Annotated in this window: 47 protein-coding genes, 1 tRNA gene and 1 pseudogene (1 of these 49 running past the window's edge); 31 read left to right on the top strand and 18 right to left on the bottom strand. The window is 62.4% G+C overall.

Annotated elements, in window-relative coordinates; genetic code table 11:
- The 5 genes in view from LPW30_RS00245 to LPW30_RS00225 are tightly spaced (at most 3 nt apart) and all read left to right on the top strand, a layout consistent with a single transcriptional unit that may run on beyond the window.
- A protein-coding gene (locus LPW30_RS00245) for an OpgD/OpgG family glucan biosynthesis protein (protein WP_239679797.1) crosses the window boundary here: on the top strand, positions 1–659 show its 3' portion. It extends 847 nt beyond the left edge of the window; only the last 659 of its 1506 coding nucleotides appear in the window; the start codon falls outside the window, past its left edge; it ends in the stop codon at positions 657–659.
- A complete protein-coding gene (gene mdoH, locus LPW30_RS00240) occupies positions 652–2442 on the top strand; it encodes a glucans biosynthesis glucosyltransferase MdoH (protein ID WP_239679796.1) in 1791 nt (596 codons plus the stop codon). The genes LPW30_RS00245 and mdoH overlap by 8 nt, the downstream gene beginning before the upstream one ends.
- Positions 2439–3233 carry an FkbM family methyltransferase gene (locus tag LPW30_RS00235; RefSeq protein WP_239679795.1) on the top strand — a complete coding sequence of 265 codons (795 nt, stop codon included), beginning with the start codon at positions 2439–2441 and terminating at the stop codon, positions 3231–3233. The genes mdoH and LPW30_RS00235 overlap by 4 nt, the downstream gene beginning before the upstream one ends.
- Positions 3190–3543 (top strand): creatininase family protein, encoded by a 354-nt coding sequence (locus tag LPW30_RS00230; protein WP_239679794.1) that lies wholly within the window; start codon positions 3190–3192, stop codon positions 3541–3543. Before LPW30_RS00235 ends, LPW30_RS00230 begins: the two co-directional genes overlap by 44 nt.
- 3 nt (positions 3544–3546) lie before the next feature.
- Entirely contained in the window at positions 3547–4419 is an 873-nt protein-coding gene (locus LPW30_RS00225) for a RibD family protein (protein ID WP_239679793.1), read from the top strand.
- Here the strand turns inward: LPW30_RS00225 and LPW30_RS00220 are convergent.
- The 3 genes from LPW30_RS00220 to LPW30_RS00210 are packed head-to-tail and all read right to left on the bottom strand — an operon-like array spanning position 4409 to position 7758.
- On the bottom strand, positions 4409–6340 hold the full coding sequence (locus LPW30_RS00220) for a glycosyltransferase family 4 protein (RefSeq protein ID WP_239679792.1): 1932 nt from the start codon (positions 6338–6340) through the stop codon (positions 4409–4411). The two genes, LPW30_RS00225 and LPW30_RS00220, sit on opposite strands and share 11 nt — an antisense overlap.
- Entirely contained in the window at positions 6337–6735 is a 399-nt protein-coding gene (locus LPW30_RS00215) for a 6-pyruvoyl trahydropterin synthase family protein (RefSeq protein WP_025280468.1), read from the bottom strand. The genes LPW30_RS00220 and LPW30_RS00215 overlap by 4 nt, the downstream gene beginning before the upstream one ends.
- A gap of 21 nt (positions 6736–6756) precedes the next feature.
- On the bottom strand, positions 6757–7758 hold the full coding sequence (locus tag LPW30_RS00210) for a zinc-dependent alcohol dehydrogenase (protein WP_239679791.1): 1002 nt from the start codon (positions 7756–7758) through the stop codon (positions 6757–6759).
- Between the two features lie 170 nt (positions 7759–7928).
- On the opposite strand from LPW30_RS00210, the gene LPW30_RS00205 reads away from it, so the two are divergent.
- Positions 7929–8642, top strand: a complete 714-nt coding sequence (locus LPW30_RS00205; RefSeq protein WP_239679790.1) for a CDP-alcohol phosphatidyltransferase family protein — start codon at positions 7929–7931, stop codon at positions 8640–8642.
- Positions 8643–8648: 6 nt separating this feature from the next.
- On the opposite strand, the gene mreD is transcribed toward LPW30_RS00205, so the two are convergent.
- The 3 genes from mreD to LPW30_RS00190 are packed head-to-tail and all read right to left on the bottom strand — an operon-like array spanning position 8649 to position 11135.
- On the bottom strand, positions 8649–9140 hold the full coding sequence (mreD, locus tag LPW30_RS00200; protein ID WP_239679789.1) for a rod shape-determining protein MreD: 492 nt from the start codon (positions 9138–9140) through the stop codon (positions 8649–8651).
- Positions 9133–10065 (bottom strand): rod shape-determining protein MreC, encoded by a 933-nt coding sequence (mreC, locus tag LPW30_RS00195; protein ID WP_420797708.1) that lies wholly within the window; start codon positions 10063–10065, stop codon positions 9133–9135. Before mreC ends, mreD begins: the two co-directional genes overlap by 8 nt.
- A 23-nt stretch (positions 10066–10088) precedes the next feature.
- Positions 10089–11135: a rod shape-determining protein gene (locus LPW30_RS00190; protein WP_025280475.1), complete on the bottom strand. Its 1047-nt coding sequence runs from the start codon at positions 11133–11135 to the stop codon at positions 10089–10091.
- Positions 11136–11259: 124 nt separating this feature from the next.
- On the opposite strand from LPW30_RS00190, the gene gatC reads away from it, so the two are divergent.
- The 3 genes from gatC (at position 11260) to gatB (ending at position 14567) form a co-directional block, all read left to right on the top strand.
- Positions 11260–11547, top strand: coding sequence for an Asp-tRNA(Asn)/Glu-tRNA(Gln) amidotransferase subunit GatC (gatC, locus tag LPW30_RS00185; protein WP_238623940.1), 288 nt, complete (start codon positions 11260–11262; stop codon positions 11545–11547).
- 77 nt (positions 11548–11624) lie between these two features.
- On the top strand, positions 11625–13079 hold the full coding sequence (gene gatA / locus LPW30_RS00180) for an Asp-tRNA(Asn)/Glu-tRNA(Gln) amidotransferase subunit GatA (RefSeq protein WP_238623939.1): 1455 nt from the start codon (positions 11625–11627) through the stop codon (positions 13077–13079).
- Positions 13080–13133: 54 nt separating this feature from the next.
- The gene (gatB, locus tag LPW30_RS00175; protein ID WP_238623938.1) at positions 13134–14567 is read left to right on the top strand and encodes an Asp-tRNA(Asn)/Glu-tRNA(Gln) amidotransferase subunit GatB; all 1434 of its coding nucleotides are present in this window, start codon (positions 13134–13136) and stop codon (positions 14565–14567) included.
- Positions 14568–14599: 32 nt separating this feature from the next.
- Here the strand turns inward: gatB and LPW30_RS00170 are convergent, their stop codons facing one another.
- The 8 genes from LPW30_RS00170 to LPW30_RS00135 form a co-directional block, all read right to left on the bottom strand.
- Positions 14600–15385: a HesA/MoeB/ThiF family protein gene (locus LPW30_RS00170; protein WP_238623937.1), complete on the bottom strand. Its 786-nt coding sequence runs from the start codon at positions 15383–15385 to the stop codon at positions 14600–14602.
- A gap of 5 nt (positions 15386–15390) precedes the next feature.
- Positions 15391–16356: a lipoyl synthase gene (gene lipA, locus LPW30_RS00165; protein ID WP_239679787.1), complete on the bottom strand. Its 966-nt coding sequence runs from the start codon at positions 16354–16356 to the stop codon at positions 15391–15393.
- A 114-nt stretch (positions 16357–16470) separates the two neighbouring features.
- A complete protein-coding gene (locus LPW30_RS00160; RefSeq protein WP_239679786.1) occupies positions 16471–17715 on the bottom strand; it encodes an HDOD domain-containing protein in 1245 nt (414 codons plus the stop codon).
- On the bottom strand, positions 17708–18931 hold the full coding sequence (locus LPW30_RS00155; protein ID WP_239679785.1) for an HDOD domain-containing protein: 1224 nt from the start codon (positions 18929–18931) through the stop codon (positions 17708–17710). The genes LPW30_RS00160 and LPW30_RS00155 overlap by 8 nt, the downstream gene beginning before the upstream one ends.
- A 72-nt stretch (positions 18932–19003) precedes the next feature.
- Positions 19004–20278, bottom strand: a complete 1275-nt coding sequence (locus LPW30_RS00150) for an O-acetylhomoserine aminocarboxypropyltransferase/cysteine synthase family protein (protein ID WP_238623926.1) — start codon at positions 20276–20278, stop codon at positions 19004–19006.
- A 41-nt stretch (positions 20279–20319) separates the two neighbouring features.
- On the bottom strand, positions 20320–20562 hold the full coding sequence (locus LPW30_RS00145; RefSeq protein ID WP_239679784.1) for a BolA family protein: 243 nt from the start codon (positions 20560–20562) through the stop codon (positions 20320–20322).
- Between the two features lie 59 nt (positions 20563–20621).
- On the bottom strand, positions 20622–21509 hold the full coding sequence (locus LPW30_RS00140) for a hypothetical protein (protein WP_239679783.1): 888 nt from the start codon (positions 21507–21509) through the stop codon (positions 20622–20624).
- Positions 21506–22465: a patatin-like phospholipase family protein gene (locus LPW30_RS00135; RefSeq protein WP_025280486.1), complete on the bottom strand. Its 960-nt coding sequence runs from the start codon at positions 22463–22465 to the stop codon at positions 21506–21508. Before LPW30_RS00135 ends, LPW30_RS00140 begins: the two co-directional genes overlap by 4 nt.
- A gap of 136 nt (positions 22466–22601) precedes the next feature.
- Here LPW30_RS00135 and LPW30_RS00130 point away from each other — a divergent pair, with 136 nt between their 5' ends.
- Positions 22602–23360, top strand: coding sequence for a YdcF family protein (locus tag LPW30_RS00130; protein WP_239679782.1), 759 nt, complete (start codon positions 22602–22604; stop codon positions 23358–23360).
- A gap of 50 nt (positions 23361–23410) precedes the next feature.
- Here the strand turns inward: LPW30_RS00130 and amrS are convergent, their stop codons facing one another.
- On the bottom strand, positions 23411–24448 hold the full coding sequence (gene amrS, locus LPW30_RS00125) for an AmmeMemoRadiSam system radical SAM enzyme (RefSeq protein WP_239679781.1): 1038 nt from the start codon (positions 24446–24448) through the stop codon (positions 23411–23413).
- Between the two features lie 460 nt (positions 24449–24908).
- Here amrS and amrB point away from each other — a divergent pair, with 460 nt between their 5' ends.
- From amrB to brxL, 13 genes are all read left to right on the top strand, one after another.
- Entirely contained in the window at positions 24909–25709 is an 801-nt protein-coding gene (amrB, locus tag LPW30_RS00120) for an AmmeMemoRadiSam system protein B (RefSeq protein ID WP_025280489.1), read from the top strand.
- A complete protein-coding gene (amrA, locus tag LPW30_RS00115; protein ID WP_025280490.1) occupies positions 25696–26259 on the top strand; it encodes an AmmeMemoRadiSam system protein A in 564 nt (187 codons plus the stop codon). Before amrB ends, amrA begins: the two co-directional genes overlap by 14 nt.
- Before the next feature lie 225 nt (positions 26260–26484).
- Positions 26485–26561 (top strand) — tRNA-Arg (locus LPW30_RS00110).
- 579 nt (positions 26562–27140) lie between these two features.
- Entirely contained in the window at positions 27141–27638 is a 498-nt protein-coding gene (locus LPW30_RS00105) for a BrxE family protein (RefSeq protein ID WP_239679780.1), read from the top strand.
- Entirely contained in the window at positions 27635–28420 is a 786-nt protein-coding gene (locus LPW30_RS00100) for a DUF1819 family protein (protein ID WP_239679779.1), read from the top strand. The genes LPW30_RS00105 and LPW30_RS00100 overlap by 4 nt, the downstream gene beginning before the upstream one ends.
- Positions 28401–28973, top strand: coding sequence for a BREX protein BrxB domain-containing protein (locus LPW30_RS00095; protein ID WP_239679778.1), 573 nt, complete (start codon positions 28401–28403; stop codon positions 28971–28973). Before LPW30_RS00100 ends, LPW30_RS00095 begins: the two co-directional genes overlap by 20 nt.
- A 16-nt stretch (positions 28974–28989) precedes the next feature.
- Positions 28990–32661: a BREX system P-loop protein BrxC gene (gene brxC, locus LPW30_RS00090; protein WP_239679777.1), complete on the top strand. Its 3672-nt coding sequence runs from the start codon at positions 28990–28992 to the stop codon at positions 32659–32661.
- A 3-nt stretch (positions 32662–32664) separates the two neighbouring features.
- Positions 32665–34569: a BREX-1 system adenine-specific DNA-methyltransferase PglX gene (locus tag LPW30_RS00085; RefSeq protein WP_239679776.1), complete on the top strand. Its 1905-nt coding sequence runs from the start codon at positions 32665–32667 to the stop codon at positions 34567–34569.
- Positions 34566–36464, top strand: coding sequence for a BREX-1 system adenine-specific DNA-methyltransferase PglX (locus tag LPW30_RS00080; RefSeq protein ID WP_239679775.1), 1899 nt, complete (start codon positions 34566–34568; stop codon positions 36462–36464). Before LPW30_RS00085 ends, LPW30_RS00080 begins: the two co-directional genes overlap by 4 nt.
- The gene (locus tag LPW30_RS00075) at positions 36461–38308 is read left to right on the top strand and encodes a DUF262 domain-containing protein (protein ID WP_239679774.1); all 1848 of its coding nucleotides are present in this window, start codon (positions 36461–36463) and stop codon (positions 38306–38308) included. Before LPW30_RS00080 ends, LPW30_RS00075 begins: the two co-directional genes overlap by 4 nt.
- 5 nt (positions 38309–38313) lie before the next feature.
- Positions 38314–39429 carry a Fic family protein gene (locus tag LPW30_RS00070; protein ID WP_239679773.1) on the top strand — a complete coding sequence of 372 codons (1116 nt, stop codon included), beginning with the start codon at positions 38314–38316 and terminating at the stop codon, positions 39427–39429.
- 200 nt (positions 39430–39629) lie between these two features.
- Positions 39630–42155 (top strand): PglZ domain-containing protein, encoded by a 2526-nt coding sequence (locus LPW30_RS00065; protein ID WP_239679772.1) that lies wholly within the window; start codon positions 39630–39632, stop codon positions 42153–42155.
- A 3-nt stretch (positions 42156–42158) separates the two neighbouring features.
- A complete protein-coding gene (brxL, locus tag LPW30_RS00060) occupies positions 42159–44222 on the top strand; it encodes a BREX system Lon protease-like protein BrxL (RefSeq protein ID WP_239679771.1) in 2064 nt (687 codons plus the stop codon).
- A 71-nt stretch (positions 44223–44293) separates the two neighbouring features.
- Here brxL and LPW30_RS00055 read toward each other — a convergent pair whose 3' ends face one another.
- Positions 44294–44518, bottom strand: coding sequence for a helix-turn-helix domain-containing protein (locus LPW30_RS00055; RefSeq protein WP_239679770.1), 225 nt, complete (start codon positions 44516–44518; stop codon positions 44294–44296).
- A gap of 151 nt (positions 44519–44669) precedes the next feature.
- Here LPW30_RS00055 and LPW30_RS00050 point away from each other — a divergent pair, with 151 nt between their 5' ends.
- The 5 genes from LPW30_RS00050 to LPW30_RS00030 all read left to right on the top strand — a co-directional run bounded on the left by LPW30_RS00050 (position 44670) and on the right by LPW30_RS00030 (position 48057).
- Entirely contained in the window at positions 44670–44906 is a 237-nt protein-coding gene (locus LPW30_RS00050; protein ID WP_239679769.1) for a hypothetical protein, read from the top strand.
- Positions 44899–46137, top strand: a complete 1239-nt coding sequence (locus LPW30_RS00045; RefSeq protein ID WP_239679768.1) for an Arm DNA-binding domain-containing protein — start codon at positions 44899–44901, stop codon at positions 46135–46137. Before LPW30_RS00050 ends, LPW30_RS00045 begins: the two co-directional genes overlap by 8 nt.
- Positions 46127–46423: a hypothetical protein gene (locus LPW30_RS00040; RefSeq protein WP_239679767.1), complete on the top strand. Its 297-nt coding sequence runs from the start codon at positions 46127–46129 to the stop codon at positions 46421–46423. Before LPW30_RS00045 ends, LPW30_RS00040 begins: the two co-directional genes overlap by 11 nt.
- Before the next feature lie 205 nt (positions 46424–46628).
- Positions 46629–47048 carry a helix-turn-helix domain-containing protein gene (locus LPW30_RS00035; RefSeq protein ID WP_274521592.1) on the top strand — a complete coding sequence of 140 codons (420 nt, stop codon included), beginning with the start codon at positions 46629–46631 and terminating at the stop codon, positions 47046–47048.
- Positions 47041–48057: an HD domain-containing protein gene (locus LPW30_RS00030; RefSeq protein WP_239679765.1), complete on the top strand. Its 1017-nt coding sequence runs from the start codon at positions 47041–47043 to the stop codon at positions 48055–48057. The genes LPW30_RS00035 and LPW30_RS00030 overlap by 8 nt, the downstream gene beginning before the upstream one ends.
- A gap of 228 nt (positions 48058–48285) precedes the next feature.
- Here LPW30_RS00030 and LPW30_RS00025 read toward each other — a convergent pair whose 3' ends face one another.
- Positions 48286–49140, bottom strand: a complete 855-nt coding sequence (locus tag LPW30_RS00025; RefSeq protein ID WP_239679764.1) for a hypothetical protein — start codon at positions 49138–49140, stop codon at positions 48286–48288.
- Positions 49141–49439: 299 nt separating this feature from the next.
- Positions 49440–54971: a site-specific integrase gene (locus tag LPW30_RS00020; RefSeq protein WP_239679763.1), complete on the bottom strand. Its 5532-nt coding sequence runs from the start codon at positions 54969–54971 to the stop codon at positions 49440–49442.
- A gap of 504 nt (positions 54972–55475) precedes the next feature.
- Here LPW30_RS00020 and LPW30_RS00015 point away from each other — a divergent pair.
- The 3 genes and pseudogenes from LPW30_RS00015 to LPW30_RS00005 form a co-directional block, all read left to right on the top strand.
- Positions 55476–56105 (top strand): annotated as a pseudogene (locus LPW30_RS00015) (ADP-ribosylglycohydrolase family protein); the annotation flags it as partial.
- Positions 56054–56596 (top strand): cyclin-dependent kinase inhibitor 3 family protein, encoded by a 543-nt coding sequence (locus LPW30_RS00010; protein ID WP_239679762.1) that lies wholly within the window; start codon positions 56054–56056, stop codon positions 56594–56596. The pseudogene LPW30_RS00015 and the gene LPW30_RS00010, both read left to right, overlap by 52 nt.
- Before the next feature lie 138 nt (positions 56597–56734).
- On the top strand, positions 56735–57671 hold a 937-nt coding region (locus LPW30_RS00005; RefSeq protein ID WP_239679761.1), incomplete at its 3' end, for a DNA polymerase Y family protein.

Genomic DNA, 57671 nt, shown 5'->3' with positions numbered 1-57671 from the left:
TGAGCCGTCCTGAGACGCCGCAGATCTCCGCCTTTCTGGATGTTGGACCCTCGGCCTTCGGGCTGATGCAGCGAACCCGGGGATTTGCCGCCTACCTGGACCAGGAGGCCCGTTATGATCTGCGGCCCGGCCTCTGGGTGGAACCCGCGGAAGGGGACTGGGGCGCCGGCCGCGTGGTCCTGCTGGAGCTGCCCACGCCCGATGAGACCCACGACAATATCGTCGCCTTCTGGGCGCCGGATAAGCCCATGGCGGCCGGCGAGTCCCGTGAATTCAGCTACCGGCTGACACCCCTCTGGCAGCGACCCTCGGCCCATGAACTGGCCCGGGTGGTGCGTACCCGTGCCGGCGCCGCCGGGGTGCCGGGGCAGGGCGACCCCGTGCCCCTGGACCAGCGGCGTTTCGTGGTGGACTTCCAGGGTGGCCCCTTGAGTCGGCTGGACGGCTCGTTGCCTGTGCGCGCCCATCTGGACCTGCACCAGGGCCAGCCGGTGGAACCGCCCCAGGTCACGCCCTTGCCGGATGGCGGTTGGCGGGCCACCTTCGTGGTGGCCGCCAGCCCCGAGTCGCCCGCCGACATGCGTCTGCAGCTGAGGCTGCATGATCAGCTGCTCACCGAGACCTGGCAGTACCTGTGGCGGGGGCCGGAAGATGCCTGAGGCGTCCGTCCTGCGTCGCCGCCGTCGCCTGTTCGGTCTGCTGGTCCTGGGCACCGGGGGGCTGGGAACGCTGGCCATGCACCAGGTGCTGGTGGCCACCGGGGCGGGGCTGCTGCAGGTGCCGCTGCTGGTGCTGTTCGCCATCCTGTTCACCTGGATTGCCCTGGCCTTCTGGAACGCAATGGTCGGGGCGTTGCTGCTGCACCGGCGCCTGGACCCCCTCACACTGAAGCCCCGCGCACCCGCCCCCATCCTGCGTGCCCCGCACCGTACCGCGCTGATCATGCCCATCCGTCACGAGGATGCCGGGTTCGTGGGGGCCGGTCTGGCCGCCACGCTGGAGGACCTGGCGGCCAGTGGCGATCCCGATGGGTTCGAGGCCTTCGTGCTCAGTGACTCCAGCGATCCCGTTGTGCTGCACGACGAGGCCCGCATGGTGGTGGCGCTGCAGCGCCGCTTTGAAGGCAGGATTCCGGTGCATTACCGTCACGGGCGGGAGCCCGGGGGGCGCAAGGCGGGCAATATCGCGGAATTCTGCCGCCGCTGGGGCGGGCGCTACGAGGCCCTGGTGGTGCTGGATGCGGACAGCCGCATGAGTGGCCACACCCTGCGCCGCCTGGTGGCGGACCTGCAGGCCGACCCGCAGACCGGGCTGATCCAGACCGTGCCCCGGCCCATGGGGGCCGAGACCCTCCTGGCCCGGGTACAGGCCCTTGCGGCGCAGTTGCATGGGCCCCTGCTGGCCGCCGGCCAGGCCTTCTGGCAGGCGGATACCGCCAACTACTGGGGCCACAATGCCATCCTGCGCACCCGGGCCTTTGCCGATTGCTGCGGTCTGCCCCGCCTGCCCGGTGCCGCGCCCTGGGGCGGTGACATCCTCAGCCATGATTTCGTCGAGGCGGCCTTGCTGCGTCGGGGCGGCTGGCACGTGCGCCTGGACACCGGCGCCGAGGGCAGCCTTGAACAGGTGCCGGCCAACCTGTCGGACTACCTGCGCCGGGAACGGCGCTGGGCCCAGGGCAACCTGCAGCATCTGCGTCTGCTGGGTGTGCCGGGGCTGCATCCCCTCAGTCGGCTGCATTTCCTGCTGGGGGCACTGGGGTTCGTCTATGCGCCCCTGTGGGCGGCCATGCTGATCCTGGGGTTCGTCAGTCTGGCCACCGCCACGGAGGCGGGGTCCGCCGCCCTGACACCCGGGGCGATCCCGGAGACGGCCCTGTGGTTGCTGGGCGCGACCCTTGTCCTGCTGCTGGGTCCCAAGGCGGTCGGCCTGGCGTTGGTCCGCGACCGGCGCCACTCCTTCGGTGGCACGCTGCCATGGCTGGGGGGCGGGCTGCTGGAGATGCTCTCGGCGGTGCTGCTGGCCCCGGTGCTGATGGCCTTTCACACACTGTTCATCCTGCAGATCCTTGCCGGCAGACCGGTGTCCTGGGAGGCACCCTGTCGTGCCGGGCGCTTGCTGGGCTGGCGTCGCTGCCTGCGCCTGGGGCTGCCTCCGGCATTGCTGGGCCTGTGCTGGCTGGTGCTGTGTCTGCTCATCCTGCCGGCCCTGGCCCTGTGGAGTGCGCCGGTATGGCTGGGTCTGATGCTGGCGCCGGTCCTGTTCCGCCTCAGCGGGCGGCGCGCGCCCTCCGGGCTGCTGGTCACGCCGCCGGCGGAGGCGGTGGCCCGATCCCCCGCGGGGGAGGCGGTGGAACGACCGCCATCATCGGATCGCCCGTGTCCGCCACCGCCCGAGTCGCCGCTGGCGATGCCGGCCCGGATGCTCATCGGTCCGCCATGAGCACAGGGCGCGGGCAATGGCTGGAGCGGGGTGCCGCGGGCCTGGGGCTGGCCCGGTCCCTGGTGATCTACTGGCGCCCGGGGCGGCAGCCGGGGCTGCGTCGCCTGTATGGGCCGTTCGTCCGTCCCGGGGATCTGGTCTTCGATGTGGGGGCCCATGTGGGCGACCGCACCCTGGCCTTCGCCGCCCTGGGGGCCCGGGTGGTGGCGGTGGAACCTCAACCCCTGCCACTGGCCTGGTTACGGTGGCTCACCCGGGGCCAGCCGGGCATCCACCTGGAAGCCGTGGCCCTGGACGACCGTCCCGGCTCGGCACGGCTGGCCATCAGCCGCCTGCATCCCACGGTGTCCACCCTGGCCCTGGAGTGGCGCCAGGCACTGCCGGAGCGACATCCGGGCTTTCGGCGGGTACGCTGGGAGGATGGCATCATGGTCCCCGTCACCACGCTGGATGATCTCATCGCCCGCCATGGCGTGCCGGCCTTCTGCAAGATCGACGTGGAGGGGCATGAGGCCCGGGTGCTGGAGGGCCTGTCACAACCTCTGCCGGCTCTGTCCGTCGAGTTCATCCAGGGCGCCCTGTCACAGGCCGAGGCGTGCATTGATCGCCTGGAAACCCTGGCGGCTTACGAGTACAACGTGGTGGCCGGCGAGCAGCGGCGCTTTCTCTGGCCCCGGTGGCGGCCGGCGACGGCACTGCACTCATGGCTGCAAGCCGGCGCTGCCGGCATCGCCTCAGGAGACCTCTATGCACGTTGGCCAAGACCGCTGGCAGGATCTGACCGCACCTGAATTGGCGTCGCGGATGGGCCCGGAAACGGTCGCTGTCATGGTGCTGGGCGCCGTGGAACAGCACGGCCCCCACCTGCCCCTGTCCACCGACCTGGATATCGGGCTGGGTCTGCTCACCGAGGCCCGCCGGCATTTGCCCGCAGACTTTCCCCTGCTGGTGATGCCTCCCCTGGCGCTGGGCAGCAGCGAGGAACATGGCGGGTTTCCCGGCACCCTGCTGGGATTTTACGGCGAGCGCCTGGCGCAACTGCTGCAGGAGGCCGCCAGCCTGCCATGGGACGCCCGGCCCGCCCCGGGCCCGAGGGACTGAACAATGGAGCATCAGATGGCATCGCTGGAGACACCCGAGTTGGCCTGGTCGCTGATCCTGCAGGTGCGTGACCATGACTGGAGCCGGCAGCCCCGCGGCCTCTGGCACCTCCCCGGCGGGGAGCTGGAGATCACCGCTGGCGGGCACTGGCGCAGTCATGCCCTGATCGAACCGGAGGTGGCCCGGATGCTGGACTGCCTTCTCCCCCTGGCGGCCCACGACCGGCCCTGGGTCGTGGGCCAGCTGGGTCAGAGTCTGGATGGGCGCATCGCCACCCACACCGGGGCCTCGTATTACATCAGCGGCTGGGAGGCGCGGGTGCATCTGCACCGTCTGCGGGCCCTGGCGGATGCCGTGCTCGTGGGCGCCGGTACCGCCGCCACCGATCGACCGCAACTGACGGTGCGCCACGCGCCCGGGACCAGCCCGGCCCGTGTGGTGCTGGACCCGCGCGGGCGCGTGCCCCATGAGGGCCCCCTGTTCGAGGCGGCTGCGGATGCCGCGACGCCGCCCACCCTGCTGCTGTTGGGTCACGATGTGGGCCCGATGCCGGATCTGCCCACCCATGTGCGCTGCCTGCACCTGGAAACGGACGAGGCTATGGGGCGCATCCGTCCCCAGCAGGTGCTGAGCCGCCTGGCCCGGGCGGGCTATCGGCGGGTGCTGGTGGAAGGCGGCGGCGTGACCGTGTCACGGTTTCTTGAGGCGGGGCTGCTGGACCGGCTGCATCTGCTGGTGGCGCCCATGGTGATCGGCTCCGGACGGCCGGGGCTGTCGCTGCCGCCCATCGACACCCTGGATCAGGCGCTGAGGCCCCGGGTGCGTCGCTTCACCTGTGGCGAGGACACCCTGTTCGACGTGGATCTCAGGGGCTGATCCCGGGGCGGGCGAAGACATCCCGGTGGCCCACCCACAAGCCCAGATGGCCCTCCCGCAGCGCCTCGCCCCGGGCCCCGTGCCAGGCAATGATGCGCGCCCGCTCCCCGGGGGCCTGCGCCAGCAGGGCCTCCCGCCAGCCGGCCAGCGTGGCCACCCCCAGGGTGCGAGCCTCCTCGCTGCCCGCCGGCAGACACCAGGGGCTGGGGCGCTGGTGCACCCGGTAACCCCGGGCCTGCAGGAGTTGGACAAGACGGGACGGGGCCTCAGGTCCCAGGGCCGCCCCCAGGCCCTTGTTGCGCCGCTGATGGGCGTGGAACAGGGTTGTTGCCCAGGCATCCTCGGCATCGTCCTGTCGCCGGCCCTTGGCATCCAGAAAGCCCCGCGAGCCGTCCACCGATAGCGTCAGCAGCAGGGCAGTGCCCTCATGCGCGCAGGCATCCACCAGCTGTGACAGCCACCTGGCCGACACCAGATCCAGCAGGGCGGAGGCGGTGACCAGTTGCGTGCCTGCCAGATCCGCAGCCGAAAGATCGTTCAGATCCGCCGTGCGCACCTGTCGCATCACGTTGCCCCCATGGGCATCATGGGGCGGCGCATCCGCCAGGGCTGCCGCCAGCAGATCCGGATCCTGGTCCCAGAGCGTCCAGTGCTGTGGTCCGGGTAGCCGGGGTGCCAGGTGGCGCAGGTTGTTGCCGGAGCCGGCCCCCAGGTCCAGGATGGGATGGGGCGCCTCGCAGCGATGTTTCAGCCAGGCCGCGGCGGCCCGGGCCAGGCGCGGGTGTCGGGCGCGGATGTCGGCAGCGGCACGCAGGGCCAGCCAGTCGCCGGCAAAGCCCGCATCCCCGAGGCGGGGCGGCATGTCCAGTGCCACGGCAACCCGTCGGGCCGTTTCCGACCAGTCGGGCAGGCGCTCCCGGGCGGCCCGCGCCCCGGCGATCAGCCGGGCCCGCAGCGAGGCATCCGTGAGCCACCGCCGCAGGGCGTCGGCCAGGGCCGGGGCGTCATCGGGCGGCACCGCCAGTCCGGCTCCGGGGGGCAGGGTGTCCTCCAGGGCGCCGCCGGTGGTGGTGATGACCGGCAGGCCCCGGGCCAGTGACTCGGTCACCACCATGCCATAGCCCTCGTAGCGGGAGGGCAACACGAATACCGAGGCCGCGTCGAAGGCCGCGGCCAGTCTTTCGGCGCCAAGCTCACCGTGCAGGGTGACCCGCCCCCCGAGGCCCAGGGCACGACACTGTCGGCGCAAGCCATCCGTCCACGGGGGATCACGATCCGTGGAGCCCACCCAGTGGCAGTGCCAGGGCAGGTCCGTCAGATGATTCAGGGCCTCCAGCAGCACATCATGACCCTTGCGGGGGGCCAGGTGGGCCACGCAGAGCAGTTGCGGGATGGCCTGCTCCCCAAGGGTCGCATTATCCCGGGCGATGGCGCACAAGGGGGCCGGCGCCACCCCTGGTGGTGCCACGTGGATCGATGCCGGCGGCAGGCCCAGTGCCTCCAGGCGCCGGGCGGTGAAATCGCTGGTGACGATGATCCGGCTCACCCGTTCCAGGGCACGGGTTTCCAGCTCCAGCAACTGATCACGCCGGGCGGGCGCCAGGCCACTTTCATCCCCCAGCGGATGATGCACCAGGGCGGTCAGGTCCAGGCGGTCCGCGTGGGTGTCGATCACCCCGGGAAAGGCGCCCATGGCGAGACCATCCAGCAGGGCGCGGGAACCCGCTGGCAGGGCTGCCAGGGCCTGATCCAGCGACCGTCGGGCCGTTTCATCAGGGCCGGGGAAGGCGCCGTCGAGCCCCGTTGGTGTGACGGTCCAGCCCGCCGCTTCCAGCTCCCGGGCCAGATGCCGGTCGTACAGATAGCCGCCGGTGATCTGCCCGGGATCTCCCGGCACCAGCAGGGTGAGCCGATGATTCAAAGCGGGCCCTCGAAGCCTGCCTGAGCCACATGGGACTCATGCAGGGTCACCGCCAGGGCAGACAGACCCCGGGCCGAGGCCCCCAGACGTCCCTCGCGGATGGCCACCGCGAGTCGGTCGAAGATCACCCGGGCCATGAACTCGGTGGTGGTGTTCTGCCCCTGGAAGGCTTCCACCTCGTCCAGGTTGCGATAGTTGAACTCACCCAGGATCTGATGGAGCACCTCGCTCGCCCGCCCGATGTCCACCACCAGGTTCTCCTCATCCAGTGCCTTGCGCTTGAAGCAGGCATCCACCACGTAGGTGGCGCCGTGCAGGCGCTGGGCCGGTCCGAAGGTCTCGCCGCTGAAGCTGTGGGCGATCATCATGTGATCTCTTACGTTCACCATGTACACGGGGCTTCTCCTGGAATGTATTCAAGGGTTGGACATCGCGGCGGGATACCGAATCCGATGACAGAGCACCTGGCCTGCCCCCTCCACCAACGAGCGCATCACACGGGGAAGGTCAGCAAAATCCGATTCGCCACTGATCAACCGGTCCAGCACCGGATCTCGCAGCAGATCCAGGGCCAGGGCCAGACGGCGGCGATGATCCCAGCGGGGCGCACGCGCTGGCGGCAGTTGGCCCACCTGGCTGGAGCGCAGGGTGAGCCGTCGGGCATGGAAGGCCTCGCCCAGGGGCAGGGTGACCGGCGTGTCGCCATACCAGCTCATCTCCAGCACCAGGGCCTCGTGGCCCGCCAGCTCCAGGGCCCGCACCAGTCCGGCCGGCTGGCCGCTGACGTGGATCACCCGGTCCTGTTCCGAGGGGCCATGCTCCGGGAGGGCGAAAGTGGCCCCCAGGGCCTGGGCCAGTGGGGCCCGTTCGGCCTGCAGATCCACCAGGGTCACCCGCGTGCCCGGGATGCGTGCCGCCAGGTAGGCCAGCAGGGCACCCACCACCCCGGCGCCGATGACGCACACCCGATCCCCGGGGCTGATCCCTGCATCCCAGATGCCGTTGATGGCGGTTTCCATGTTGGCCGCCAGCACGGCCCGCCCCGGGGGCAGGTCCTCGGGCAGCGAGGTCACCGCCGTGGCAGGCACCTGATAAACATCCTGGTGGGGGTGCAGACAGAAGACCCTCTGGCCCTCCAGCTCGTCAGGGCCGGCCTCCACCCGGCCCACGCTGGCATAACCGTATTTCACCGGTCCGGGAAAGGCCCCAGCCTGAAAGGGGGCACGCATGCGCTCATGCTCCGAGGGCGGCACGCGCCCCTGAAACACCAGGGACTCGGTGCCCCGGCTGATGCCGCTGTAGAGTGCCATCACCCGCACCTGGCCGGCGGGCAGCGGCGGTATTGCCTCCCGGCGCAGCTCTCCCTGACCGGGGCCGGGTATCCAGAATGCGGTGGCGGCGGCACTGTCGGTGGACATGGCGGAATCTTTCGGCGTCGGCGCCTGTCAGTGGCTTCAGGGGCAGCATAGGCCCGAACGGGCCGAGTGTCTTCCCCCGCATGGGCCTGCCGGCCCGCAGGCATCGGTCAGCATCAGGCATCGGGAGCGCGCGCGACGTGGATAAAGCGGCAGAGATATTGAAGGGCAGGGTGGCTGATCCAAAGTCGCCCCCCCGGCGCCTGCTCCCTGATTTGCTGGTGGCCCTGGGCCTGCTGCTGGCGGGCCTGGCGTGGCTGATGGGTGCGGGGCCGCTGTCCCTGATGGCCGCGACCGGGGCCATCCTGGCCTATGCGCTGCTGGCCCTGCTGCTGCTGAGAGCCTGGCCGGCGCCCTCGGGCGGGTTCGGCTGGCCCAACCGGGTGACCCTGGTGCGCGCCCTCCCGGCCTGTGTGCTGGCAGGTGCCCTGATGCAGCCGGAGCTGTACCGCGAGCACGGTACGCTGATGGCCGGTCTGGCCGTGGCGGCCCTGTTGCTGGATGGCCTGGATGGCTGGCTGGCCCGACGGCTGGACGCCGCCACGGCCTTCGGCGCCCGTTTCGACATGGAACTGGACGCGGCCCTGATCCTGGTGCTGTGCCTGGGGCTGGCCCTGTCGGGCAAGGTGGGGGCGTGGGTCCTGGCCATCGGCCTGATGCGTTACGCCTTCGTGGCTGCCGGATATTGGGAGCCTCGACTGCAGCAGGCCCTGCCCGACAGCCATCGGCGCAAGGCCGTGTGCGTCTGGCAGGTGCTGGCCCTGCTGGCCTGTCTGCCCGGGGTGGTCAGCCCCGTCGCGGCCACCTGGCTGGCGGCCTCGGCGCTGCTGGCGCTGACGCTGTCCTTCGGGCTGGATGTGCGCTGGTTGTTGCGGCGGGTGCGCTGAGCGGCCTCAGCCCACGGACAGACACCAGCGCCGCCGGATGCCCCGCAGCGCGAAGAACACCAGGGGCCAGAGCAGCACGCTGCTGGCCAGAGGGGCCCAGTACAACCACGTGCCCGGGGCCATGCCGGTGATGCCATACACCCAGAGCACCAGCATGAGATGCACGGCCAGCAGGGCGCCCACGGTGACCGCCTGCTGCCAGACGGGGAAGAAGCGCACCCGCTGATGCAGGCGCAGACTGATCCAGGCGATCACGGCCAGCCCCAGGGCGTGTTGCCCCAGCAGGGCGCCCTGAGTCACGTCCAGCAGCAGGCCCAGGAACCAGGCCGTGCCCACGCCCACCTGCCGGGGCAGGGCGAGGGTCCAGTAGAGCACGGTCATGGCCAGCCATTCCGGCCGCCAGGGGGCCAGTTCCTCGGGCAGCGGCATCACCGTGAGGACCAGCGCCCCCACGAAAGTCATCGGGATCACCAGCAGGCGTGCGCGCCACTCACCCATGGATCACCTCGTCCACGTCCGGGTCGTCGGCGTCATCCGCGGGGGGCGGTTCGGTGGGCTCGGGGGGCGCAAGATCCGAAGGGGTGTCCGGGTCCTGGTCGGGTTGCGCGGGCCATAGCAGCAGAACCTCACGGGAGCGATCCAGGCGTGCCAGCGGCCGGGCTTCCACCCGGGCGAAGGATTCGCCGGGGGGACGTTCCACCCGGGTGACCTGGGCCACCGGATAATCGGCCGGGAAACGTCCCCCCAGCCCCGAGGTGCTGATGATGTCACCGCGGCGGATGTCCTCGCTGGGGGGAATGAAACGCAGGTCCAGGCGCTCCGGGTTGCCAGTGCCCACGGCCAGCGTGCGCAACCCTGTGCGGTTCACCTGTACGGGGAGGGCGTGGCTCGGGTCGGAGATCAGCAGGGCCACACTATTGAAGGCGTGAACCTCCAGTATCTGGCCCACCACCCCGGCGGCATTGATCAGGGGTTGCCCGGGATAGACCTGATGGCGGCTGCCCTTGTCCAGCACCACCTGCTGACGGAAGGGGTCCAGGTCCACCGATAGCAGTTGTGCGATGACCACCTGCTCCTGCAGGCGCTCGGCGGTGTCCAGCAACTCCCGTAGACGGGCGTTTTCCGCCTCCAGGGCCTCGAAGCGCAGCATGCGTGAACGCAGCAGCAGTTTCTCCTCCTGCAGGGCGCGATTGTGTGCCACGAGGGACTGATGAGTGGAGAACTGTTCGCCTGCCCAGACGCTCAGGCGCACGGGCAGGTCAGCGGCATACTGGATGGGATACACGGCCGAGGACAGCCAGGAACGCACGTCCTGGAGATGATGGTGTCGGTGGTCCACGGTCATCAGCACGAGGGACAGGACGACCACCAGGGCCAGACGGAATGCCGGCGAGGGCCCCAGGATGAAGAGCGGCTGTTTGATGGTGGGCCCTCCCGTGCGGTGTGTTACTCAACGGACAGGAAGTCGGCTCCGTGTTCGTCGAGCATTTCCAGCACTTTGCCACCGCCACGAGCCACACAGGTGAGGGGATCGTCGGCCACCACCACGGGGATGCCGGTCTCTTCCATCAGCAGACGATCCAGGTCACGCAGCAGCGCTCCACCGCCGGTGAGCACGATGCCCCGTTCGGCCACATCGGAGCCCAACTCGGGGGGCGTCTGCTCCAGTGCCGTGCGCACGGCACTGACGATGCCATGCAGCGGCTCCTGCAGGGACTCGAGGATCTCGTTGCTGTTGAGGGTGAAGGCGCGGGGTACACCCTCGGCCAGGTTGCGGCCCTTGATCTCGATCTCCAGCAGTTCCTTGCCCGGGTAGGCGGAGCCGATCTCGTGCTTGATGCGCTCGGCGGTGGCCTCGCCGATGAGGATGCCGTAGTTGCGCCGCACATAGGCGATGATGGCGTCGTCGAAGGTGTCACCGCCGATACGTACTGAAGAAGAGTAGACGATGCCATTCAGGGACATGACGGCCACCTCGGAGGTGCCGCCGCCGATGTCCAGTACCATGGAACCGCGCGCTTCGTCCACGGGGATGCCCGAGCCGACGGCTGCCGCCATGGGTTCTTCCATCAGGTACACCCGCCGCGCGCCAGCGCCCGCCGCCGATTCACGGATGGCGCGTCGCTCCACCTGGGTGGCCCCGCAGGGCACGCACACCAGCACCCGGGGGCTGGGGCGGAACATGCGATGGTGATGCACCTTGCGGATGAAATGCTGGAGCATCTTCTCCGTGGTGGTGAAGTCGGCGATCACGCCATCCTTCATGGGGCGGATGGCCTGGATGTTCTCAGGCGTGCGGCCGATCATCTTTTTGGCCGCGGTGCCCACGGCTTCCACCGAGCGCGGGCCGCCCGGTCCCCGGTCCTGGCGAATGGCCACCACCGACGGTTCGTTGAGCACGATGCCCTTGCCACGCATGTAGATCAGCGTGTTGGCAGTGCCCAAATCAATGGAGATGTCGTTGGAGAGTAGACCGAGTAGACGGCTGAGCATGGGTTTTTGTGTGGCGTCGCCTGCGAAAGGCGCTACTCTAGCAACCGCCGCAGGCTTTGGGCAAGGCGTCAACTATGCTACTTTACGCCGCTTAACCCAAGTATTCGTGATCCCGGAGCATGTCATGTCGCTGTCACTCGATGAGGTGCGCAAGATCGCCCATCTGGCCCGGCTCAGTGTCCAGGAAGAGGATCTGCAGGGTTACGCCCGCAACCTCTCCGACATTCTGGAGCTGGTGCAGCAGATGGAAGGGGTTGATACCCAGGGCGTGACGCCCATGGCCCACCCGCTGGATGCCTCCCAGCGATTGCGCGCCGACGAGCCCACCGAGACCGACCAGCGGGATCACTTCCAGGGTAACGCCCCGGCCGTGGAATCCGGCCTCTATCTGGTGCCCAAGGTGATCGAGTAGGCCCCTCCGTGGCGGTGGCCACTCCTTCTCAGCCGTCCCCGCGAGCCCTTTGACCGTCTTCAACCACGGAACGATCCATGCACGAGAAGTCCATTGCCGAACTCGCCACCGCTCTCAAGGACGGTGAGGTCTCCAGTGTCGAGCTGACAGCTCACTACCTGCGCCGCATCGAGACCCTGGACGACGCCATCAACGCCTATGTCACCGTGACCGGCGAGCAGGCCATGGAAGCGGCCAAGGCCGCCGACGAGGCCCGGGCCCAGGGGAATGCCGGCCCCCTCACCGGGGTGCCCATTGCCCACAAGGACATCTTCTGCACCGAGGGCACACGCACCTCCTGTGGCTCGAAGATGCTGGATAACTTCATCGCCCCCTATGACGCCACGGTGGTGGCACGCTTCAAGGCGGCGGGCTGCCCCATCCTGGGCAAGACCAACATGGACGAGTTCGCCATGGGGTCCTCCAACGAGACCAGCTACTACGGCCCGGTGAAGAATCCCTGGGATACCGAGCGGGTGCCCGGTGGCTCCTCCGGCGGCTCCGCCGCAGTGGTGGCCGGACGTCTGGCGCCGGGGGCCACGGGCACCGATACCGGCGGATCCATTCGCCAGCCGGCCGCGCTGAACGGTGTGACCGGCATCAAGCCCACCTACGGTCGCGTGTCCCGCTGGGGCATGATCGCCTTCGCCTCCAGCCTGGACCAGGGTGGCCCCATGGCCCGCACCGCCGAGGATTGCGCGCTGATGCTCAACGTGATGGCGGGCTTCGATCAGCGGGATTCCACCAGCATCCAGCGCCCCGATGAGGATTTCACCAAGCGCCTGAACACCCCGGTGAAAGGTCTGCGCATCGGCCTGCCCAAGCAGTTCTTCGGGGAAGGCATGGATGCGGGGGTGGCTCGCGTGGTGGATGAGGCCATCGCCCACTACAAGGGCCTGGGGGCGGAGTTCGTGGAGGTGGATCTGCCCCACTCGGATCTGTCTGTGGCTGCCTATTATGTGGTGGCCCCGGCCGAATGCTCCTCCAACCTGGCCCGCTTCGACGGCGTGCGCTATGGCTATCGCTGCGAGGACCCGAAGGATCTCCTGGACCTTTACATGCGCTCCCGCGGCGAGGGCTTCGGCCCCGAGGTGAAGCGACGCATCATGGTGGGCACCTACGCCCTCTCGGCAGGGTATTTTGATGCCTACTACCTCAAGGCGCAGAAGATCCGCCGGCTGATCGCCGAGGATTTCGCCACTGCCTTCAAGGATGTGGACGTGATCCTGGGGCCCACCGCCCCGAGCACGGCCTTCCGGCTGGGTGAGAAGACGGATGACCCGGTCACCATGTATCTGTCGGATATCTACACCATCGCCGTGAACCTGGCTGGCCTGCCGGCCATGTCGCTGCCCGCCGGTTTCAGCGATGGGCTACCCGTGGGCCTGCAACTCATCGGCAATTACTTCGAGGAAGCCCGCCTGCTCGGGGTGGCCCACCAGTACCAGTTGGGCACGGAATGGTGTCGGATGGCCCCGGGCGGCTTCGAGTAAGCCGCGGTCGCCGCAAATCATTCCCCGTCTTACGTCAAACATCAGGATCACTGTATGGAATGGGAAACGGTCATCGGGCTGGAAATTCATGCCCAGTTGTCCACCAGGTCGAAGATCTTCTCCGGGGCCTCCACGGCCTACGGGGCGGAGCCCAACACCCAGGCCTGTGCCGTGGATCTGGGCCTGCCGGGCGTGTTGCCGGTGCTCAACGAGAAGGCGGTGGCCATGGCCGTGAAGCTGGGCCTGGCCATCGATGCCGAGATCACGCCCCGTTCAGTGTTTGCCCGCAAGAACTACTTCTATCCCGACCTGCCCAAGGGCTACCAGATCTCCCAGTACGAGCTGCCGGTGGTGGGTCGGGGCCATCTGGAGATTGAGCTGGAGGATGGCGAGACCAAGACCATCGGCGTCACCCGGGCGCACCTGGAGGAGGATGCGGGCAAGAGCCTGCACGAGGACTTCCATGGCATGACCGGGATCGACCTGAACCGGGCAGGCACGCCGCTGCTGGAGATCGTCTCCGAGCCGGACATGCGCTCCCCCCGGGAGGCGGTGGCCTACATGAAGAAGATGCACTCACTGGTGCGGTATCTGGGCATTTGCGATGGCAACATGCAGGAAGGCTCCTTCCGCTGTGACGCCAACGTGTCGGTGCGCCGCCGGGGGACCGAGAAGTTCGGTACCCGCACCGAGATCAAGAACCTCAACTCCTTCCGTTTTCTGGAGAAGGCCATCGAGTTCGAGGTGGAGCGCCAGATCGATGTGCTGGAGGGGGGCGGTGCCGTGGTGCAGGAAACCCGCCTGTTCGACCCGGACAAGGGCGAGACCCGCTCCATGCGTTCCAAGGAAGAGGCCAACGATTATCGGTATTTCCCCGATCCCGACCTGTTGCCGCTGGATATCGACAGCACCTTTGTTGAACAGATAAGGGCAGAGCTGCCGGAATTGCCGGACGAGAAGAAGAACCGCTTCAAGACGCACTACGGTCTGTCGGCCTATGATGCGGCCACCCTCACCACCAGTCGTGAGATGGCGGATTATTTCGAGGAGGTGGTGGCGCAGGCGGATGCCGGCCAGGCCAAGATGGCCGCCAACTGGGTGATGGGCGAACTCTCCGGTGCCCTGAACCGGGAGGGCCGCGAGATCGGCGACAGTCCCGTGTCAGCTCAGGCGCTGGGCGGCCTGCTGGCGCGCATCCAGGACAACACCATCTCTGGCAAGATCGCCAAGGAAGTCTTCGAGGCCATGTGGGCCGGCGAGGGCGACGCCGACACGGTGATCGAGGCCAAGGGCCTCAAGCAGATCACGGACACGGGTGCCATCGAGCAGGTGATCGACCAGGTGATCGCCGACAATCCCAAGCAACTGGAACAGTATCGCAGTGGCAAGGACAAGCTCTTTGGCTTCTTCGTGGGCCAGGTGATGAAGCAGACGGGGGGCAAGGCCAACCCGGCGCAGGTGAATGAGTTGCTGAAGAAGAAGCTCTGAAGGGGGTAGCCCCACTGCCGCCGCTTCTCCCCTCATCCCCGGCCCTTCTCCCCCGAGGGGAGAAGGGGGTCCTGGGCCTTTGATCCACATATCGGGCACCCCGGGTCCTTCGGCACCCGGATGCTGCGCCACTCCATGCCCATGGCATCCAGTAGCAGCAAACGCCCCCTCAGCGTCGGCAACCCCACCAGCCACTTGAGGGCCTCGGTGGCCTGCAGGGTGCCCATCACCCCGGGCAGGCTGGCCAGAACACCCGTCTCCGAACAGGTCTCTCCCGTCTCCTCGCCCTCACCGTACAGACACTGATAGCAGGGGCTGTCGGGATTGCCCGGCTCAAACACCGTGATCTGCCCCTCCATGCGGATCACTGCAGCGGAAATCAGCGGTGTCCCCGTGGCCACACTGGCCCGATTGACGGCGAAGCGCGTGGCGAAATTGTCCGTGCAGTCCATCACCAGGTCGACCCCGCGCACGGCATCCTCCAGCGCCGCTCCCTCCAGGGCCTGGTCGATGCAGTGGATACGCACCGTGGGATTGATCCCCTCCAGGGTCTGACGGGCCGAGTGCACCTTGGGCTGGCCAATACGGTCGCTGGTGTGGATGATCTGGCGCTGCAGGTTGGACAGGTCCACCGTGTCGAAATCCACCAGGGTGAGCTGGCCCACGCCGGCGGCCGCCAGATACATGGCCACCGGACTGCCCAGCCCACCCAGGCCGATGATCAGGACGTGAGCGGTAGCCAGGCGCTCCTGTCCCTCGATGCTCACCTGGGGCAGGAGGATCTGGCGGCTGTAGCGCAGCAGGGCCTGATCATCCATGGAGCTCAGTCCTGCTTCCGGGCATAGGCGGCCGCCTGCTGGTCGGCGTGGTAGGAGGAGCGCACCATGGGGCCGCTGGCCACCTGGCGAAAGCCCAGGTCATAGGCCACCTGGGCCAGGTGCTCGAATTCCTCGGGGGTGACGAACCGGCTCACCGGCAGATGATGCCGTGAGGGCTGCAGGTACTGCCCCAGGGTGAGCATCTTGCAATCGTGTTCCCGAAGGTCCTTGAGGGTGGCCTCCACCTCATCCATCTCCTCCCCCAGGCCCAGCATCAGGCCCGACTTGGTGGGGATGTGGGGGTGGCGCGCCTTGAAGGCCCGCAACAGCTCCAGCGACCAGGCATAGTCGGCCCCGGGGCGGGCCTGGCGATACAGCCGGGGCACTGTCTCCAGGTTGTGATTGAACACATCGGGCAGACCCTTCTCCAGGGTGTCCAGGGCCAGATCCATGCGGCCACGAAAATCCGGAACCAGTACCTCGATGCGGATATCCGGGCTCAACGCGCGGGTGCGCACCGTGCACTCCACGAAGTGACCGGCGCCGCCATCGCGCAGGTCGTCCCGGTCCACCGAGGTGATCACCACATAGCGCAGGCCCATGGCCTGGACCGTGCGGGCCAGGTTTTCCGGCTCCTCCGGATCCAGCGGGTTGGGCCGGCCGTGGGCCACATCGCAGAACGGGCAGCGACGGGTGCAGATATCGCCCATGATGATGAAAGTGGCCGTGCCGTGCCCGAAGCATTCGCCCAGATTGGGGCAGGCAGCCTCCTCGCAGACCGTGTGCAGATGGCTGTCGCGCAGCACCCGTTTGAGGCGCTGCACCTCCGGGCTGCCCTGGGCGCGGGCACGGATCCACGCGGGTTTGCGTGGCGGACGCTCGGTAGGTGTGATCTTCACGGGGATGCGGGCCACCTTGTCGGCGGCGCGCAGCTTCTCGCCCCGAACGGGGCGCTTGGTGGTGTCGTTCATGGGGGAATCCTGTGCCGTGCCCGGGCCTTGGTGTGTTTGTGGCCGGGCTTTGATGCCCCATTCTAACAGCCCATGCGCAAGGCGCGGGCATGCCCCCGGGTGGCGTGGGGGGATTCAGGCCGGGGACGGGCTCTTGAGCATGTCCATCACCTGACGGATCTCCTGCTCTGCCTCTTCAAACAGGTCCAGCTTCAGTTCGTCGTTGGGGGGCTCCAGGCCCAGCTTCCGGTAGGCAGGCACCTGGTCATAGCGCGGAGCCTCGGCCATGGGCCATCCCTTGCGTGGATGCGTGAGCGCATAGAGATGTGCCACCAGCACCACATCGCAATAGTCTGGTGGGGCGCTGCCATTGCGTTCGAATTGATTGACCTCTCTCACCACGGTGCTCACATCCGGGCCCAGGCCCCAATCGTTGATCACCAGTTCCCCCACCAATGGGTGCAGGCGTTTGAGGATCGCGTCGATCTCGTGATCCTCCATTGTGGGGTGATTCTGGCCCAGGTAGTCCAGCAACGGCACCATGCCCACCTGGTGCAGCAGGCCGGCCAGTAGGGCATGCTCCGGGTCAAAGCGGGTGCCGTGGCGTGCCAGCACGAAGCTCAGGGCCGACACCCTCACGCTGCGATCCCACAGTTCCAGCATGCGTCGCTGAAACCCCCTTACCGAGGTCTTGAAGACCTGTTTCATGGCGATACTGATGACCAGTTGACGGGTTGCAGCATGCCCCAGGCGGGTGATGGCGTCGCGGACATTGTGCACCGGGGCCGCGCCCCCATACAGGGCGCTATTGGCCGCCTTGACGAGCCCCCCGGTGACCGCCATGTCCATCTGCACGATGCGGGACAGGCGGGTGGAATCCATCCTGGGGTCGTTGATGGCGGACTGGATCCTGGTGGCCACTTCCGGTAGCGCCGGCAGGGTCAGCTGGCCTGTGATGATGCGCTGATAGAGGCTGGAGAAGATCTCGCTTTCCACGTCGCTGAGGGTGGTTTCCTCAATCTCGTAACCGGCCTCACTCTGCTGCTGGCTCAGGGTATCGAACAGGTTGCGATCCACCCGTAGTACCTGGCATTGCGACAGGGCGACGGCATATTCCTGGAGGCGGCTGGCCCCGAAGATGGGTTGCTGGGCCCGCCGACTGAACGCTTCCACGACCAGTGGTTGTCCGTCGGAGAAGAGGCTCATCTTGCCGTCCAGCAGGTAGAGCATCCAGCGGGCCTGGTCCCCGGCCTGTATCCTCGAGCCGGTCTTCAAGGGCAGTTTCTGGGTCTTCCTGGCCAGTTGTTCCAGGGCGGCCGGCCCCAATTCGTTCAGATAGGCCAGCTTCTCGAGTGTGGCGGTATCGACTGCATCAACCATGGAGCACCTGCCGGATCATCTGCAATTCTCCCTCGGCCTCCTTGAGCACCTCCAGGTTCAGGTTCTCGTCCAGGGGGCCGAGTTCCAGTTTGGCGAAGGCGGGCACTTCATCGGTGCGCGGCAGGGCCTGGCCCTTGGGGGTATCACGCAGCGCGAATAGCTGGGAGACGATCACCAGGTCGCAATAGTCGGCCTTGGGCCCTTCATTCCGCGTCCACTGATCGGCCTGTTCCACCACGGCGATGAGTTCGTCATCCATGCCCCAGTAATTCATCACCAGCACGCCCGCCAGGGCATTGAGCTTGTTGACGGCCTCTTCCATGGCTTCGGGGCTCAGTTCCAGGCGGTTCTTGCCGATGAAGTTCAGGATGGGGACGGCACCAATGCGATGCATCAGCCCGGCCAGCAGGGCCCGATCCGGATCGAAGCCCCGCAAGTGCCTGGCCAGCACATAGGCGATGGCCGAGACGTTCACACTGTGTTCCCACACCTGGTGAATGCGTTCCCGAACCAGGCTGGAGTCGCTCTGGAAGGTCTGGCGCATGGCCAGGTTGAAGGCCAGGGTCTTGGTGGTATTGAAGCCCAGTCGGACCACGGCGTCCCGGATGTTGCTGATCTGCTTGGCCGTGCGATACAGGGGGCTGTTGGTGGCGTGGAGCAGGGCGCCTGCCACGGCCGGATCCATCTGCACCACCTGAGTGATCTCGTTCACGCCCACATTGGGGTCGTCGGCCATCTTCTGGATGCGCATGGCCACTTCAGGCATGGGGGGTAATTCCAGCTTCTTCTGCGCGGTGGCCAGATAGAGCTGTTGCACGATGGCCCCTTCCTCCGCCGTCGCCTCGGTATCCACCACCTCGAAGCCAGAGGTGCGCTCCTGGTTGAGCAGGTCGGAAAATGCCTGCTTGTTCACCTTGAGCAGGGTGGAGGGCGCCTCGGCCAAGGCAAACTCCCCCTGCACGCGGTCGCTGAAGAGGGGCAGGCGCGCGCGATCCGAGCCCCCTTTCACCCGGGTGGGGTTGCCCCGGCAGACCAGGGATATCAGGCCATCCAGCAGGTAGATGGCGTTCTCCCGCTCATCGCTGGCATGCAGCTTGCGGCCTGCCGGGAGTCTGGTGGTCTCCACCTGTCCCAGCAGGCGCTTGAGCCCCGCTTCGGACAACTCCTTGATGGGCGTCAGTGCGCTCAGGTCCTTGACGTCAACGGCGGCGGGCATGGTGGGAGATCCTGATCTTCTTCATGGGCATGGGTCTGTCATGCGGGGCGCCCCAAGAGGCGGGCGGGGCATTCAGCCAGCCGCCGCCAGGGCCTGATCCAGGTCCTCAAGGATATCATCCACGTGCTCCAGTCCAATGGACAGACGCACCATGTCCTCGGCCACGCCGGCCCGTTCCAGTTCTTCCGGGGACAACTGCCGGTGGGTGGTGGTGGCCGGGTGGCAGGCCAGGGTCTTGGCGTCGCCGATGTTCACCAGGCGCACGGCCAGTTGCAGGGCGTCGATGAACCGGGCACCGGCCTCGCGGCCGCCGTTGATGCCGAAAGAGAGGATGCTGGCAGCGCGGCCGTTCATGTATTTCTGCGCCAGGTGGTGATCCGGGTGATCCTCCAGGCCGGCGAAGCGCACCCAGTTCACCTTGGGGTGTTCCTTGAGGAACTGGGCCACCTTCAGGGCGTTGTCGCAATGGCGATCCATGCGCACCGGCAGGGTCTCGATGCCCTGCATGATCAAAAAGCTGTTGAAGGGGGACAGGGCGGCGCCCATGTTGCGCAGCGGCACCACCCGGGCGCGACCGATATAGGCGGCGGCCCCCAGGGCCTCGGTGTACACCACCCCATGATAGGACGGGTCGGGCTCGCACAGCCCCGGGAACTTGTCCTTGTGCTCCTCCCAGGGGAATTCCCCCGAGTCGACGATGGCGCCAGCAATGGTGGTGCCATGGCCGCCCATGTATTTGGTCAGTGCATGCACCACGATGTCGGCCCCGAATTCGAAGGGACGGCACAGATACGGGGTGGGCACGGTGTTGTCGGCGATCAGCGGCACGCCATGCTCATGGGCCAGGTTGGCCAGGGCCTCGATGTCCGCCACGTTGCCCGCCGGGTTGCCGATGGTCTCGCAGAACACCGCCCGGGTGTTGTCGTCCATCAGGGCGCGCATGCCGTCGATGTCGCCAGGGGCAGCAAAGCGCACCTCGATGCCGTAACGGGGCAGGGTGTGGGCGAACAGGTTGTAGGTGCCGCCGTAGAGGGTGCTGGTGGTGACGATGTTATGGCCCGCCTGGGCCAGGGTCATGATGGAATAGGTCACCGCCGCCATGCCCGAGGCCAGACCCAGGGCACCCACACCCCCCTCCAGTGCCGTGAGGCGCTTCTCCAGCACATCCGTAGTGGGATTCATGATGCGCGTGTAGATATTGCCCTGGACCTTCAGGTCGAACAGGTCGGCCCCATGCTGAGTGTCGTCAAAGGCGTAGGACGTGGTCTGGTAGATGGGGGTGGCCACGGCCTTGGTGGTGGGGTCGGGGCTGAAGCCGGCGTGAACGGCGAGGGTCTCGAATTTCATCGTGTGATTCCGTGAAGGCTAGGAAGGCGGCGCCGGCATGATCAGGAGGCGTTCGTGTCGGCTTCTTCCGGCGTGAAGGTACGTATGGACAAGGCGTGCAGCGCGCCACTGGTGATCTCGTTCATCACGGTGGCGTTGACCATCTGGTGGCGCTTGATGCGCGACTGGCCCGCGAAGGCCTCGCTGATCACCCGGGCCTCGAAATGGCCTTCGCTGCCGGTGACGGAGACCTGGGCATCGGGTAGACCCGTTTCAATGAGTGTCTTGACCTGATCGGGCGTCATGGGCTGTTTTCATGGTGTGAATTCGATGGGGTGATCATAGCGGATACCGGTGCCGCGCGTCATGGCGTGGCGCCCTCGTCATGGTCCGTAGGCCATGCGGAGGTGGGATGGGATGTGCCGGAGACATAAGCCTCGATGACCGGCATGTGCCGCTCCAGGGTGCGGCGCATGAGGGCAGACATCAGGTGTTTGCGGTCCACGTGTTCCACCCAGCCGAAGATGGACAGCCGCAAGTCTTCCAGGGTGTTCACGTTCACGTGGATGTCGTGGATCAGGCGCCGATACTCCAATGGCGTTGGGGCCGTGCCCAGGTCAGAAAAGATCTCCTTCAGGGCCTTGAGCATGGGGCCTGCCTGCGGGGGCAGGCCCAGGGCCGCCGGGGTGATCTCGGGGGGCTCGTCCACCTCCGGGTCCACCCAGATGCGAAAGCTCATCTGCTGCAGGGTGTGATACAGGGGCTCATCGGAGATGAGAAACACCAGCAGATTGCGGTGGTGGGCCTTGAGGGTGACATCACCGTAGTGCCAAAGCCCATGCTGGATGAACTCCGCCAGGCGCAGGTGCTCGGCAAAGGGCGCCCGGTGCAGACGATCCAGGATGAGCACAGCGGGTTCGCCTTCGCTCAGGGCGCAGGCCTCGCCCAGCACCCGGTCCACCGGGTCGATGGGCGGCTCGCCGGTGGCTTCTTCGTTCCAGTCCGGGATGATGCGCACAGGTTCGGGCGAGGGGGGCGGCATGTATTCGTGATACAGGATGTGCTCATACCCCAGGGCATGACCAAAGGCGGTGCGCCGCCGGCCCTGGGTGCCCTCGATGTTCAGGCAGCGCAGATGATCCACCCGGGCGGAGAGGAAACACTGAACCGGGTATTCATGATCCTCGTTGGCGACAAAGCCGTGCTCTGCCAGTCGCTGCCTGAAGGATTCCATCACCGAACGGCCTGTCATCCCTGGGCCAGCCGCGCCTTCAGATCCTCACGCAAGGACTCGATGGCCGGGCGGGACTGCTCCAGGATGTCCTGGTAGCGATTGAACTCCATCACCCGCACATCGCGGATCTTGGGTGTGACCAGAAAATCCGGCGGCCGGTGGCGCATCTTTTCCTGCAGGATGGAGAACTGCATGATCTGGAAGGTGTTGAAGCTATTGTCGAAGTACGAGGGCGTGTCCATCTTTCCGTCCTCGTCGGGCTGGCGCGTGCCCAGCACGTTCACGGCGATCACCAGGTCGCAATCATCCAGCAGCAGGTCGTAGGGCACCGGGTTGGTCAGGCCGCCATCCACCAGCACACGCCCGTTGTGGGCCACCGGATGGAACAGCCCCGGCATGGCCATGCTGGCCTGAATGGCTGGCCACAACGGTCCCTCTTCGAACACTGCCTGGGAGCGGTCCCAGTAATCGGTGGCCACCACCGTGAGGGGGATCTTCAACTCGTCGAAGGATTCCACCCCGGTGGCCTTGGCCAGATGCTCCACAAAGGCCTTTGAGCGCAGCAGGCCACCCTTGCCGCCGAATGGCTCGATGAATTCGATCCACCGGGTCCAGCTGCCGTTGAACAGGTCCTCGAACCAGTTGTTGTCTTCGTCGTCCAGGATGAGTGCTTCCATCACCGCCCGTACCTCCTTCGCACTCATGCTGGAGGCATACAGCGAGCCCATGATGGCGCCGATGCTGGTCCCGGCAATTCGGTGAGGCCGCAGGCCCAGTTCCTCCAGCAACTCGAAGACCAGCACATGGGCCACCCCCCGAGCACCGCCACTGCCCAGTGCCAGGCCGATGCGCGGGGCATCGCCCGCGCCATGATCACTGGCGGCCAGCGCGCCAACCGGCCCCAGCGCCGGCAGGAGGGAGCCCGCCAGCAGGGCTTTCAAGGCGCGACGTCTGACAGGATTGATTTCGTTCATCAGTTTGCTGCTCGTGTGTGTTGCAGTGCAGGGACATGACAACGCAGATTGCGCGTCGGTGCAATCCCATGGGTAAAGCCTGGGCAGCGCCGCGTTCATGTCCCGGATGTTGTCCGGATGTTGTAATGTTCGGAACATGACGACACTGGAACTGTTCATCATGCCGCCCGCCGGCGGGCTCATCCTGATCCTGCTGGGCCTGCTGCTCTGGCGCCGCCGGTTGGGGCGGCTGGCGATCTGGCTCGGACTGGGGGTGCTCTACGTGGCTTCACTGCCGGCCGTTTCCTACGCATTGATCCATGGGCTTGAAGCCCGGTCCGGTGCCGTGCCGCTGTCCGAAGCCGCTGCCAGTGACGCCCAGGCCATCGTCATCCTGGCCGGTGGCCGCCGCCCCAATGCTCCGGAGTATGGCGGCGAGGATACCGTGAACCGCTATTCCCTCAAGCGGGCCCGTTACGGGGCCTGGGTGCACCGTGAGACCGGATTGCCCATCCTGGTGAGCGGCGGGCGCGTGGGCGGTGATGAGCCCCTGAGTGAAGCGGAGCTGATCGTCAGCCTGCTGGAGAACGAATTCGGCGTACCCGTGCGCTGGGTGGAGGATGAAAGCCGCAACACCTGCGAGAACGCCCTCTACAGCGCTCAGCGCCTGGCCGAGGAGGGTGTGACTCACGCCCTGCTGGTCACGCAGGCCCTACACATCCCCCGCGCCCGCTGGTGCTTTGAAAAAACAGACCTTCAGATCACCGCCGTGCCCACCTTCGACCGTCAACCCGACCCTGACGAGTCTTTTGACTTGCGCGGATTCATTCCCCAGGCCAACGCCATGTCCCGCACCCGGTTTGCGTTGCATGAGTATCTGGGATTGGTGTGGTACCGATACTTCAAGTATCGCTGAATTCCACAGGGGGACAGATTTCAATTTGCCCCCATTTATCTTTCTTCACGTTACGCAAATCTCCCCGCGCACCGGGCACCACATCTTGGACACTGCCCATCAGCCCCGACATCTTGCCGGATCACCCGGTAGCCATCCCGCACCACAAGGGCCGCCCCACATCCACGACACCACGTGGTACTGCCCTCCGCATCATGCACATTGCCGATATACGCATGCCGCACCCCATTGTCCCGGGCAATGCGCCGTGCCCGTTGCAGGGTGGCCAGGGGCGTGCGGGGCAGGTCGGTCATGCGCCAGTCCGGGTGAAAGGCACTGAAATGCATGGGCACATCCGGTCCCAGCTCATCCACCACCCAGCGCGTCATCGCCTGTAACTGTTGATCATCATCGTTCCGACCGGGAATGAGCAGGGTGGTCAGCTCCAGCCAGATGTCGGTCTCGTGGCGCAGGTAGCGAAGGGTATCCAGCACCGGCTCCAGGTGGCCGCCACAGAGCTCCCAGTAAAAGGCCTCGTCGAAGGCCTTGAGATCCACATTCACCGCATCCATCGGCGCGAAGAACTCCTCTCGCGCCCCGGGGCTGATATAGCCCGCCGTCACCGCCACGCTGCGCACCCCCGCCTGATGGCAGGCTCGGGCCGTGTCGGTGGCGTATTCCATGAAGATCACCGGATCGTTGTAGGTGAAGGCCACACTGGCACAACCCTGATCACGGGCGGCCATGGCCAGTTCCTCAGGTGTGGCCCGGGCCTGCATGATGTCCATCTCCCGCGATTTGCTCATGTCCCAGTTCTGGCAGAACTTGCAGGCCAGGTTGCAGCCGGCGGTGCCGAAGGAGAGGGTGCGGCTGCCGGGCAGGAAGTGATAAAGGGGCTTTTTCTCGATGGGATCGGCCCGAAAACCGATGGCCCGACCATGGGTGGTGAGCACGATCCGGCCACGGCTGCGCCCGCGCACGAAGCACAGGCCGCGTTGGCCTTCATGGAGCTTACAGGCCCGGGGGCACACATCGCACTGCACGCGACCGTCGTCCAATGCATGCCAGTGGCGCGTGGGGAAGGCGGAGGTATCGGGCGTGATCTGCATGTGACCTTTGATGCACAAAAAGATAAAAGACAAAGTGAATGTGATATCTCATCCATCACTTTGTGGATGCGTTTTAGAACTTCACCCCGTGCCCAATGAGATCCTATTGCCAGGATCAAGTTCCCGCCCCGAAAGTTGATGAAAGGCACTATACTCATGCCCTATAGGATTTCCGGTTCGCCTGCACCCTTGTGCAGAAGTGCTTGTACATGAATGCAAGGGAATCCTTGCTGTCAATCGCTTGTCACACAATCGTGATATGAGTTTCATGTGACATGCCGAACACAATGCGATATCCCCCTTTGCCGCTGTAGGTGCGTGCCGATAGCGGCGGTGCCTTTCAAAGGCATGGCTTCATCGGTTTTGCCGTCATCGGCCAAACACACATCAGAGATACAGCAGTATCCGGCGGTGAAGTCTCCAGGGCGGATATCCAGCCACACAATCTGGAGGAGCCGCCGTGGACACCATACGCCGCCCCGCTGTCGCGGGTCAGTTCTACCCAGCCGAGGCCGAGGCCCTGAGGGCATCGGTGCAGTCCTATCTCAATGGTGCCGAGGAGGAGGCCGCCTCAGGCACGTCCCCACCCAAGGCCCTGATCGCCCCCCATGCGGGGTACATCTATTCCGGTGGCGTGGCCGGTCGTGCCTATGCCGCGCTCACCCCCGAGCGGGCTGCCCGCATCAAGCGCGTGGTGTTGCTGGGTCCGGCCCATCGGGTGGGCTTCTACGGCATCGCCGCCCCCAGTGTGGATGCCTTCCAGACCGCCCTGGGCACCGTGCCCGTGGATCAGGACAGCATCGAGCGGGCGGTGAAGTCCCCCACCGTATTCCGTTTCGATGAGCCACACCGCAATGAACACAGCCTGGAGGTGCAACTGCCCTTCCTGCAGATGCTGCTGGACGATTTCACCCTGGTGCCACTCGTGGTGGGCAGTGCCACGGGCGAGGAAGTGGCCAGCGCCCTGGAAGACGTATGGGGCGATGAAGACACCCTGGTGGTGATCAGTTCCGATCTCAGCCATTACCTGGATTACGACACGGCCCGTCAGGTGGACAGCCGGACGTCGGAAGCCATCAGCCAGTTGAAGGCTGAAGAGGTCAAGCCCGGTCATGCCTGCGGTTACGTGCCGGTGCAGGGCCTGCTGATCAATGCCCGCAAGCACGGCCTCAAGGGCGAAACGCTGGTCCTGCGCAACTCCGGCGACACCGCCGGACCCCGGGAGCAGGTGGTGGGTTATGGGGCCTATGCGTTCAGCTGAGCTGGACCCTGCCGAGCATCAGTTGCTGTTCCAGGTGGCCCGTCGCGCCGTCAGTGGCGCCCAGCCAGCGATCCCCGCCCAGCGGGCATCGCTTTCAAAGCGCCTGCTGACGCCCGCGGCCACCTTCGTGACCCTGCATCACCGATCCGCCCTGCGCGGGTGCATTGGCACCCTGGAGCCCCACCGCCCCCTGGTGGACGATGTGGCCCACAATGCCTGGTCGGCCGCCTTCCGCGATCCCCGTTTTCCACCCCTGCCACAAGCTCAGGCGCCGGAAGTGGCGTTGTCCATCTCCATTCTGGGCCCCAGCGAACCCCTGGACGTGGAGAACGAGGACATCCTGCTGCAGAGCCTGCGCCCCGGCATGGACGGCGTGATCCTTGAGGACGGCCCCCATCGCTCCACCTTCCTGCCCGCCGTGTGGGAGCAACTGCCGCAACCGGCCGAGTTCATGGCCGCCCTGCGCCGCAAGGCCGGCCTGCCCGCAAACCACTGGTCCGACACCCTGAACCTGTGGCGCTATACCGTGGCAGTACTTGAGGAGCCATAACTGATGGGCCCCCTGAACGGCGAGCGCGCCCCCTTGGCGCGCCGCCCCTTTTGGGCTATTCTCCGCCCTCCCATCGGCCCCTCCCAAACTGGTCCATGGGTTATGCTAGAATCCCCGCAAGGCGCCCGTAGCTCAGCTGGATAGAGTACTGCCCTCCGAAGGCAACACTCAGGGGCCAAATGGGCACAACAGCTAGCATTCAATTTCGAGTACCATACGCATCACGCGCCCGTAGCTCAGCTGGATAGAGTACTGCCCTCCGAAGGCAGGGGTCGCAGGTTCGAATCCTGCCGGGCGCGCCATCTCCCCTCAAATCAAAGGCTTACAGCCCCTCCATCGGCGCCGAAATGGCCGATGAGTGCTGACCACGCCTGCCAGCACTCGTTTTTGGCCTGTTTGCGGCTAACGCTCAGCGAGTCAAGGTCTCATTTTTCCAGAATTCCCACTCTTGGGCGTGTGCCCAGAATGTGCCCTGGGTGTGCCCGTGGCAGAAATGGGCCCGGATTTTTTGGGGCTTGGGTGAGTGCTAGCCGCAATCAATCAATTTCTGCCCTGCTGGTAGCACACCGTGGTAGCCGATCTGGGAGCATGGTGCACTTCCTATGGCGGCTTGAGATGCGCTGGAGTGCGCAGTTGGATAGGTGGACCTCAGGCTTGACCAAAACATACCCCGCTTATACTGTGCCAGCACGTTAACCGAGCATATGGCACGCACCCTCGCTCCCGGGAGTCGCTCTGCGTCCGGATAGTCTCCTACCCTCGCGATTACCTTTGACCTGACGTACCATAACCCCTATCGGCAGCAGGGTAGGTGGATGTCGGTTAAAATGTTGTTTATAAAAAGAATTTAAGTCAGGATTCACAGGCTCGCAGGGGATAACATGATCAAGGATGCAGCAACGCTGGCCGAACTGCGCGTGCTGGTCGGCTATTTGGGAGAGCAGGCACCGGCCTGGTGGAGCTCTCACTTCTTCGGTCAGTCTGCCATGGCCTTTTTGACGCCGGTGTTTGGCCGATCTGCTCGGCAGGCGCAGTACCAGGGGGTGCTGGAGGCCGCCCGGCGTGTTCATGATGAACACATCGGAATTGGCCGCACCTTGCATCTCTTCCACATGCCAGAGCATTACGAGCAGGGAGCATCAACCCTGGTCGCTGATCGTGAGCAGGCTGAGGGTCTCTTTGACCACATCGATTCGCCAGAACATGCTCAGGCTCGTCTGGAAAAGCTGGCCTCGCCTCAAGAAGCGAAGGAAGGGCCCGTTGTCGTTGGGGATCTTGGCGAGAGCCTGGCCATGCCGCTTGCCACCATGGCAGGCCTCTATCTGGATGCGTTTCGCCGGGGCATTCAGACCTACCCGTACCTGCGGGAGGCGCAGTGAGTCAGCCGTGTCTCTATACGACTCAGCTGCAGGCCGGTCTCGGGTTGATTGAGGAAACCCAGCGACTCTTCGAGCTCTATGAGCCTGGGATGCGCTATCCCCAGTTGTTCGCCAAGGCGCTCGAGTCAGGTCAGTTTCCGCTGGTCTCGGCGAGACGCCTGGATAATATCGTTCGCGAATGTTTCGGGCCGCGCTATCTGCGCCAGCCGGGTGTCGCCGAACGGCTGAAGCAGCTGTTGCCATGTCTCGACAGCGACGAGCGCCGTCAGTTGCTTCTGCTACACACCGCCAGAGCCAATATGATCCTGGCCGACTTCATACGCGAGGTGTACTGGCCGCGCTATACCTCCGGCCGAGATAGCCTGTCCCGGGAGGATGCGCTGCGCTTCGTCGAGAATGCGGTGCGGGAGGGGAAGACCCAGAAACCTTGGTCGAAGAGCACCGTCCGCCGTGTCTCAGGTTACTTGCTCAGTGCCTGTGCCGACTTTGGCCTGCTGGAGTCTCGTCGCAGTGGTCCGCGCCGTCTCCATTCGCTTCGTCTCTCCACTCGCGTGTCGGCCTACCTGGCCTACGATCTCAAGTCCCAGGGGCTGGGCGACAACCAGATCCTCAACCACCGTGATTGGCAACTCTTCGGCCTGGAGCGCTCCGACGTCAAGGAGCAGTTCAAGCGCCTCTCCCTCGAGGGCCTGCTGATCATGCAGACCGCGGGTGACGTTACGCACATCAGTTGGCAGCACAAGAACATGCAGGAGGTGGTCGATGTCCTCGCTGGATACTGACTTCAACGAACTGATGGAGCGGATCCGTCATGGCCGGGACTTCGGTCACGCCAGCTTCGAGCCGATCTTCTACCTGGTGTTTCGTCCGGAGCAGATCCTGGCTGTGAAGCGTCACCTGGCGGCCTGGAAGAGTCGGCTCAGCAACGAGGGCTGGGACGTTCACACCTTCTCCATCGCCGAAGCGGTCGACGAGATCCTCTCCCAGGCCCGCATGCGCAAGGTCTGGCTGACGGCTGACCAGCGCAATCCCCAGGATTGGAGGAAGACCAATGCGTCCCTCTCCAATGCAGTGGCCAACGGGGCACTCCAGGAACGGCTCGAAGCCAGGCTGAGCGAACTGGAGGGCAAGCCGCGCAGCATCCTGCTCGTTACGGATCTGGAGGCACTGCACCCCTATATGCGTATCGGGGTGATCGAAGGCCAGCTCCAAGGGCGTTTCCACGTGCCCACCGTGTTCCTCTACCCAGGGGTGCGCACCGGTAAGACGCGGCTCAAGTTTCTGGGCTTCTACCCCGAAGATGGTAATTACCGGTCGGTTCACGTCGGCGGCTAAGATAAGGAGTGACTCCATGGAAATAAAACAGCTTTTTGACCCCAGTCGCGATATCTACCGCAGCATTGAGAAGGTGATCGCCTATGGCGTCTCCCAGGAAGAGCGCCTACGCAAGGAGATCTCAGAATATGTGGTCACGGACGCCATCGACGAACAGTTCAACCAGTTGCTCACCAAGATGCAGGTGGCCATGGAGGCCGGTGGCGAGAACGAGGTCGGCGTCTGGGTATCAGGCTTCTATGGTTCGGGTAAGAGCTCCTTCACCAAGTATCTCGGCCTGGCCTTCGATGACAGTGTCATTATCGATGGGGTGCCGTTCCGCCAGCATCTTCAGGACCGCCTTAAGAGCACCACTACTCGGCAACTGCTGAGTACCGTCGCCAAGCGCTTCCCAGCCGCCGTGCTGATGCTGGATCTGGCCACCGAGCAGGTCAGTGGCGCCACCATGGCGGAGGTCTCCAGCGTTCTCTACTACAAGGTGCTGCAGTGGGCCGGCTACTCACGCAACCTGAAGGTGGCCGCGCTGGAACGCCGCCTGAAACAGGAGGGGCGCTATGAGGAGTTCCTGAGGTGCTTCGAGGAGAAGACCGGCGGCGAGGCCTGGAGAGACTATCGCAACGACGAGTTGGTGGTTGACAGCTTAATACCGGAAATCGCTCACGAGCTCTATCCCACCCTGTTTACCACGCCTGCCTCCTTCAACACCGCCACCAGCGATGTGATCCGCTTCGAGAACGATCGCGTCGAGGAGATGCTTGATATCGTGCGCGAGCACTCCGGTAAGGAGCATGTGATCTTCATCGTGGACGAGGTCGGCCAGTACGTGGGGGCGCGCCAGCCGCTGATCCTCAACCTCGATGGCCTGGCCAAGAACATCAAGGCCCAGGGCAACGGCAAGGTGTGGCTGATCGGCACCGGCCAGCAGACCCTGACCGAGGACGATCCACGGGCCTCGCTCAACTCGCCCGAGCTCTTCAAGCTCAAGGACCGTTTCCCGATCTCCATCGACCTCGAGGCCGATGACATCAAGGAGATCTGCTACACCCGCCTGCTCGGTAAGTCGCCGGACGGGGCCAAGCAACTCGGCGAGCTGTTCGACCAGTACGGCCAGGCGCTGCGCCACAACACCAAGCTGGAGGATGCCCGCGCCTACGGGGCCGACTTCGATCGCCAGACCTTCATCGACCTCTACCCCTTCCTGCCGGCGCATTTCGACATCCTGCTGCATCTCCTGGGTGCGCTGGCGCGCTCTACCGGCGGTATCGGCCTACGTTCTGCCATCAAGGTGATCCAGGACATCCTCATCGAGGGCGATGGCAAGCGCATCCCCGTCGCCAACCAGCCGGTAGGTTGGCTGGCCACCACGGTGACCCTCTACGACGCCCTGGAGAAGGATATCGAGCGGGCCTTCCCCAACTGGCACAAGGCCGTGAATACGGTCACCAAGATCCGCTATCGTGACGCCGAGCTGCCCCAGCGCATCGCCAAGACAGTGGCCGTGCTGCAGATCCTCGGCAACCTGCCGATCACCCGGCGCAACGTCGCCAGCCTGATCCACTCCGAGGTGGCCAGTGGCAGCCAGGCGGAGGAGATCAATGCCGCCATCGAGGAGCTGATCGGCGACCCCATTGTGCCCTTCGGCGAGCAGGATGGCTTCCTCTGTTTCTTCAGCGAGAAGCTCAACGATATCGAGCAGGAGCGCACCCAGATCCCGCTGCGCGGCGTGGAGATGAAGCGCATCCTCAACCGCGCGCTGGAGGAGGTGTTCTCGCCGCTGCCGAGCACCCAGCTGCATGGTTCGCTCTCGGTGCAGACCGGCCTCAAGACCCAGGGCCACGAAGGGCTGCCGACCTCACTGGCAGGGGACCGAAACCCCATCCAGACGGTGGTCGAGCTGGTAGAGCCAACCGACTACGATGCCGCCCGTTTGCGGCTGCAGGACGACTCCAGGGTCAAGGCCAACGAGAACCTGATTTATCTGGTGGGGCGCAAGTCGCCGGAGCTGGACGACCTCACCGCGGATATCTATCGCTGCCAAGAGATCAACGACAAGTTCCGCCACGATCCCGACCAAGAGGTCCGTGACTATTGCCGCTCTCAGTTGGATCGCGCCAGCCGCCTAGCGGCCGACCTGCAGCGGCTGATCAAGCGCAGTCTGGTCCGGGGTTCCTTCATCTTTCGCGGACAGGCCACCGCCGTGGAGAGCCTGGCGGGCGATCTGTCTGAGGCAGCGCGCAAGCAGTTGGCCGGCGTGGCGGGGCAGGTGTTCAGCCGCTACAGAGAGGCTCCGGAGCGGGTGCAAAGCGACCTGGCCGAGCGCTTCCTGCGCGTCGGCAACCTCAGCGGCATCACCACCAAGCTGGATCCGCTGGGCCTAGTGACCCAGCAGGGCGGGCAGCCTGGCATCAATATCGATCACCGCGCCCTGGTCAGTATTCGTGATCACATCGATCGGGTCGGCATGGTGGAGGGCAAGAGCCTGGCCAGCCGCTTCAGCGACGCTCCCTACGGTTGGTCCCAGGATACCCTGCGCTACCTGGTGGCGGCCATGCTGGTGGGTGGAGTGATCAAACTGAAGGTCTCGGGGCGGGAGGTCACCGTCAATGGCCAGCAGGCCATTGAGGCGCTCAAGACCAACAACGCATTCAAGAACGTGGGGATCTCGCTGCGCGAAGACCGTCCCTCCATGGAGATGCTGGCGCTGGCTTCCAAGCGGCTGACCGAGCTTAGCGGCGATATGGTGGTACCGCTCGAGGATGCCATCAGCAAGGCGGCCACCAAGCTCTTCCCCCAGCTTCAGCAGCGCTACGCCTCGCTTTCCGGCCGGTTGCAGGCGCTGGGGCTTCCTGGAGACGAGCGCCTGGAGGCGATGGGGCGTGACATGGCGGATATCCTGCTCACCGATGGCTCCGACGCACCCCAGCGGATGGGCCGGCAGGAGTCCAGCCTCTATGACAACCTGACCTGGGCGGCCGAGCTCAAGAAGGCGCTCGAGCAGGGCCTGGAGGACACCCTGAAGGAACTGCGTGCTTTGGCCCAGGCCATCGACGGGCTGCCCGGCAGCGGCATTCCTGGCGAGCTGAAGGCGGAACTGGCCGAACCGCTAAAGGAGATCGCGACGCGCCTGGCTTCCGAGGAGGCGTACCGCAGCGCCTCGGATTTCAATACCCGCCTCACCGAGCTGCGCAGCCAGGTACGCCAGGCCACCGAGCGCATGCAGGAACAGCAGCAGCAGCGGCTGCGCCAGGCGGAGCAGGAGCTCGCCCGGGTGCCGGAGTGGCCTGAGCTGACCAATCAGGAACAGCAGGACCTTCTCGGCCGTCTGGATACGCTGGCGCTGGAAGCCTCGACTGATATCGAGGGGCTCAAGCGTCTGGTCAACCGTGACTACGAGCTCCAGGCGGAGTTGGCCTCCCTCAAGGAGCATATCGAGCGGGTCGGCCGCGAGCGCCAGCAGGAGCGTATCCGCGAGGAGCAGAAAGAGCTCGAGGAGGAGCAGGAAGGGTGCCAGGAGAACAAGAAGGTGCTCACCCGGCGCTTCAAGACGCGCTCGCGCATCACCTCCCTGGACACCCTCGACGCCATGATCCGTGAGCTGCAGAAGCTGCGCGGTGAGCTGGAGTACGCCCATGCCTTCGAGCTGGACGTCGCCTTCGATGAGGCCCCCGAGAACCGCGACAAGGAGTAAGTCATGGCCTTCGATCAAGGTACACGCAACCGTCTGCAGCGCCTGGTCAGCGACTGTCGCAAGACACTGACTGACGAGTTCACGCTGCAGCTGCAGCAGGACTACGGCCTCGACCCCCTCACCGGCGAGGTGACCGAGCTCTCGCGGCTGACCCATCTGACCGACCGTGAACGCCACATCGCAGCACTGCTGCGTGAAACGCTCGCCCACTACCTGGCCGGGGAAGGCGAGAGCAAGACCCAGCGCCAGATGGCCATCCAACGCATCATCCGCGAGCAGGCCTTCACCGTGCTCAACCGCCTGGCGGCGCTGTTGATGATGGAGGCGCGTGGGCTGCTGCTTCCCGCCGTCAGCCAGGGGGTTCAGTCCCAGGCCTTCGAGCTCTATCGCCACGTGGCCGGCACCGCCCTGGGGGAGACCGGCGAGGCCTACCAGACCTTCCTGTTCAGCCTCTTCGACGAGTTCGCCCTCGATCTGCCGGCGCTATTCGACCGCTTCGCGCCCCAAGGGCGGCTCTTCCCCCGTGAGACGGCGCTCAACGAACTGCTGGCGCTGCTCAACGACCACGAGATTGAGCCGCTGTGGGCGCTGGACGAGACCATCGGCTGGATCTACCAGTACTTCAACAGCCAGGAAGAGCGCAAGGCGATGCGCAAGGCCAGCCAGGCCCCGCGCAACAGCCGCGAGCTCGCGGTGCGCAACCAGTTCTTCACCCCGCGCTATGTGGTGGAGTTCCTGGTCGACAACACCCTGGGCCGGCAGTGGTTCAACGCCACCGGCGGCACCACGCCGCTGCGTGACAGCTGCCAGTACCTGCTGGTCAAGCCCGACGAGCAGCCCGAGGCAGGCATCAAGCTGCGTGACCCGCGCACCCTCAAGCTGCTGGATCCCGCCTGTGGTTCCATGCACTTCGGCCTTTACGCCTTCGATCTCTTCCTGCAGATCTACCGAGATGCCTGGCAGTGGGAGCAGCAGCACGGTCCCGGCTCGCTGGACCTCTCTACCCAGCCGGAGGCCGGCTTCGAACCGCTCTGCCACACCTATGGTGATGAAGAGGCCCTGCTGCGCGACGTGCCGCGGTTGATCATCGAGCACAACATCTACGGGGTTGAGATCGACCCGCGCGCCGCCCAGATCGCCTCGCTGGCGCTGTGGCTGCGCGCCCAGCGCGCTTGGCACGAGGCCGGGGTGCCGGCGCTGGAGCGCCCGGATGTGGGGCGGGGCAACGTCATCGCCGCTGTAGCCCCGCCGGTTGAGAAGGCGCTGCGCGAGGCTTTCGCCGCCCGCTTGGATCGCCGCGATGCCGAGCTCTTCGAGAAGACCCTGCAGATGCTCAAGGGGTTGCCCGAGCTGGGCGTGCTGCTGCGCGCCGAGAAGGAGCTCCCCGCTCTAGTCCGTCAGGTCTATGTGGGCAAGGGTACTGACGACCTCTTCGCTGAGCTGGAGCAGGAGACTTGGCGGAAGGCCGAGGAGCGTTTGCGTCGGGCGCTGCGGGAGTTCTCCGAGGAGGCCAGCGCCACCTACCGCAGTCGGCTCTTTGCCCAAGATGCGCTGCAGGGATTGCGGATGATTGATCTCTGTCGGGTGGTCTTTGATGTGGTGGTGATGAATCCGCCGTTTGGGGCGTTGAGTGCGGGTGTTAAGGATAAGCTGGGGAAGGATTACCCAAATAGCATGAATGATTTACTAGCGATTTTTGTTGAGAGAGGGCTGGAGAATTTAATAAAAGGCGGCCGTTTGGGAGCTATCACTTCGCGTGCTTGCTTCTTTCTTACAACTTACCGTAAATGGCGTAAGCAGGTGGTCTTGGGCGTCGCCCGCCCAGCAGCCATGGCCGATCTCGGCCATGGTGTGATGGACGACGCCATGGTCGAGGCCGCCGCCTACGTCTTGGAGAAGCAAGCATGAGTCAGTTTCTGCGATTGCTGAACGAGAGCGACAAAGCGAAGGCACTCTCCAGCGCGTGTGCACTCGTTCGTCGGGGTGAGCTGGATTCTCATGTCTTCGAGGTGGAGCCCGAGTCGTTCAAGGCCATACCGGGTGAGCCCTTTGCATATTGGGTTAGCGAGTCAGTAGTGCATGCCTTTGTCCAGCTACCACCGTTCGAAGGAAATCGTAGAGTTGCGCGTCTCGGCGGTCACTCCTCTAACGATGAAAGATGGCTTCGCCTAAGTTGGGAAAGCTCAGCGGCTGGCCCTAAGGTTGGGGTTATGGTTCCGTACGCCAAAGGCGGAGCTTATTCTCGGTTTTATGCCGATATCCATCTTCAGCTTCACTGGGACAAGAAGCGTGAGACCTATCATGGTTTTTTCGGGCGGATCGGGCGCCCTAATGTAAAGCCAGAGTCAGTTGAACATTACTTCCGCCCTGGCCTTACTTGGCCACGCCGAACGCAAGGCGGTCTGAGCCTCCGTGCAATGCCAGCCGGATGCATCTTTGCTGATAAAGGCCCAGCTGCTTTCGTTGCGGACGATGATCCGGAAGAGTTGTTGGCTTTGCTTGCACTCGCCAATTCCCGTGCCTTCGGAATATTGGTATCCCTGCAGATGGCCTTCGGCTCCTATGAAGTTGGCGTCATCCAGAAAACGCCTGTCCCAGACCTGAGTTCGGCGCTAAAGCGGCAACTCGCTGAATTGGCCAGCACCGCCTGGTCGCTCAAGCGGATGCTTGATACCACAACCGAAACCTCCCATGCCTTTTCGTTTCCAGCAGCCCTTTTCAGGCATTCGACCGTTTACGCCCCCTCGGCCATTGAAGCAGAACTTACAGGTATTCAAACTCAGATTGACGATCTCGCTTTTGATCTTTACGGCTTCTTCGATGAAGGCCGACAATCAATTTTGAGCGACATCAATGTAGCAAGTAACGTTGATGAAAGCAGCTACAACGGTGACCAGGCAGGAGAAGAGGTACCTTCCCTGGATGCTCTGCTCTCCTGGACGGTCGGTGTTTCCTTCGGCCGCTTCGACTGGCGCCTCGTCACCGGAGAGCGCGAAGCACCACCCGAGCCCGACCCCTTCGACCCACTGCCGGCCAAGAGCCCCGGCATGCTGCCCGACGGGGCCGAGCCCTACCATCGCCACGCCGGTATCCTTGTCGATGACCCCGGCCACGAACACAACCTGCCGCGGCTGATGGCCGATGTGCTGGAGACGGTAGATGCCCAGGTCGACGAGGATCTCCGCCGCTGGCTGCGCCGCGACTTCTTCAAGTACCACCTGCAGCAGTACTCCAAGAGCCGCCGCAAAGCGCCGATCTACTGGCCGCTAGCGACCTCTTCAAGCAGCTATACCCTGTGGCTCTACTACCCGGCTCTCACCGACCAAACCCTTTTCACCGCCGTTAACGACTTCGTCGAACCCAAGCTCAAGCAGGTTGAGAGCGAACTGGGTAACCTGCGCCTAGCGGGCGCCAGCCGCAGCCGTGGTGACGAGAAGCGCCTGGAGGAGCTGAGCGACTTCCGCGACGAACTCGCCGACCTGCGCGACACCCTGCTGACGATCGCCCCCGACTACAAGCCCAACCACGACGACGGCGTGCAGATCACCGCCGCACCGCTCTGGCCGCTCTTCCGCCACAAACCGTGGCAGAAGGTGCTCCAGGAGACTTGGGAGAAGCTGGAGCAAGGCGACTACGACTGGGCCCACCTGGCCATGGCCTACTGGCCGGAGCGGGTGCGCGAGAAGTGCGTTACCGACAAGTCGCTTTCCATCGCTCACGATCTGGAGCACCTTTACGTCGAACCCGAGGCCGCGCCCAAGAAGGCGCGAGGGCGTAAGAAAAACACAGGGAGCGGTGAATGAGCATGATGGTGCAGTCCAGCAAGGCGCACGATCGCAGCCTTGGCGAATGGTTTCACGACATCCAGCGTGGCTCGATCAAGTTGCCGCGCTTCCAGCGCATGGAGGCCTGGGACAGAAACCGGATCGCCAGCTTCCTGGATACCGTGATCAGCAACCTGCCGATGGGTGTGGTGCTGATCCTTCAGGTCGATGGTAACGAGAACGAGAAGTTTGTATCCCGGCATATCAGCACCGCCGAGCCGGAAAAGGAAGGCACGGTGACCCAGCACCTGCTGGATGGCCAGCAGCGGCTGACGGCCTTTTGGCGGGCGATGCATAACAACTACGACTACGAAACCTTCTTCGTTTACCACCCGGAATTTGACCCCCGCGCCGAGAGGACTGGCGAGGAGGCGCAGGTCTTCATGAAGCCCAGGTGGTTCGACAAGCGCGGTAGGCGGATGCCGCTCTGGGCGGATGAACCCCGGTACACCCTGGAGCGAGGACTGTTCCCTATCTCGCTTCTGCGCCCGGGTGATATGAGCGCTGAGATATCAGCCTGGCTGGCCGATGCCACACAGCATCTGAAGCCGATGGGTGGGGAAGACGATGCCTTCGAAAAGCTCCAGGCCTACATGACGCTTCAGGAAAAGTTGAAAGATGCCATCAATCAACTCAGGGAGCGGGTGACACATTTCAATCTCCCTTACCTGGCATTGCCGGCAGCCACTCCAAAGGAGGTGGCGCTTCAGGTGTTCATCAATATGAACACCAACAGCAAGCCGCTATCGCTATACGACATCATCGTGGCGGAGGTCGAGAGCGTGGCCGGCAGCTCGCTACATGATCTCGAGGCGCGGCTCGATTCCCAATGCCCTTACTCCAAGCGCTATGCCGAGCTCAGGGACCTGATCCTCTCGACCTCGGCGCTGCTGCAGGACAAGGTGCCGAACAATCGCGGCATGATCGAGATGAACAAGCAGGTGCTCGTCGATAACTGGCGTCACCTGGAGCGTGGCCTCGAGCGTATGGCGCTGTTTCTGGCCAGTCAGGGCGTTCACGATGCCGCCAGGCTGCCTACCAATGCCGTGCTCTCGGTGATCGCGGCCTGCTACGAGCTGATCCCTGATGACGGTGACTATCGCGGCAAGGCGGAGACCCTGCTGCAGCGCTACCTTTGGTCCGCGTTCTTTACCGATCGCTATGAGAATTCTTCCGCGTCGCGGGCTTATGCGGATTTCAAGGTGCTCAAGGCGGTGCTGCAGAATCAGCAGTTTGACGAATCCCACATCGCTCAGATTCCGGTCCTGGATCGCACCCAATACCCGCTGGCCACCAAGGACGAGCTCAAGGCGGCCGGCTGGCCCAAGGCCATGGGGATCGAGGCCAGGGGCATCATGGCGGTGACGACCTACCTGGAAGCCAGGGACTTCGCCGACAATCAGCCGGTCAGCTATGACAGCCTCCAGAAGCGGGAATACCATCATGTGTTCCCCGATGCGCTGCTTCAGGAGGCCGAGATCCCCAGCTTCCTGGCGCTCAACTGTGCTCTGATCACCTGGAAGACCAACCGGGTCATTGGTCGCAAGGATCCGCTTGCCTACCTCAAGGAGCGCGTTGACTGGGCAGGTGAAGACACGGTTCGCCAGCGCATGAAGACCCACCTCATTGATTATGACCTCCTGGCCAAGGGTGATTATGGCGACCTGGCGCAACCGGGAGCTCGAGAAAGGCTCAAGCAGGACTTCGAACGATTCCTCGATGATCGTGCGGAACGAGTTACCCAGGTGGTTCGTTGCCTGGCTGCGGGGCAGCAACCAGACCTGCACCAGCTTTGGCAGGCCCCGGCAACCATAGAGATCTGATGGCCATGGCCGTTCACTACCATCTGGGGGACTTCCCGCCTGATCAGCTGGATTGGCCCCAGTTGATCCCACTGCTGGGGCCGGCATCTGCCGCCGTCGCCCGCTATGACGGTACCCTGGCTGCCATACCCAATGCTTCAGTGCTGCTGTCGCCCCTGACGACCCAGGAAGCGGTGCTGTCGTCGCGTATTGAAGGCACCCAGGCCACCATGGGTGAGGTGTTGGAGTTCGAGGCGGAGGGTGGCAAAGCCGAACTGAGTCCCGACCGCCGCGCCGACATTCAGGAGATCCAGAATTACCGTGCCGCGGTGCGCCAGGCTGAGAAGATGCTGCAGGAGTTGCCGCTGTCGCAGCGCGTCATCCTCAAGGCGCACAAGGTGCTGCTCTCCGGGGTGAGGGGGCATGGCAAGTCGCCGGGCGCCTATCGCCGTATTCCCAACTGGATCGGTCCCGCCGGCTGCAGCATCGAGCAGGCTCGCTTCGTTCCCATCTCGGCCCAGAAGCTGCCGGATGCCATGAGCGCCTGGGAGTGCTATGCCCACTCCGATGCACCAGATCGCTTGGTCCAGCTGGCGATCCTGCATGCGGAGTTCGAGGCCTTGCACCCCTTCCTGGACGGAAACGGTCGACTTGGGCGCATGCTGGTGCCGCTGTTCATGTGGCAGGTCGGGCTGATTCAGCGGCCGATGTTCTACATCAGTGCCTTCTTCGAGGCCAGCCGGGATGAATACTACGAGCGGCTGCTGGCAGTCTCCCGTGATGGCGACTGGACGGGCTGGTGCCGCTTTTTCCTCGAGGCTGTGCAGTCCCAGGCCGAGGAAAACCAGCGGCGGGCAACGCAGATCCTCGAGCTGTACGAGCACATGAAACGTGAATTACCCGAGCTGACACGTTCGCAATACGCCATTCTGGCTCTGGACTGGATCTTCGAGCGGCCGATCTTCAAAAGCTCGGATTTTGTGGGCAGTGCAGGTATTCCAGAGGGAACGGCCAAGCGCATCTTGTCACTTCTACGGAGAGAGTCGGTGCTGCGTGACCTGATAGAGGCCAGTGGACGGCGGGCAGCCGTGCTGTGCTTCCCCGCGCTGCTGAATATTGCTGAGGGAGCAGAAGCGTTTTGAGGGTCATCGGTGAGCCACAACAGACTTTGTGGGTCACTTTCTGCCATAATGTGATCCACAAAGTCTGTTGTGGCCTATACTTGAGCAACAAACGGATACCTCCAGGTCGCTGGACTTGGACCTTGGTTGCCAACAGGCTCGAGACATCAGCCGAGCACGCGCCCGGTGGGTGAGAGACAGGGATCAGGAGTGAGATGTAGATGAGTATCGAGGCCTACATTCAGGAGCAGGTGCTCGCGGAGCGGCTGCGGAACCGTACGGTCGTGGTGGTCTATGACCCGGAGCTTCGCTATCGCAGGCTTTGTCAGGGTCTAGCCAGCGATGCCACTGAGGTGGTGGACGCCACCGACAGCAGTATTGAAAGTCGAGAGCAGGCCATGCGGGCGCTGCAGCGCCTTGGGCGAGGCAAACTACAGGGACTGCTCGTGTATGTGCCTGCGCAGTCGCCGCTGGATGACGAGCACAAGCAGATCGATCCCTTCTCGCTTTTCGCGGCCTGTGGTGGAGTCTTTCCGGATGGAGATGGGGATAGCTTTCAATCGCTGTGTTTGAAGGCCAAGCCGGAGCATGCTGACGAGATTCGCCGGCTTTTCGCCGAAGGTGCTTACCCCGATTTTCCCGTGATCGACGCCGTGGGCGGCGGCGTGGGCTGGCCGAACCTGCGCGCTCAGCTGAGTGCGGAGTCCAGCCGGGACATCCTGCTCGGGCTGATGGCGCCGGATAGTCGGCAGCGACAGGCGCTTCAGGCCAGCGACGCATGGGTCAGCGAAGCTCGTGACCTGTTCAATCGGACCCTGGGATTGAAGCTGCGAACTCGCGGCAAGACCTTGTCATCCATTGCAGATGAGCTGTGGCGCTTCGTGTTGTTCAGCGAGTTCGTGTTCGACCTGCCTGAAGCACTGCCCGAGGCGCTTGCCGATATACCGCGGGCCGGTGATGGCGCGCGGCCGATCATCGAGACGCTGTGTGAAACGCTTCGCAACGATCGCCGCAGCCAGGATCTCTACATCGAGAAGGCCAAGGAGATTGAGGAGGACTTGAATCTTTCCGATCACTGCCGGGCGATGTCCGACCTGGGGAAGCGAGATACCTTCCCCTTCGAGGAGCGCACTTTCCTGCAGCAGGCAATGTTGGCCTTCGACGGTGGCGATATCGAGCGCGTGCGAGACATTCTCGTGCAGCATGAGCGCTCAGTGTGGACCTCTCATGGCGAGAGTCGGGAGAAGTGGTACCTGGTGGATGCAGCGGCCTCCCTGGCGCAGGTGTGTGATGATCTCGAACAGCGCTTGCCGGAGCACTCCGACACATTGGAAGCCTTGGTGCAATTCTACGTGGGCAGCCTTCGCGAGATGGATCGGCTTCACCGTGAGTTTGAGCAGGCGGTGAGTGACTTCGTGTGGCAGGACACTCGCGGTGAGATGACGTCGCTGATCCAGGCTGCGCGCAAGTGCTATGCCAGTCTGGCGGAGGCGGTGCAGCAGTGCTTTATGCGTTTGCTCAAGAAGACGGGGTGGCCGCTTCCCGGCATGCTGGCCAACACCCAAGTATTCGACCGGCTCGTAGCCCCTCAGTTGAAGCAGAATGGCCATCGCGTGGCCTACTTCATGGTAGATGCGCTGCGCTATGAACTTGGGGTGGCGCTTGAGAAACAGCTGGCGGACGACGGCGCGATCGAGATGCAGCCGTCACTGGTTCAGCTGCCCAGCGTGACGCCTGTGGGTATGGCGAGCCTATTACCCGGTGCCGACGACCTCCTGGCGCTGGATAAGGGGGAGGCGGGTCTGATTCCCATGTTGGACGGCAAAGCGGTGGGTAGTGTTGCCCAGCGCATGGATGCCTTCCGGCGACGCTATGGGCAGCGCTTTGCCGAGATGCGTCTGGAGGACTTCGTTCGCAACAAGGGGCCCGAGATCGACCCTGAAACGGATCTGCTGGTACTGCGATCGGTAGAGATTGACAGCCATTTTGAGAACCATCCAGAGACCGCTCCGGCTGAGATCACCCATGCCTTGAAGCGCATTCGCATGGCGGTGAATCGCCTCATTGAGCACGGATTCCATGAAGTGGTGATAGCGACAGACCACGGGTTTTACATGAACAGCCATGCCGGGGCCGGTGATGTGGCCCGCAAGCCCCAGGGTGACTGGCTGATTGTTCACGACAGGTGTGCGCTGGGTGATGGCTCTGCCGATGACCACCATCTGGTGATGGAGACCCAGCGACTTGGGATACGCAGCAACGCCACCAAGCTAGCCGCGCCATTCACCATGGCGCCCTATCGAACCGGGCTTCAGTACTTTCATGGAGGGCTGTCGCTTCAGGAATGCGTGGTGCCGGTGATCCGCATGCAACTGAGAAGCCAAGAGCAGCCTAGCGTCAGGCGGCCCAGCGTCAGCATCCGCTACAAGCAGGGGGCAACGCGTATCACTACCCGGGTTCCGGTGATCGACGTAGGGGTCGAGGCGGCCGACATGTTCTCCATTGAGGGGAGCTATGAGATCCTGCTGGAGGCGCATGACAAGAAGGGTAATGTGGTTGGAGAGGCCAGGACCACCGGCCCGGTTAATCCTGCAACCGGTACCCTGACCCTGCAGCCCGGTGAAACGGTGAAGGTGAACCTCAAGATGCAGATGGAGTTCGAGGGTAAGTTTAAGGTGAAGGCTCTGGACCCGAGGACACATACTGTTTACAGCCAGATCGACCTTGAAACTGACTACGCGGTATAGGCCATGGACCCGCTTGACCAGCAGTTAACCTCGCTCTTCGATGGCAAGGTGGTGCGCAAGGATCTTCTGCACCGCATCAAGAAAGGCACGAACGTGCCCACCTTCGTGCTCGAGTTTCTGTTGGCGCGCTACTGTGCCAGCGACGAGCCGGAGGAGATCCAGGCTGGTATGGAAGCCGTACTGGACACCCTGAACGACAACTATGTGCGTCCCAACGAGGCCAACGCGGCTCAGTCCCGGGTTGCCACCAAGGGTAAGCACCGATTCATCGACAAGGTGCATGTGAACTACGTCGAGAAGGATAGGCGCCACTGGGCGGCCTTGGAGAACTTTGACTCCCGACGTGTGGCGATCAGCGAGAAGTTCTACCGTGACAACGAGCGGCTACTCCAAGGTGGACTCTGGGCTGAGGTGACCATCGCTTACAACGATATTGAGGATGACGACTACGCCTTCTTAGTCCAGGAACTGCGCCCGATCCAGCTGAGCCGCTTTGACTTCGACCGTTACTGCGAAGGGCGGGAAGCGTTCAGCCGTGATGACTGGATGGACGTGATCCTGCGTTCGGTCGGCCTGGAACCGAGCAGACTGTCTAAGCGAGTGAAATTCCACTTTATCGCTCGTCTGGCGCCACTGATAGAGCCTAATTTCAACTTCATCGAGCTGGGGCCCCGGGGCACCGGCAAGTCTTATTTCTATAGCGAATTCTCGCCTTACTCTACGTTAATCAGCGGAGGGCAGGCGACCAAGGCTACGTTGTTCTATAACGTTCAGCGGCGCAAGATCGGCTTGGTGGGATACTGGGACACGGTAGCCTTCGACGAGGTGGGTGGGATCAAAATCAAGGACCCCGATACCATTCAGATTATGAAGGACTTCATGGCCAATGGCCGATTTTCCCGTGGCGTTGAGGTGATTGCCCAGGCCTCTATGGCCTATGTGGGAAACCTGGACCTTTCGGTGGAGCAGATCGTCAACTCCGAGGTGTATGACCTGTTCCAGCCGTTGCCCAAGGAATTCGACTTGGCTGTGCAGGACCGTTTTGCTTGCTATCTGCCAGGCTGGGAGATGCCCAAGAACAGCAGTGAGTTCCTGACCCGCAACTACGGCTTCATCACCGACTACCTGGCCGAAGCGTTCCACTACCAGTTCAAGCAGACCAACCGCTACGAGGAGGTCTCCAGCCGGGTGAAGCTTGGCGATGCTGTGGAGGGGCGTGACGAAAAGGGTATCAAGAAAACCCTCTGTGCCTTCCTCAAGATCCTCCATCCCCATGGTAAGCCAAGTGATGAGGAGTTTGACGAGTATGTGGCCTATGCGGTGGAGTCGCGTCGCCGAGTCAAGGAGCAGATGAACAAGCGCAAGACAGATGATGAGTTCTCCCGCATCAACCTCTCCTACTTCACGGCTTCGGGGGAGGAGGTGGTGGTGTACTGTCCGGAGTCCAGGACCGCCACAGCCACCCAGGAGCCGAGCCGGCGTAACATCCACGCGGGCGATGAGGTCACCGAGGCCCAGGCTAACTCTGCCGTGGCGGCTGAGGTTTCGGTGCCCGCTGAGCCATCTGTCCCTGCCATTGAACCTGAGCCCAGTGCTGAGCCTCAGGAGCAGCACTTTACGATTCACTATGGGGACACCGGCTATAGCTACGAGTCTCTGATCCTTCCTTACCTGAAGGGTGCCAAGCTGGTGGAAATCGAGGACCCTTACATCAGGGTCAATCATCAGACTCATAACTTCGTGCGCTTTTGTGAGGCAGTAATCAAGTCGCCCACCGTGCGCAAGATCGTGCTGACTACCAGCCATGATCAGGACACCGACCTCAAGATGCTCAACGACCGCTTCGAGGAGCTAAAGCAGAGCCTCTTGGAACTGGACATTGAGTTGAAGGTGCTGATCAATGAGAACCTTCACGATCGGGAAATCAAGATCGACAATGGCTGGGTGATCAAAATCGGGCGGGGTCTGGACTTTTACCAGAAGCCCGACCTGTGGTTTGGAGTGGGTGCCCATGACCTCAGCATGAGGCGGTGCCTTGAGACAAAGGTGGATATTTTTCGTGGGTAGCTCACAAGGCCTGTGTGCGCTCTCCCAAACAAGCTGGATGGAGTCCTGCTCCGGGCTTGATCCAGTCAACCCTACCCTGAAGCCTTAGGCCCTTCCTCCGCCCGATACTCAAAAAGCTCCCCCACCTCACACTCAAAGTACCGGCATAGCGCGTCCACCACCTCCAGGTCCACCCGGGTGGCGGTCTCTTGGTAGAGCCGCGTAATCGTCCCGCGATTGATGCCCGTGTCGCGGGCTACATCCGAGATTTTCAGCTTCCGTTCGCCCATCAGGCGGGACAGGTTGCACTTGATCACGACCCCTCCAAAAACAAATTGATCTCCTGCGGGTAAAAAAAACTTGCAGGGGGCTCTATTCGGCGCTATATTGCTCTCCAGGAGATCAAAAAGACCCCTCTCGTGGGCTTCTTGCTCTCTAGGCGCTTATCTTACCAATAGGAGAGCTGCGATGTCACAGGAATACCTCACCACGGCCGAGCTGGCCGAACGCATCAAGTATGACCCCCGCACCATCAGGGAGCGGCTGAAGGACTCGGTGCTGCTGGAGGGCGTGCATTACGTGCGGCCTTTCGGCGGTCGCAAGACGCTCTATGTCTGGGAGACCATCGAGCGGGACATGGTCAAGCACTCACGCAGCAGCGGGATGTCGCTGCCGATGGCCAACGGGAAGGTGTGCAATGGGTAGCGTCAGGGTGCGTCCCCAGACGGGGAAGCTGTTCATGGACTTCCGCTTTCGGGGGGAGCGTTGCAGGGAGCAGACGGCCCTGGACGACACGCCGGCGAACCGCAAGAAGGTCAGGCTGATTCTGGAGCGCATCGAGGCGGAGATCACCCTGGGCACCTTCGACTACGCCAGTTATTTCCCGGGGAGTTCGAACGCCGAGAAGTTCAGGGAGAAGCAGGCCGCCACGGGCGAGGCGCTGGAAACGCCGCTGTTCTCGGAATTTTCCCAGACCTGGTTTGATGAGATGCGGGTCCAGTGGCGCAAGACGCACATCGACACGGTGCGCCTCACCCTGGACAAGTACCTGCTGCCCCACTTCGGAGAGCAGCAGGTTGGCCGCATCAAGAAGGCAGACATCCTCAGTTTCCGGTCGACACTCGCCAAAGTCTCCGGCCGGAAAGAAGAGAGTCTGTCGGCGACGCGCATCAACCACATCATGACGCCATTGCGCATGATCCTCAATGAGGCGGCCAACCGGTACGAGTTTACCTCTCCCTATCACGGGATCAAGTCGCTGAAGGTGCCCCGCACCGACGTCGAGCCGTTCACGCTGGAAGAGGTGAAGGCGATCATCGACACGGTGCGGCCGGATTATCGCGCGTATTTCATCGTGCGTTTCTTCACCGGCCTGCGAACCAGCGAGGTCCATGGCCTGCAATGGCAATGCGTGGACTTCGAGAGGCGTCAGATCCTGGTGCGCAACGCCTGGGTGAAAGGTGAGCTGGTCTACACCAAGAACGATGGGTCCTTCCGGACGGTGGATCTGTCGGAGATGGTGTGCAACGCACTGCGCGAGCAGCACAAGGTCACCGGGGAGCATCCCTTCGTTTTCTGTTCCCGGGATGGCGCACCCCTGAACCCGAATAACGTGACCTACCGCGTGTGGCATCCCCTGCTCAGGCACCTGGGCTTGCGCCGGCGGCGCCCTTATCAAACCCGCCATACCGCAGCAACCCTCTGGCTGGCGGCCGGCGAGAGTCCGGAATGGATCGCCAGGCAGATGGGCCACACGACCACCGAGATGCTGTTTCGGGTGTATTCGCGGTATGTGCCCAATCTGACCCGCCAGGATGGCTCGGCCATGGAGCGACTGCTGCGTTCCAGCTTTGGCCATGCACAGGGGGCAACGGCTGATGGCGAACACACCCCGTCTGCACCTGAGTTGCCCGAGGAGGTGTCGGATGACCGGTAGCGCAAACGCCGGGCGGAGACGGGTGGATCCGTTCCCACAGAAACACCCGGATAGCCATCAGATCGAGCACTTGGCGGCATGCCTGGAATCCGCCTTCCGAATCCCTGCTGGAGATCATCTGGTGGGGGTACTGGGAGATGGATCGGAGACCTCCAACAGTGAGGCATTGCGGACCTGGGTGTCGCGGGAGGTTCACCGTATCCAGCGTGAGGCGGTCAACGGCTGCATGCCGCAACTGGCAGATCAACTGCATCGGCGGATGTGTCGTTGGGATGGGTTGGTATGAACACTCTGATCCCTTTGTCACCCGATGACCGTGCAGTGGTCCCGGAGTGTCCCGGACAGGTTATGACCGTGTCCCGGGGCAGTCCCGGACACGACGGGACAGTGTCCCGGCTGCATGGAATGCACGGTGCAACACGGTACGCGGACTTTCAGGAAGAGGGCACTCGATTGTCCCGGGATGTCCCGGGACAGCGAAGGACATTGGTATGGGACAGGTAGAGACTCCCCCTGTCCCGGCCTCGCTGACATTGCAGCAAGCTGCCGCACAGGCGGGATGTAGCGTGAAGACGCTCTATCGCCTGATGCAGCGGGGGCGCCTGTCGTACCACAAGGGTGGCGACAACCGCCGTTACGTGAGTGAGGCCAGAATTCGGGAATTGTTTCCCGCGCCTTCGGTGAAGGCTACGGGCGATCTCGAAAGAGAACTTCAAGAGCTGAGGGAAACTGTCCAGGAACTAGCGCAACAGCTGGAGGCGCAGACCGAGGCGCTCAATCGCTTGATCAGGTTGTACCAGCCGCAAGATCTGGGATCACTGCTGACCAAGCATTGGCCGGAAAAGAGTGATCTATCGGGTGGTACAAGAGTGCCGAAGATGAGGAATGAGAGAGAGGTGAAAAATGGATGAATTAAAGCAATATAATCCGGATGCTGAGAGCACTGGGCATACAGAGATAATAACTGCTCATCCCAAGCACTCGCTCACACGTGTGTCGCAAATCTATCGGCTGTATGATCTTCAGTCCTATCATGACGGGAAAAAAAATCACTACACGGGCACATTGTATTACGATTGCCACTGCATCCCGGTGTTCTGGTCCAAATCGGGGAGGTATGCTGACCTGCGCGAGAATGTACTTGTTCGACCGTATCAGATCTCACAGAATCCTGACGAAGACGGAAGGTTCGAAATCAGCGGACTTTCCGTGCTTGCGCGGCCCGAACATAACGTGTCTATTTTCCGGACGATTCCGCCAACTTGGAAAGTCCCCGAGGGCTCCTGCAATCAGATGTCATGGATGGTGGAGAGGCTGCCAACGCATTACCAGCATCTGATCAATGCTATTTTTTGGGATGACAGCCGCCTTTACAAGTTCTGTCATGCGCCCGCTTCAATTAGACATCACCACTCGGTCCGACACGGCTTACTCACACACACCGTGGAGGTCAGTGAGACGGTCCTTCGCTTGTGTGCGGCAGAATGGCAGCATGCGAACGAAAATCTTACCGTTGCCGCTGCATTGCTGCATGACGCTGGAAAGGCGGAAGAGTATGAGTGCTACGCGCACTCGAGCTGGGTTATGACCGACCGGGGCATGCTGATCGGGCATGATATAACGATTGTCCAGTGGCTTTCAGCAGCGTACGCGCAGCTTGCATCGCGTTTCCCTGAACAAGAAATGCTAGCGCTGACGCATTTGCTTTCTGCGAAAAGGGGTGTGCCGGCTTGGGTTGGGCTACGTGAGCCTGCTATGCTTGAGTCGAACCTTCTTTCGATCGCCGATCGTATGTCCGCCGATGCCGACCTCCATGGGCAGCTCAGGAATCCTGCGGGCGGCTGGGGCAAAAAGCACTGGGCGATGCGGAACCGCGTATACAGCTTGGTACATCATGGGGAATGCCTTCGTGAAACGTAATTGTGAAAGGCACGCTCAATCATTGCTAGCCGCGATGCGCCGTGCTGTATCTGTGACAGGGGCCGGATCTTGGAGCGGGAGGCCGGCGGTGCTTTGGGCGCGAGAGGAAAAGCTTCAGCTACGAACACGCCCTTCTCCCGCTCGGGGAGAAGGGAAGGGGATCGTGTACTTCATCGTTTCGTGAGCGGCTTTCATGTCTTAACTGAGGATGCTCACCTGCGACTTGACTCAGTTCTGGCCGAAAGAGAGCGTGGTCTGGTCTCCGTGGCGCGGGTCAACTTGTACATCCAAGATCGACCCGCCAATCGGCTTTTTCCTGCCATCTGCGTAAGATATGATCGGTATGTACCGGACAGATATAGGAGTAAACGAAGCTTGTGACTGAATCAGCAGTTGACGATGCTCTGGCGAAAATGCCAGCTTTAGTTCCGCTTTATTACCCGCCGGTTTGATGCTGACGCACATTGAGGTATCGCGCAAACCGTTAACCAGCGCGCCAACCAGCTGAAATGTTTTATCCGGCTCTTCCACCGGTGGGTGAATTGGTGGAACATCCAGTTCACATTTTTCACCATCACTGAGCTCGACCCCAATCTTTTTACTCTGAGCTTTTCTTATCGCTTTCAGAATCGTCAGAGGCCCCAAAGGCATGATGATGGCATTTTTTGATTTATCGATCCGAAAGGTCTCTCCTTTTACCAGTTCCGCGGTGCTTGCGTCCACTCCAAGAATTGCATGTGCCTGATTCATTGTGTCAACGAGCTGAGTCAGTGTGCTGTCCACCAGCCACTTTAGATCTTCAATCTGTTCAGGGCCGACGACATCTGGGTCGTAAATCAACTGCAGAGTTCTGGTGACGCGCTGTTCTTCTTCTACTGCGTTTTTCCATGTCAACTCGACGTCCTGTTGGATGCCTTGCTTCTTCAGCGCACGGGAGGTCAGTGACTCGATTCCTTTTGCTAAACTTTTGAATTCGTCCTCACGCTCCTTTGATCGATGAAAAGGCCATTCAATGCAGCGATCGATTGGCTCCGCGTGTGCTATAAAAAAACTCGCTAATTTTGTCCGGCTAAAATTTGGCATCTTAGACTCCCTCTAAAATTATTCCAATACGTGCGAAACTACGTGCGAACTTGAACGGCGCAAACACACAGCCAGGCGCCGATAATCGGAGCCACAGAAAGCTGCCACGTTTACGACATGATGGGTGGCTAGCCACCCAGTTGGTTTCGCTGTATCAGCATCGTGCCGATCACACACGTAATAGCGGACATTTTAGTGAAGCCGTCAACGCCGACCCATGTTTTCTATTGGGCCACTCCAGTGTTGCGTCCCTACAACACCGCAATATTTCAAGATAAAAAACTTGAAACGAAGCACAATCACTGTGCAGGTTTTGACGTTATTCCATAATTGTCGCTCGTGTCAAGCTCCGCGCCGGTGATTTGCAAAAAAACCGAGAGCAGATAACTCACACGGTGAACCGTTGCCATGGTCTTCAGTTGTGGCGCGATCTGTGTGAGCCGAAGTTCTACGCGTGCACGTCTCAGCCTAGATGACTTCGCCCGTGCCCGTCGAACCTTCGCGTGAGGTCCCTCGATGGGCCAGCCGAGTTCCCGGAGATCATTAAGTAAGGCTGCTGATATCTCGTAATCGGTGGGTAATCGGAAACTACCAGCCAAAGTGTCCGGGAGAAGTTCGTAGTATTGCACTAGGCATCGGGCATCCTGAACGGATGTGACAATTAACGCATGGTCGTCCGGCGTATAAGAGCGACTCCACGCGTCGAGACCCTGCCTCAATGTTTGCATATCAGTGAAAGGTAATTCTTCGAGCCATGTTGTCAGGTCGCGCAGGTAATTTCTTGATCGCTTGGTTTCAAGTGTCGACAAGTACCCGTTGCTTAATGAAGAATCAGCCATGGCTGACTGAATCAAGGGGTCCCTGAGTGTGGTGGTTAAGTTATATTTATCAAAACCAGAGGCTCTTTCAGTGTTGGTGGCTTTGGTGATAATACGCTGGGTCATGCCAGAAGTGATATGAAGCATTTTGGCTAGAACATCTACTCCCAGGTTGGATGATCCATACAGGCAAAGCAGTAGGTCAATTTCGGGCAGTGTAATTGAGTCGCGCGAGTCGCTTTGGAACGAGACCTTAACGTCATCTCTGGTCTCCATGGTTTCCACCGGTGGCAGATTAATTCTTGCGTCAGCGTGGCAGTTCATTGCCAGGCTCAGGTTGTCGCGACTCCGGCGACGACGTGAACGTACCGTGGCGTGCACAGTGCCAGTGGTGTAAGCCATGGCATGATCCGATAACGTTGGTGCGCGACGTTGAGCGATGGATGCTGCAATGGTATCCAGCGAGTGGCCGTAGCTGGTCAATGACGTAATTTCAGTCGCATGACCCATTGCGGTGCTGATGCTTTTGAGGTGGCGGTCATTATCGTGAGATCCGAAGTATTCTTGTGTAGCCTGCAACGTGGCTTGCTTCGGAATGAACGGTACCGCCTCCCCGATTTCGTGGCCCATGTCCCTGAAATGTGTGTACGCGAAGAGGCGCGTGGCCCAGCTGTGCCTCAGGTGGTGGAACCGGATATTTGGATCACCTGTGATCGACCTCATCGCGACATGGATGTGCTTGACAATGATGTGATGATTGTCAAGAGTGCAATGAGTGGTGGTCTCGGACATGAGTGGGAATAGCGGATTGTTAGTAAAGCCTTGTTCACCATACTGCAGGATATCCTTCAAGATGCTGATCTCGGTCTCGGTAAGCGATTCCAGAAGGGGAATCACCCGTGAACCAGCAACCGTCTTTACTTCTCCTTGAGCACTGTTACGAATCCAGATGCACATCTCGCTGGTTGTGGCATCATACTGAACTTCGCGATACTGTAATCGCCAGGCCTCACCAAATCGAACGCCGAAGCGAAAACCCAAAAAAACTAGCCACGCGCAGCGAATGCGTGCACGTGTCGATAGGTCAGAAGCCGTGATGAGTGTGTCGAGTATGTGTAAATACTCCTTATCTGTCAGGTAGTTGGCGTCAGACAGCTGCGGCTGAATCTGTGCTCCCGCGGCGTTACGGATAGCCGTCCAGTCTGGTTCCTCAATCTGATACTGATTGACGAGAAAGTCGTGAAATGCCTGTAATCGACCATACAGCATTGGCCTCATGGGGGCAGGTTTGGAGTATAAGATAGATGAATAATATTCTTCATAAGCGACGTCAGTCAGGTTCAGAAAGTCCGTGGTGATGCTGGGTCGTAATAGTGCATCAGAGACCAGCGGAACGTATTTGCGAATAGTCGAGAACGCTAGATTACGTTTGGAGGGAGTACCCGACCGGCAAAGGGCGATGCCCCATGTCGCTATCAGTGAAGGTAACTGTGACCACTTGTGTGGCCGTGTCATCAGCTCGTTTTCGAGGGCACGAGCAAGAGTGCTCTTGCGTTTTCGGTTCGGGCGTGAATTTCCGGCAATAGGTAAGGCCTGGGTCTTGTTGAAGTGAAGGGTGAGTTGCTTTTTGAAAAGGGATCTTTCACCTTTAGCGACTCCTGGATTACATTGCCGGATATCAAACAGCAAGCGTTCGAGGATTGCATCCTCTGATTCCCGGGCTTGTTCAGGTAGGGAAAGTGGGAGGTCACTTAAAATACGGTACCAGGCTCTTAAGGGTAAAGAGATACTTTTCACGTCTCCACACAATGCTGCGTAAATGTAACCTGGTAGCTCGATTGTGCCCGCAGCTTGAGCATATCGAAGGAGCAGGGAAAAGTTGATCCTTTTTTGACCAGTTAGAGAAAATAGAAGTGTTTGTGCATGCTCCGAGGTTTGTTTGGGGTCCGCGATCCACTCGGGTGGATCAGGAGCATGACCTGTCATGCCAATGATCAGGGAGCGACTGACCGGGTCGGGAAACCATCGATAAACTGGCCCATCGGACTCTCCGGTTATCCACGGAAGATCAATGAACAGTTGTTCCCCGTAGCGGTATAGTCGATTGAATAGGGCTGATGGTATGTGCCCCAGGAGCGCAGGATCGGAGATTCCAGAGAACAGGGTTGCCGACATGATGATCTCGGCAATCCGTATGTCAACATCAAACTCTCTTCTGGTTTTACCCTGGGTATCGAGATAAGATAGAAATTGGTCTCGTAGTTTAAGTGCCGCAGCGTAGTGATATAGTGTGTCGGCGTGGAAGGGTGAGGGATCGGGTTCGAGAACTCGGACGTGTGTGGCCCTTCTGAGCATTCCGTTCCCACCCGGCTGGGTGCGAACGAGCCGATGCAGCATGCGCAGCGCATGGTTGGGGGAGTATCCTTGCGCTTTGGCGTCGTTCAGGATTTCCTGGGTGAGTGCTTTGAATTCTTCGGCGTCAACCTTCTCCCAGCTGTGAAGTCCATTTCGAAATTTCTCCACCATGTCGCGCAGTCTGGATGCGATTTTGCTGAGCCTCTCCTTGCGGATGCGTGCACGACGATGGTGGGCGTTGTGAATGTCGCTATTCTTGCCGCCTCCCGCCTTTGGCCGTATGGGGGGACGATTCCCCGTATAGCGCAGTGGCGGCTTGATGGCTGACCAGCCTTCAGCCACCAAGGTGCGCTGGACATGCTGGGCGATCTCAGCGAGTTGGTCGAGAGCGCTGCGGGTGGACGTCGCTCCAAGGGGATGGTTCAGACCTTCGGTATGCCCAAGCTGAATCTGCACGAGATCGGCGCTATGACAGGATTGGTAGAGCTCCGTGGCGAGAACGTGCCGGATCAGCCGTGTAGGGAGTGGCCAATGGCGATACCACCTCTTGTCCAGGGTTCCGGGTGTGACGCTCTGGCACTCAAGCTCAGGAGATAGATAGAAGAAAAGTGGGGTTGGCGTGTCTCGGCCTGCAAGGATTGCGGGCACATCCTTGATCCATTGGGGGAGACGCGTTCTGGAGTCGTCTTTGATCCGGTTTGTCAAGGCTTTGAGGTAAGTGAGGTAGTGGTGAAGCTGTTCGCAGGCAAGCGGCGCAAGCGCGACGAGACGCCATTGCCTCGATTCGGTTACGACCTTGTCCTGAACGAGCAGAAGTCCCCGCTCCATGTCGATTTGACGCAGGCTGGGGAAGGGGTCACGAACCGCTCTGTGGCCGGTGGCTCTGAAGAGCAGGGCCAGGCAGTGGTCCACGAAAGCATTGTGTCGCTCAATCAAGCCGTCGCGCGCATCAAGCAGTTGGCGAAGATCAGCGCTGGCCCCCTTGGCGAGGCGTTGTCGCGATTCCAGTGATGGGTAGTGGCCTGTAACTGAATCTGCTCCGCCCTGTATAGAGGCCATGGCCTTGATTGAGTATGGCGGCGATGATGGTTCGTCGATCAGACGCTGACTCACCAGGCGATAGGCGTGGCGGATTCGCTGGATGTCATGTGAGATATAGTAGGAAAGGACCGGGGGTGCCTGTGCAGGTGTACCGCACAAGTGGTGGGTAATGACTGGGTCATGGAAGGACACGGCCAGTTCCACATTCAGGGCGGCCGAGATGCGCTCTTGCCGGATGCGCTGGAACAGTGTGTTCTGGCGAATGTCATCCATGGCAGACTTGACCTCGTCTTTGGCTTGATCCGTGTGAATTCCTAGGTGCTTGGTGAGCGAGCCTTTCTCAGTACCGATGTGCTTGGACGCCCAGGATGCCATTTGAGACGGCAGTTCAAGTTCCAGTATTTCGGACCTTGGGGTCATGGTGTATTGCAGATGTCCCGGTGGCGAATAGCCGTCAGCGGGCAGGCGGATTTCGCGTCGGTAAAGGCCTTCGCGCGTTAACTCGCCAAGGGAGCCGCAAGAGATACTCAGGACACTGTCCAGATCCCTCCCGAGCAGATACATCAGCGCAATGAGCCCAGCAGTACGTTGTTGCGCCGCATTGTCCGAAGCCAGCCGAGACTTGATCTCTTGCACGAAATGCCGGCGTTCAATCGGCGTGAGTCGCGCATAGGTGTTTGGCACGATGGCCTGGTGTGCAGTAGTCCATCTGCGTGATTCACGAGCGTCCGCATCCAGGTCGCCAGTCGTGGGTGTCTCGGCGTCCGGTTCACTTTCCGGTTCTTGCTCATGGATGAGGTCGGTGCCGGGCGGCTCACCGGGGGCGTCTTTGTCGACCGGATGGGTGTAAATGCCAACCTGGCCCTTAGGTGGAGAGGGTGTGAAGTCAGGTAGCTTGAGCTGGAGGCGGGGGCGGCCCGGGGGTAATGGCTTTTTCTTCGGCTCGGGGGGGTGCTCAGATTCTCCCGCGGTTTTGGAGTTGCTTGGAGAGATTTTCTGAAGGCTACAGACTGCCAGTATTACGGAGTTACCTGGAGCAGGTATGGTCTTTGGGTTTAGGCCTGTTAGGTAGTCGCGTAGATCGTCAAGTGATGCGCGGGTACCCTGATATGTTGGTAGACTTTGTAAAAAAGATAGGTATGCGGGATTTGGGGAGATTGCCCTTCGTAAATCTGTAGCTATCTTATGATCTAAGGGCGCGGGATCAGCGAGGATGCTATCGATGGCCAGTTGCAGTATCGCTTTGGCCTGCCCTCCGGAAATGTCAGCTGGTGGCTGTAATAGCAAGCTGGGGATGGGGTGCTTTGTGAATGAGCCGCCAAGTGGATTGCCCGCCCGGACACTGTGCGCCAGCCTGGTCCATTTCTGTGTATGAGCAATGGTGTTGGCCTCGGATAGGGTTTCCTTCCATCCCGCATACCTCTCCGGAGCGAGCGAACTGCGGTCGAGCTCGTCCAGCGCCGGCAAGAGTGCGTCCACCACGTTGAACAGGCCCTTGAATCCTTCTTTCAGTTCGAGGGCCCTATCGATCTCCTCTGCCCACCGTAGATTGGATGGTTTTCCGTATTCGGAAATTGCGGCTTGAAGGGTGCTTGGTGCGGTTTTTCGATTTGGCATCAGTCAGGGGGGGGGGTATTTCAGGGCTTACCCAGGCCGTCAATACGTGCCGGCAGGAGTCGGCAAGAGCTCCTGAATCGGGGATGCTTTGATTGAGAAAGGAGTGCGCCGGGTCTGTGCACAGTGTTTCGCGAAATGTGCCAAAAATCCAGTATTACATGAGTCGCGGCAATTTCGGCTACTGCTGGCTGCACATGGTGGTCGGGGAAAGTTTCGTGGGTTCAATGGGTTAAAGCCTCTGTTTTCGCAGGGGAGGGTGCGGAGCAGCGATTTGCCCGCGCTACGTTCTGCCAGAATCCGTGAGATTCCCAATGAACCATGTGGTGCAGGATGAGCCATCGCGTTCACGAAGGTGGGTCACCGGATGTGAATGCTTGACGGTCGACGGCAGTCGGGACCTTGTATTGCTGCGGCTCTGCTTCAGGCGAGGTGAATGAACTCAGGAGAGTCAAGCCAAATGATGCAGGATGATCGTGAGCGGCAACTGCCACACGGGAGGGTCTGATGAGTTCACATGTATCCCCCAGCCTGAAATCACGTTACCGAGGCGTGCTGCTTGGCCTCGCAGCCGGCGACGCCCTGGGCACGACGCTGGAATTCGCTTCACCGGGCAGCTTTGAGCCGATCAGCGACATGGTGGGAGGTGGGCCTTTTCAGCTTGAGCCGGGGCAGTGGACCGATGACACCTCCATGGCTTTGTGTCTGGCGCAAAGTCTGGTGGCGCGCGGTGGATTCGATGCTCGGGACCAGATGGAGCGCTATTGCCGCTGGTGGCGCGATGGCTATCTCAGTAGCACCGGTGCCTGTTTCGATATCGGCAACACAGTGACGGAAGCCCTCTCTGCTTACTTGCACAGCCAGAACCCCATCAGCGGCTCGACGGCCAGAAGCAGCGCAGGCAACGGATCCTTGATGCGGCTCGGCCCCGTGCCCCTGGCCTATCGCCGTCATTCCATCCGCGCCATGGCGGCCGCCGTGGCCAGTTCCAAAACCACCCACGGAGCCCCAGAGTGCCTGGATGCCTGCCGGGCGTTCAGTGGCTTGTTGCTGGCTGCGTTGGAGGGGTGGAGCAAGGAGCGACTATGTACCGCATCCTGGCAGGAACTGCCGGGCTTTGTGGCGGAGGACGAGTTGGAGGTGGCCAGATCGGGATCACCTTCTGTCCTGGAAAGCATCAGCAGGATGCGATGACGGGCCGGTGGAAGCGGGATCTTCAGCTAGATCTCAAGTCCATCCAGATGTGGGGCGCGTCAGCGGTCATCACGCTCATCGAGGATCACGAATTTGCCGAGTTGTCCGTGCAGGGCCTGGGCGACGTGGTACGTGCCTTGGGCATGACCTGGCATCACCTGCCCATCCCGGACATGTCGGTGCCGGATCCGGGGTGGGAGCAGCGCTGGCAGGGTGTGTCCCCATCAATGCACGCGCTGCTGGATCATGGCGGGAAGTTGCTGATTCACTGCAAGGGCGGCCTGGGGCGTGCCGGCACGGTGGCCGCCCGGTTACTGATCGAACGCGGGTATGCCCCGGATGACGCCATGGCCAGGGTACGAGCGGTCCGAACGGGTGCGATTGAGAATGCGCTTCAGGAGCGGTATCTGTTGGCCGGTTTCCGCTCCGGGTAGCGCTGGGCCGACGAGACGCCCTGGTGTTACCTGACGGGAAGACGTCCGACGCAGCCAACGGACAGGGCGAGGGTAACGATCAGCAGCCCGGTATCCTTGGTGCTGTGCACGAGTTATCGGATTCATGGACAATGCCGCATGGACGGCAGCCGCTGCATTGCCCATCTCGACATGGATGCGTTTTACGCGTCCGTGGAACTGCTGCGTTATCCGCAACTGCGGGGGCGGCCCCTCGTGGTCGGCGGGCGGCGCGTCACGGCCCCGATGGCCGGCGACGATGGTGTCCTTCAGTTCACCCATCTGCGTGATTACCGTGGGCGAGGCGTGGTGACCACCGCGACCTACGAGGCGCGCGCCCGGGGTGTGCACTCCGGCATGGGCCTGATGACCGCCGCCCGCCTTGTGCCGGATGCGGTTCTGCTACCCGCTGATTTCACGGCCTACCGGCACTACTCGATGCGCTTCAAGACGGCGGTTGCCTCCCTTGCACCGAGGATCGAGGACCGCGGGATCGACGAGATCTACATCGACCTGACCACCCACGTCAGCGACCCTGAGCCGATCGCCCGCCGGATCAAGGAGGCGGTGCGTGCGGCGACGGGCTTGTCCTGTTCGATTGGCATCGCGCCCAACAAGCTGCTGGCGAAGATGGCTTCGGAGTTCGACAAGCCGGACGGTCTCACGCGCGTGGGTCCGGCGGATCTGAAGGAACGGATATGGCCGTTGAAGGCCAGCAAGATCAACGGGATCGGACCCAAGTCCACAGAGCGGTTGGCACGTCTGGACATTCATACCATCGGTGATCTCGCCCGGGCAGAACTCGGGCTTTTGCAGGAACACTTCGGGCCCCGATATGCCGCCTGGCTGCACGATGCCGCGCACGGGCGTGACGACCGGCCGGTGGTCACGGAGGCCGAACGCAAGTCGGTCAGTCGCGAGACCACCTTCGAGCGTGACCTGCACCCGAGACACGACCGTGCCGAACTCACCGGGATCCTGGTGGCACTTTGCGAACGGGTGGCTGCTGATCTGCAGGCGCTGGGCGTGCGTGGACGGACCGTGGGCATCAAGCTGC

Source organism: Ectothiorhodospira variabilis (assembly GCF_022227625.1).
Lineage (GTDB): Bacteria > Pseudomonadota > Gammaproteobacteria > Ectothiorhodospirales > Ectothiorhodospiraceae > Ectothiorhodospira > Ectothiorhodospira haloalkaliphila.
This window is presented reverse-complemented; position numbering and strand designations above follow the sequence as displayed.

Bases quoted from the DNA above. Each gene is read 5' to 3' on its own strand.
- LPW30_RS00210 (WP_239679791.1), bottom strand. From the start codon at position 7,758: ATGTCCACCGACAGTGCCGCCGCCACCGCATTCTGGATACCCGGCCCC.
- LPW30_RS00190 (WP_025280475.1), bottom strand. From the start codon at position 11,135: ATGCTCAGCCGTCTACTCGGTCTACTCTCCAACGACATCTCCATTGAT.
- LPW30_RS00095 (WP_239679778.1), top strand. From the start codon at position 28,401: ATGTCCTCGCTGGATACTGACTTCAACGAACTGATGGAGCGGATCCGT.
- amrS (WP_239679781.1), bottom strand. From the start codon at position 24,448: ATGCAGATCACGCCCGATACCTCCGCCTTCCCCACGCGCCACTGGCAT.
- LPW30_RS00130 (WP_239679782.1), top strand. From the start codon at position 22,602: ATGACGACACTGGAACTGTTCATCATGCCGCCCGCCGGCGGGCTCATC.
- LPW30_RS00010 (WP_239679762.1), top strand. From the start codon at position 56,054: ATGTACCGCATCCTGGCAGGAACTGCCGGGCTTTGTGGCGGAGGACGA.
- LPW30_RS00025 (WP_239679764.1), bottom strand. From the start codon at position 49,140: ATGCCAAATTTTAGCCGGACAAAATTAGCGAGTTTTTTTATAGCACAC.
- LPW30_RS00080 (WP_239679775.1), top strand. From the start codon at position 34,566: ATGAGTCAGTTTCTGCGATTGCTGAACGAGAGCGACAAAGCGAAGGCA.
- LPW30_RS00040 (WP_239679767.1), top strand. From the start codon at position 46,127: ATGACCGGTAGCGCAAACGCCGGGCGGAGACGGGTGGATCCGTTCCCA.
- gatC (WP_238623940.1), top strand. From the start codon at position 11,260: ATGTCGCTGTCACTCGATGAGGTGCGCAAGATCGCCCATCTGGCCCGG.
- LPW30_RS00065 (WP_239679772.1), top strand. From the start codon at position 39,630: ATGAGTATCGAGGCCTACATTCAGGAGCAGGTGCTCGCGGAGCGGCTG.
- mreD (WP_239679789.1), bottom strand. From the start codon at position 9,140: ATGGGTGAGTGGCGCGCACGCCTGCTGGTGATCCCGATGACTTTCGTG.
- LPW30_RS00030 (WP_239679765.1), top strand. From the start codon at position 47,041: ATGGATGAATTAAAGCAATATAATCCGGATGCTGAGAGCACTGGGCAT.
- LPW30_RS00155 (WP_239679785.1), bottom strand. From the start codon at position 18,931: ATGCCCGCCGCCGTTGACGTCAAGGACCTGAGCGCACTGACGCCCATC.
- LPW30_RS00160 (WP_239679786.1), bottom strand. From the start codon at position 17,715: ATGGTTGATGCAGTCGATACCGCCACACTCGAGAAGCTGGCCTATCTG.
- mdoH (WP_239679796.1), top strand. From the start codon at position 652: ATGCCTGAGGCGTCCGTCCTGCGTCGCCGCCGTCGCCTGTTCGGTCTG.
- amrA (WP_025280490.1), top strand. From the start codon at position 25,696: ATGCGTTCAGCTGAGCTGGACCCTGCCGAGCATCAGTTGCTGTTCCAG.
- LPW30_RS00085 (WP_239679776.1), top strand. From the start codon at position 32,665: ATGGCCTTCGATCAAGGTACACGCAACCGTCTGCAGCGCCTGGTCAGC.
- LPW30_RS00020 (WP_239679763.1), bottom strand. From the start codon at position 54,971: ATGCCAAATCGAAAAACCGCACCAAGCACCCTTCAAGCCGCAATTTCC.
- LPW30_RS00230 (WP_239679794.1), top strand. From the start codon at position 3,190: ATGCACGTTGGCCAAGACCGCTGGCAGGATCTGACCGCACCTGAATTG.
- LPW30_RS00150 (WP_238623926.1), bottom strand. From the start codon at position 20,278: ATGAAATTCGAGACCCTCGCCGTTCACGCCGGCTTCAGCCCCGACCCC.
- brxL (WP_239679771.1), top strand. From the start codon at position 42,159: ATGGACCCGCTTGACCAGCAGTTAACCTCGCTCTTCGATGGCAAGGTG.
- lipA (WP_239679787.1), bottom strand. From the start codon at position 16,356: ATGAACGACACCACCAAGCGCCCCGTTCGGGGCGAGAAGCTGCGCGCC.
- brxC (WP_239679777.1), top strand. From the start codon at position 28,990: ATGGAAATAAAACAGCTTTTTGACCCCAGTCGCGATATCTACCGCAGC.
- LPW30_RS00235 (WP_239679795.1), top strand. From the start codon at position 2,439: ATGAGCACAGGGCGCGGGCAATGGCTGGAGCGGGGTGCCGCGGGCCTG.
- LPW30_RS00035 (WP_274521592.1), top strand. From the start codon at position 46,629: ATGGGACAGGTAGAGACTCCCCCTGTCCCGGCCTCGCTGACATTGCAG.
- LPW30_RS00070 (WP_239679773.1), top strand. From the start codon at position 38,314: ATGGCCGTTCACTACCATCTGGGGGACTTCCCGCCTGATCAGCTGGAT.
- LPW30_RS00225 (WP_239679793.1), top strand. From the start codon at position 3,547: ATGGAGCATCAGATGGCATCGCTGGAGACACCCGAGTTGGCCTGGTCG.
- LPW30_RS00135 (WP_025280486.1), bottom strand. From the start codon at position 22,465: ATGAACGAAATCAATCCTGTCAGACGTCGCGCCTTGAAAGCCCTGCTG.
- LPW30_RS00050 (WP_239679769.1), top strand. From the start codon at position 44,670: ATGTCACAGGAATACCTCACCACGGCCGAGCTGGCCGAACGCATCAAG.
- LPW30_RS00145 (WP_239679784.1), bottom strand. From the start codon at position 20,562: ATGACGCCCGATCAGGTCAAGACACTCATTGAAACGGGTCTACCCGAT.
- gatB (WP_238623938.1), top strand. From the start codon at position 13,134: ATGGAATGGGAAACGGTCATCGGGCTGGAAATTCATGCCCAGTTGTCC.
- LPW30_RS00105 (WP_239679780.1), top strand. From the start codon at position 27,141: ATGATCAAGGATGCAGCAACGCTGGCCGAACTGCGCGTGCTGGTCGGC.
- LPW30_RS00045 (WP_239679768.1), top strand. From the start codon at position 44,899: ATGGGTAGCGTCAGGGTGCGTCCCCAGACGGGGAAGCTGTTCATGGAC.
- LPW30_RS00075 (WP_239679774.1), top strand. From the start codon at position 36,461: ATGAGCATGATGGTGCAGTCCAGCAAGGCGCACGATCGCAGCCTTGGC.
- LPW30_RS00170 (WP_238623937.1), bottom strand. From the start codon at position 15,385: ATGGATGATCAGGCCCTGCTGCGCTACAGCCGCCAGATCCTCCTGCCC.
- gatA (WP_238623939.1), top strand. From the start codon at position 11,625: ATGCACGAGAAGTCCATTGCCGAACTCGCCACCGCTCTCAAGGACGGT.
- LPW30_RS00140 (WP_239679783.1), bottom strand. From the start codon at position 21,509: ATGACAGGCCGTTCGGTGATGGAATCCTTCAGGCAGCGACTGGCAGAG.